This is a genomic window from Pseudoalteromonas luteoviolacea DSM 6061 (genome assembly GCF_001625655.1).
Lineage (GTDB): Bacteria > Pseudomonadota > Gammaproteobacteria > Enterobacterales > Alteromonadaceae > Pseudoalteromonas > Pseudoalteromonas luteoviolacea.
Genome location: NZ_AUYB01000100.1, coordinates 57,672 through 115,342, shown reverse-complemented (window position 1 = coordinate 115,342; position 57,671 = coordinate 57,672). Strand labels below are relative to the sequence as shown.

At 41.1% G+C, this 57,671-nt stretch carries 50 protein-coding genes (1 of these 50 only partly in view); 28 read left to right on the top strand and 22 right to left on the bottom strand.

The genetic code is table 11. The annotated features are described in order from the left end of the window. Positions 1-890 carry the 5' portion of a 4-hydroxy-tetrahydrodipicolinate synthase gene (gene dapA, locus N475_RS10590; protein WP_063365233.1) on the bottom strand. Its footprint begins 25 nt before the window's first position, so 890 of the gene's 915 nt are visible here — the first part of the coding sequence; its start codon is at positions 888-890; its stop codon lies off the left edge, out of view. A 149-nt stretch (positions 891-1,039) separates the two neighbouring features. Between dapA and N475_RS10585 the strand changes: the two genes are divergently transcribed. Beyond that, positions 1,040-1,693, top strand: coding sequence for a DUF6058 family natural product biosynthesis protein (locus tag N475_RS10585; protein ID WP_063365232.1), 654 nt, complete (start codon positions 1,040-1,042; stop codon positions 1,691-1,693). A 129-nt stretch (positions 1,694-1,822) separates the two neighbouring features. Here N475_RS10585 and N475_RS10580 read toward each other — a convergent pair whose 3' ends face one another. Then, positions 1,823-2,083, bottom strand: a complete 261-nt coding sequence (locus N475_RS10580; RefSeq protein ID WP_063356220.1) for a hypothetical protein — start codon at positions 2,081-2,083, stop codon at positions 1,823-1,825. 192 nt (positions 2,084-2,275) lie between these two features. On the opposite strand from N475_RS10580, the gene N475_RS10575 reads away from it, so the two are divergent. After that, entirely contained in the window at positions 2,276-2,533 is a 258-nt protein-coding gene (locus tag N475_RS10575) for a type B 50S ribosomal protein L31 (protein ID WP_063356219.1), read from the top strand. 96 nt (positions 2,534-2,629) lie between these two features. Then, the gene (gene ykgO, locus N475_RS10570; RefSeq protein WP_063365231.1) at positions 2,630-2,770 is read left to right on the top strand and encodes a type B 50S ribosomal protein L36; all 141 of its coding nucleotides are present in this window, start codon (positions 2,630-2,632) and stop codon (positions 2,768-2,770) included. A gap of 176 nt (positions 2,771-2,946) precedes the next feature. On the opposite strand, the gene N475_RS10565 is transcribed toward ykgO, so the two are convergent. Then, positions 2,947-6,987 carry a rhombosortase-dependent cadherin domain-containing protein gene (locus N475_RS10565; protein WP_063365230.1) on the bottom strand — a complete coding sequence of 1,347 codons (4,041 nt, stop codon included), beginning with the start codon at positions 6,985-6,987 and terminating at the stop codon, positions 2,947-2,949. A gap of 240 nt (positions 6,988-7,227) precedes the next feature. Between N475_RS10565 and N475_RS10560 the strand changes: the two genes are divergently transcribed. Then, the gene (locus N475_RS10560) at positions 7,228-9,060 is read left to right on the top strand and encodes a TonB-dependent receptor (protein ID WP_063365229.1); all 1,833 of its coding nucleotides are present in this window, start codon (positions 7,228-7,230) and stop codon (positions 9,058-9,060) included. On the opposite strand, the gene N475_RS10555 is transcribed toward N475_RS10560, so the two are convergent. Continuing rightward, positions 9,057-9,443: a cytochrome b562 gene (locus N475_RS10555; RefSeq protein ID WP_063356216.1), complete on the bottom strand. Its 387-nt coding sequence runs from the start codon at positions 9,441-9,443 to the stop codon at positions 9,057-9,059. The genes N475_RS10560 and N475_RS10555 overlap by 4 nt on opposite strands. 81 nt (positions 9,444-9,524) lie before the next feature. Here N475_RS10555 and N475_RS10550 point away from each other — a divergent pair, with 81 nt between their 5' ends. Further along, entirely contained in the window at positions 9,525-10,601 is a 1,077-nt protein-coding gene (locus N475_RS10550; protein ID WP_081215864.1) for an ABC transporter substrate-binding protein, read from the top strand. Between the two features lie 190 nt (positions 10,602-10,791). Beyond that, positions 10,792-12,441 carry a S8 family serine peptidase gene (locus N475_RS10545; protein WP_063365228.1) on the top strand — a complete coding sequence of 550 codons (1,650 nt, stop codon included), beginning with the start codon at positions 10,792-10,794 and terminating at the stop codon, positions 12,439-12,441. On the opposite strand, the gene N475_RS10540 is transcribed toward N475_RS10545, so the two are convergent. The 4 genes from N475_RS10540 to ybaK form a co-directional block, all read right to left on the bottom strand. Beyond that, the gene (locus tag N475_RS10540) at positions 12,442-13,260 is read right to left on the bottom strand and encodes an EamA family transporter (protein WP_063356214.1); all 819 of its coding nucleotides are present in this window, start codon (positions 13,258-13,260) and stop codon (positions 12,442-12,444) included. It abuts the gene before it with no gap. 13 nt (positions 13,261-13,273) lie between these two features. After that, the gene (locus N475_RS10535) at positions 13,274-14,221 is read right to left on the bottom strand and encodes a phosphotransferase (protein WP_063356213.1); all 948 of its coding nucleotides are present in this window, start codon (positions 14,219-14,221) and stop codon (positions 13,274-13,276) included. 79 nt (positions 14,222-14,300) lie between these two features. Next, positions 14,301-16,553, bottom strand: coding sequence for an acyl-CoA dehydrogenase (locus N475_RS10530; protein ID WP_063365227.1), 2,253 nt, complete (start codon positions 16,551-16,553; stop codon positions 14,301-14,303). A gap of 211 nt (positions 16,554-16,764) precedes the next feature. Beyond that, complete coding sequence (gene ybaK, locus N475_RS10525; RefSeq protein WP_063356211.1) at positions 16,765-17,223, bottom strand: Cys-tRNA(Pro) deacylase; 459 nt, start codon at positions 17,221-17,223, stop codon at positions 16,765-16,767. Between the two features lie 251 nt (positions 17,224-17,474). Here ybaK and N475_RS25445 point away from each other — a divergent pair, with 251 nt between their 5' ends. Then, the gene (locus N475_RS25445; protein WP_155730860.1) at positions 17,475-17,696 is read left to right on the top strand and encodes a hypothetical protein; all 222 of its coding nucleotides are present in this window, start codon (positions 17,475-17,477) and stop codon (positions 17,694-17,696) included. A gap of 40 nt (positions 17,697-17,736) precedes the next feature. Here N475_RS25445 and dnaJ read toward each other — a convergent pair whose 3' ends face one another. Continuing rightward, positions 17,737-18,873, bottom strand: coding sequence for a molecular chaperone DnaJ (gene dnaJ / locus N475_RS10520; RefSeq protein ID WP_063356210.1), 1,137 nt, complete (start codon positions 18,871-18,873; stop codon positions 17,737-17,739). Positions 18,874-18,994: 121 nt separating this feature from the next. Beyond that, the gene (gene dnaK / locus N475_RS10515; protein ID WP_063356209.1) at positions 18,995-20,920 is read right to left on the bottom strand and encodes a molecular chaperone DnaK; all 1,926 of its coding nucleotides are present in this window, start codon (positions 20,918-20,920) and stop codon (positions 18,995-18,997) included. Positions 20,921-21,138: 218 nt separating this feature from the next. Between dnaK and N475_RS10510 the strand changes: the two genes are divergently transcribed. From N475_RS10510 to N475_RS10495, 4 genes are all read left to right on the top strand, one after another. Beyond that, entirely contained in the window at positions 21,139-21,948 is an 810-nt protein-coding gene (locus N475_RS10510; RefSeq protein ID WP_063356208.1) for an acyl-CoA thioesterase, read from the top strand. 63 nt (positions 21,949-22,011) lie between these two features. Further along, a complete protein-coding gene (locus N475_RS10505) occupies positions 22,012-23,217 on the top strand; it encodes a paraquat-inducible protein A (RefSeq protein ID WP_063365226.1) in 1,206 nt (401 codons plus the stop codon). After that, complete coding sequence (gene pqiB, locus N475_RS10500; protein WP_063356206.1) at positions 23,214-24,872, top strand: intermembrane transport protein PqiB; 1,659 nt, start codon at positions 23,214-23,216, stop codon at positions 24,870-24,872. Before N475_RS10505 ends, pqiB begins: the two co-directional genes overlap by 4 nt. Next, positions 24,869-25,468, top strand: coding sequence for a PqiC family protein (locus N475_RS10495; protein ID WP_063365225.1), 600 nt, complete (start codon positions 24,869-24,871; stop codon positions 25,466-25,468). The genes pqiB and N475_RS10495 overlap by 4 nt, the downstream gene beginning before the upstream one ends. Here N475_RS10495 and N475_RS10490 read toward each other — a convergent pair. Further along, positions 25,440-25,958, bottom strand: coding sequence for a GNAT family N-acetyltransferase (locus N475_RS10490; RefSeq protein WP_063365224.1), 519 nt, complete (start codon positions 25,956-25,958; stop codon positions 25,440-25,442). The two genes, N475_RS10495 and N475_RS10490, sit on opposite strands and share 29 nt — an antisense overlap. A 129-nt stretch (positions 25,959-26,087) precedes the next feature. After that, entirely contained in the window at positions 26,088-28,961 is a 2,874-nt protein-coding gene (locus N475_RS10485) for an insulinase family protein (RefSeq protein ID WP_063365223.1), read from the bottom strand. A 348-nt stretch (positions 28,962-29,309) separates the two neighbouring features. On the opposite strand from N475_RS10485, the gene N475_RS10480 reads away from it, so the two are divergent. Together N475_RS10480 and ushA are read left to right on the top strand one after the other, a co-directional pair. Next, positions 29,310-29,498, top strand: coding sequence for a hypothetical protein (locus N475_RS10480; protein ID WP_063356202.1), 189 nt, complete (start codon positions 29,310-29,312; stop codon positions 29,496-29,498). A gap of 64 nt (positions 29,499-29,562) precedes the next feature. After that, on the top strand, positions 29,563-31,146 hold the full coding sequence (gene ushA, locus N475_RS10475) for a bifunctional UDP-sugar hydrolase/5'-nucleotidase UshA (protein ID WP_063365222.1): 1,584 nt from the start codon (positions 29,563-29,565) through the stop codon (positions 31,144-31,146). A gap of 37 nt (positions 31,147-31,183) precedes the next feature. On the opposite strand, the gene N475_RS10470 is transcribed toward ushA, so the two are convergent. Together N475_RS10470 and N475_RS10465 are read right to left on the bottom strand one after the other, a co-directional pair. Then, positions 31,184-32,107 carry a hypothetical protein gene (locus N475_RS10470; protein ID WP_063356200.1) on the bottom strand — a complete coding sequence of 308 codons (924 nt, stop codon included), beginning with the start codon at positions 32,105-32,107 and terminating at the stop codon, positions 31,184-31,186. Then, a complete protein-coding gene (locus tag N475_RS10465) occupies positions 32,107-32,994 on the bottom strand; it encodes a type 2 periplasmic-binding domain-containing protein (RefSeq protein WP_227008505.1) in 888 nt (295 codons plus the stop codon). Before N475_RS10465 ends, N475_RS10470 begins: the two co-directional genes overlap by 1 nt. Before the next feature lie 221 nt (positions 32,995-33,215). Between N475_RS10465 and N475_RS10460 the strand changes: the two genes are divergently transcribed. The 3 genes from N475_RS10460 to N475_RS10450 all read left to right on the top strand — a co-directional run bounded on the left by N475_RS10460 (position 33,216) and on the right by N475_RS10450 (position 38,395). After that, complete coding sequence (locus tag N475_RS10460) at positions 33,216-34,052, top strand: S1/P1 nuclease (protein ID WP_063356199.1); 837 nt, start codon at positions 33,216-33,218, stop codon at positions 34,050-34,052. Positions 34,053-34,112: 60 nt separating this feature from the next. Continuing rightward, positions 34,113-37,325, top strand: a complete 3,213-nt coding sequence (locus tag N475_RS10455; RefSeq protein ID WP_063365261.1) for a TonB-dependent receptor — start codon at positions 34,113-34,115, stop codon at positions 37,323-37,325. A gap of 245 nt (positions 37,326-37,570) precedes the next feature. Then, entirely contained in the window at positions 37,571-38,395 is an 825-nt protein-coding gene (locus N475_RS10450; protein WP_063365221.1) for a hypothetical protein, read from the top strand. A 35-nt stretch (positions 38,396-38,430) separates the two neighbouring features. On the opposite strand, the gene N475_RS10445 is transcribed toward N475_RS10450, so the two are convergent. Next, complete coding sequence (locus N475_RS10445) at positions 38,431-38,886, bottom strand: MarR family winged helix-turn-helix transcriptional regulator (protein WP_081232411.1); 456 nt, start codon at positions 38,884-38,886, stop codon at positions 38,431-38,433. 119 nt (positions 38,887-39,005) lie between these two features. Here N475_RS10445 and hmgA point away from each other — a divergent pair, with 119 nt between their 5' ends. Beyond that, positions 39,006-40,301, top strand: coding sequence for a homogentisate 1,2-dioxygenase (gene hmgA / locus N475_RS10440; RefSeq protein WP_063356196.1), 1,296 nt, complete (start codon positions 39,006-39,008; stop codon positions 40,299-40,301). A gap of 88 nt (positions 40,302-40,389) precedes the next feature. Continuing rightward, complete coding sequence (gene maiA / locus N475_RS10435; RefSeq protein WP_063356195.1) at positions 40,390-41,016, top strand: maleylacetoacetate isomerase; 627 nt, start codon at positions 40,390-40,392, stop codon at positions 41,014-41,016. A 22-nt stretch (positions 41,017-41,038) separates the two neighbouring features. Here the strand turns inward: maiA and N475_RS10430 are convergent, their stop codons facing one another. Beyond that, the gene (locus N475_RS10430) at positions 41,039-41,269 is read right to left on the bottom strand and encodes a TIGR02647 family protein (protein ID WP_063356194.1); all 231 of its coding nucleotides are present in this window, start codon (positions 41,267-41,269) and stop codon (positions 41,039-41,041) included. A 178-nt stretch (positions 41,270-41,447) separates the two neighbouring features. Here N475_RS10430 and N475_RS26280 point away from each other — a divergent pair, with 178 nt between their 5' ends. Continuing rightward, positions 41,448-41,744, top strand: coding sequence for a DUF1496 domain-containing protein (locus tag N475_RS26280; RefSeq protein ID WP_081215862.1), 297 nt, complete (start codon positions 41,448-41,450; stop codon positions 41,742-41,744). 25 nt (positions 41,745-41,769) lie between these two features. Continuing rightward, entirely contained in the window at positions 41,770-42,018 is a 249-nt protein-coding gene (locus N475_RS10420; RefSeq protein ID WP_063356192.1) for a VF530 family protein, read from the top strand. Between the two features lie 9 nt (positions 42,019-42,027). Here N475_RS10420 and N475_RS10415 read toward each other — a convergent pair whose 3' ends face one another. The 3 genes from N475_RS10415 to N475_RS10405 form a co-directional block, all read right to left on the bottom strand. After that, on the bottom strand, positions 42,028-42,732 hold the full coding sequence (locus N475_RS10415) for a substrate-binding periplasmic protein (RefSeq protein ID WP_081215861.1): 705 nt from the start codon (positions 42,730-42,732) through the stop codon (positions 42,028-42,030). Between the two features lie 156 nt (positions 42,733-42,888). Continuing rightward, entirely contained in the window at positions 42,889-44,001 is a 1,113-nt protein-coding gene (locus N475_RS10410; protein ID WP_063356292.1) for an arginase family protein, read from the bottom strand. Positions 44,002-44,285: 284 nt separating this feature from the next. After that, complete coding sequence (locus N475_RS10405; protein ID WP_063356191.1) at positions 44,286-45,065, bottom strand: DUF2189 domain-containing protein; 780 nt, start codon at positions 45,063-45,065, stop codon at positions 44,286-44,288. 254 nt (positions 45,066-45,319) lie between these two features. On the opposite strand from N475_RS10405, the gene udp reads away from it, so the two are divergent. Beyond that, positions 45,320-46,084: a uridine phosphorylase gene (udp, locus tag N475_RS10400; protein WP_063356190.1), complete on the top strand. Its 765-nt coding sequence runs from the start codon at positions 45,320-45,322 to the stop codon at positions 46,082-46,084. Positions 46,085-46,091: 7 nt separating this feature from the next. Here the strand turns inward: udp and cdd are convergent, their stop codons facing one another. From cdd to ppc, 3 genes are all read right to left on the bottom strand, one after another. Then, positions 46,092-46,955 carry a cytidine deaminase gene (cdd, locus tag N475_RS10395; RefSeq protein WP_063356189.1) on the bottom strand — a complete coding sequence of 288 codons (864 nt, stop codon included), beginning with the start codon at positions 46,953-46,955 and terminating at the stop codon, positions 46,092-46,094. Positions 46,956-46,998: 43 nt separating this feature from the next. Then, positions 46,999-47,367 (bottom strand): hypothetical protein, encoded by a 369-nt coding sequence (locus N475_RS10390; RefSeq protein WP_063356188.1) that lies wholly within the window; start codon positions 47,365-47,367, stop codon positions 46,999-47,001. A gap of 190 nt (positions 47,368-47,557) precedes the next feature. Next, positions 47,558-50,191, bottom strand: a complete 2,634-nt coding sequence (gene ppc, locus N475_RS10385) for a phosphoenolpyruvate carboxylase (RefSeq protein ID WP_063365219.1) — start codon at positions 50,189-50,191, stop codon at positions 47,558-47,560. Positions 50,192-50,367: 176 nt separating this feature from the next. Between ppc and N475_RS10380 the strand changes: the two genes are divergently transcribed. The 7 genes from N475_RS10380 to N475_RS10350 all read left to right on the top strand — a co-directional run bounded on the left by N475_RS10380 (position 50,368) and on the right by N475_RS10350 (position 57,614). Then, positions 50,368-51,087, top strand: a complete 720-nt coding sequence (locus tag N475_RS10380; RefSeq protein WP_063365260.1) for an SDR family NAD(P)-dependent oxidoreductase — start codon at positions 50,368-50,370, stop codon at positions 51,085-51,087. Position 51,088: 1 nt separating this feature from the next. Further along, positions 51,089-51,724, top strand: a complete 636-nt coding sequence (locus N475_RS10375; protein WP_155732567.1) for a flavin reductase family protein — start codon at positions 51,089-51,091, stop codon at positions 51,722-51,724. Positions 51,725-51,884: 160 nt separating this feature from the next. Further along, entirely contained in the window at positions 51,885-52,274 is a 390-nt protein-coding gene (locus N475_RS25095) for a hypothetical protein (RefSeq protein WP_231102488.1), read from the top strand. 101 nt (positions 52,275-52,375) lie between these two features. Beyond that, positions 52,376-52,945, top strand: a complete 570-nt coding sequence (locus N475_RS10365; RefSeq protein WP_227008503.1) for a hypothetical protein — start codon at positions 52,376-52,378, stop codon at positions 52,943-52,945. Beyond that, positions 52,942-54,057: an efflux RND transporter periplasmic adaptor subunit gene (locus N475_RS10360; protein WP_063365217.1), complete on the top strand. Its 1,116-nt coding sequence runs from the start codon at positions 52,942-52,944 to the stop codon at positions 54,055-54,057. The genes N475_RS10365 and N475_RS10360 overlap by 4 nt, the downstream gene beginning before the upstream one ends. Positions 54,058-54,064: 7 nt before the next feature. Then, a complete protein-coding gene (locus tag N475_RS10355; RefSeq protein ID WP_063365216.1) occupies positions 54,065-57,172 on the top strand; it encodes an efflux RND transporter permease subunit in 3,108 nt (1,035 codons plus the stop codon). Between the two features lie 67 nt (positions 57,173-57,239). After that, positions 57,240-57,614: a protein kinase family protein gene (locus tag N475_RS10350; RefSeq protein WP_063356182.1), complete on the top strand. Its 375-nt coding sequence runs from the start codon at positions 57,240-57,242 to the stop codon at positions 57,612-57,614. Positions 57,615-57,671: the final 57 nt, after the last annotated feature.

The window sequence follows — 57,671 nt, the reverse complement described above, 5'->3', positions numbered from 1 at the left end:
TCCACTAAATTTGCTTTTCCGCCAACGATGTATTGCTCATCAATCGCATTTATCAAACTTTGCCCCTGCAATTGCTGTTCTTTGTTCAAAGGCACATACGGCAGCCTAAATACTGGACTAACAGCCCCTGTCATAATCAAAGCGGTGTTAATTGCAATTGGGTTGGGTTCACAGAAAAGCCAATTAACCATTGGCGCAAGTTCTTTATTAAGCCCGTCGTTTCTTTCATCCATTAGCTGCCTGAATAGTTTCGGCACCAAATTAGATGTAACTGAGATCACGCCATGGGACTGGTATAAGTGGCGACCGTCATGAGCTTCGTCATCATTACCTGACCAGCAGGCAATCCCCTGAGACTCATAATGCGCTATTCTGTCGTTACCTGCACATTCCTTAACACCAATGAAGTGCTTACTCTTTGATAAAGGCTCAATAATATCCGGCGTTAAGTCTTGGCCAGTGCGACCGGGGACGTTGTAAATGAACGCTGGGCCAATTTCTAATACGCGCTTAAAGTGCTCAATCACACCTTCATTCGAAGTTCGGCCATAGTATGGGTTGATTTGAAGTGCAGCATCCATTCCTGATGCAAAACCATACTCTGTTGCTTTCACAGCTTCGCGTGTATTGTTGCTGCCGGTATTACCAACGATAATAAGTCGATCCGAAAACTTGTTCACACTGTGAGCAATTAACATTAAATGCTCTTCCCAATTCATCAACTGACCTTCACCAGTTGTTCCACCAACAATAATGCCATCGACACCAGCATCAATTTGCGCTTCAACTAGAGCGTCATAGGCCACTAAATCGATCTCACCATTCATTTTATATGGCGTTTTAATAGCTGTAATTAAGCTGGCTTTTTTTATGGTTTGTATACTTCGCATGCAAATTCTAACTGGTTGTGAATATACGATATGTTGTAACACAATTGGCACTGTATGCCGAGTGTAAAAATAAAGATTTGCGAATTTTCTTGCTTAATGGCGAGATTTAATACAAAATCAAAACACTGTATATTTAACCAGTATTCATTATGAGACTCTCTGAATACCTAAAAACTAACTTTTATGACACACAAGAGTTGTGTAGCTTTTTAAAAATTGACTCAACTCAGTTGCAGTTATGGCAAGACAATAGCCTATTCCCTAACGCAAGCTATAACATTGAAAATCAAATTAAGTGTAGTTCTTATCTCGGGTTATATGAGTGCCTTGAAATTACCGATTACTACCCTCGAGGACTCATTGAGTGGGGACAAACCCTAGTTAAACATGCAGTTACACAATCAAGTCATGCATATGAGTTATTCCAACAGAAATATGTGACAACGCTGCAATCATGCGCGCAAAAAGGGATCTGTTCCCAAGATGATAGGTTTTTAGATGATCTACCAGAACATATACAGCAAGTTTGGCAGCAGTTTCTTTGTAGTAAATATGGGGTAATTAGCCAAAATGGACTAATTGAAGAAGTAGTATATATCGATCTTGGCAGAGCGATCGTCGACTCAATTACGGAAGACAGAACAATCCCTTCCATTGCAATTGATCAAAGGGGTCAATTACACGATGCAATTAAGCTTCTCAATCGCGCGTTAAGTCATCACGCAACCCATGAACGCAGCGCATCATTGCGCGAGAAATATATCGACAGTTTGATGCAAAAGTACGATTTGTCTATATGTTGACAATAGTGGATGCTACAACACACCTGCTAATAAAAATCTACACTGCATAGCATAATATAAAGCCACTTTATTCTAACAAAGTGGCTTTATATTTTTAACATATACGACGCAAATAAAAATAAAAGTCGTTTAATTGGTATTTTCGTAGTGAGCGCGAATTATTTCAAAACCTTTAAGGACAAGTTGTTGATCCTCACATAGACCATCATACCAATCATCAAATTTTTGGTCGTCGTCTTGTTCGCTTAATACTAAGTATTGTGCAAGTAATTCTACAATGTCACTGTGATCGCAAGTTAACCCGTTTAGTTGTTGGGCTAAAGATGAATGATCCTTATTTTGCAATTCCGCAATGACACCATTGTCTAATTGTTGTGCTTCTTCAGTCACGGCGTTATCCTCTTTCTCGATCTAGCTTCTAGTTATAACAGCCTGATATTGAAGATCCAGTAACAATTTGCTAATTAGTACAATCAGTAATCAAAATAACTAAAAAAAATATTTATTAGAATTAATTGAAAACTATTCTCAAATAGAATAGTATTTGTGACGTTATCACATTTCATAAGGTTTTAATTTAATATGAAAGCAAATATCCACCCGGATTACCAAGCTGTTGCATTTCATGACACGGCAGTAGACAAATACTTCATCGTTGGCTCAACTATCAAATCTGACAGAACTGTTGAGATCGATGGTCAAGAATACCCTTACGTTCCTATCGATGTATCTAGTGCTTCACACCCGTTCTACACTGGTAAGCAGAAGATTGTTGCTAGCGATGGCCGCGTTGCTAAATTCAACCGCCGCTTTAAAAATATTGGTTCAACATCGAAGTAATATTTTAAGCAGTGCTTTGACATCGTCTGACACAATTGACGATGTCAAGACGCTAGTAGCCGCCTAAAATTTATAACACAAGTAAAGGAGCATAAATTGAAAGTTTTAAGTTCATTAAAAAGCGCAAAAAGCAGACCTGGATGCCAAGTTGTAAAACGCCGTGGTAAGGTTTACGTTATTTGTAAAACAAACCCTAGATTTAAAGCTGTTCAGGGCAACAAAAAGAAAAAACGCTAATTTGCGATTCAGTAAATAGCTAAACGAGCACTTTGCTCTCAAAGTGCTTTAGACTCCTTCCCAACCCTCCAACAATCCTTTCATCAAAAAGCGCTTATATTCAATATTTTGCTTTTCAAATCAAAATTAATAGCCTATAAAAAAAAGCGGCTGACGCCGCTTTTCAAACTATCTAATTAACGCTTACGTCTTCTCAGTAATGCCAACGGTAAGCTCAACAATGCAAAGAGCCCAAATGAACCAGAGTCTCCGTCGTTGTCATCATCATCATTGCCTCTTACGTCAATCAGGTTCACCGTTACCTCGGTATACTCTGAAGTATTACCTGAAGTATCCTGTGCTCTGACGCCAAACTTAATCACACTTTGGAACTCAAAATCAAGATTTCCTTGTACGACGATGTCACCATTGTCTTCCACGGTAAATGGTGCATTGCCAATTACAAAGAACTCCTTTACAGGCGATGTTTGTGGGTCAGGATCTGAGAACTCAAGACGACCAACGATGGTGCCCAATGCAGCGTTTTCTCTTATTTCAAATACCTGCCCTGCTGGGATCACTGGGTTATTATCACTACCAGAGTCATTAGGATCATCGATTACCGTAACTTTGACTTTGGTATATTCGGACTCATTGCCTTTACTATCAATCGCTTTTACAGCAAACTCAAAGTACTCATTTGTCTCGAAATCAATTTCATCTGAAACGGTAACACCACCACTGGTATTAATTTCAAATGGCACATTGCCTAAGACTTCAAAGGATGCAATAGATGTATCGTCGGCATTGTCAAATTCAAGCATACCAATCACTGTACCAATTGCCGAGTTTTCCATAACTTCAAACATCTGCCCTTCATCGATTACAGGTCCAGTAGCATCATCATCTGCACTATCGTTGGTTACAGATACTTTCACTTCCGTATAGTCAGAGTGATTACCTAGCGTGTCCACTGCACGTACAAAGAAGCTATACTCACTTTGCATTTCATAATCCAATGCTTCTGTAGCGAAAACCTCACCTGTTTCATCAATCATGAACGGCACTTCGTCCAAAATCATAAAGGCTTCAACGGGCGACACCTCAGGGTCTGGATCGCTAAATTGGAGCATTCCTATCGAAGTATTTGGATCATTATTTTCTTGTACCTCAAATAACTGGTCTGCTTCAATCATTGGAGCACGTTTTGGTGGCTCCGAAATATCTAACCTGAATGACTGCGTAGTCTCCAGCTCACCGTCACTGACCATTAACGTCATTTGTCTGGTAAATTCAGTAAACGGTCGACCAGATAGCACACCATCTATAAACGACATACCAGGTACAGATGGTTCAAGCGTTATCATTAAGTCTTCATTATCGACATCTTCAACATGCTCATTGAAGTCTATTTCAACTAACTCATCGATATACAAATTGATATTTTCTATTTGCTCTATAACTGGCGCATCATTAACCGAGTTAACTTTGATGCTAATCGTATGCTGATTTGGCTCTGCGTCGTTATTTGGTATGGACTCTGCCACAGTGCCTTTAAATGTGAATGCATCATCACCAAAGAAATCGTCATTTGGTTTGTAACTCACATTTGCAAAGTCGGCCTGCATTACCTGGTCACCTGCTTCTAACACTTGCTCACCAGATAAAAGCATGCCATTTTCAGAGGTATTTACAATTTCAACCGAGGCATAAGGCTGGCCAAATTCATTGACTAGCACATCACCAAGCATTAGTGGCATATCTTCAGGTGTTTCTAATGTTCTATCTGACTCTGTTTTAATTGCAACTTTATAAGTACTGCGACCGTGTGTAAATGCAAACAACTCAGAATCTTTAATGACTAACTTGGCAATATTTGTGTTAGCCAAACCAGAGCCGTCTGCCATCCAGTTCATGCCGCCATCAATGGAAACAAATACACCTAAATCAGTACCTACAAATAATCTTTGTGTATTTTCAGGGTCCACAGCAATAGTCATTGCTGGGACGTTTGGCAACCCATTATCCATTGCCAGCCAGTTCTGACCTCCATCAGTGGTTTTCCATACGTGCGTAACATCAAAATTTGAAAGCGTTGCGTATATTACCTGATTATCCTTGGGGTCAAATGCAATCGAACTAACAGTTGCGCCTGCCACTGGTGTTGCTTCTACCCACTGTGTTTGTGCGGTAGCTTGATCAGCAGTATAGGAAACATAAATCGTACCGCCATTAGTACCTGCTGCAACGGCGCTTTCGGTATTGGGAGCAATACCTATTGAATAAACAGACCCATTCAATGCTCCTGATGCCGCAGACCAACTTTCCGCTTGGTTACTTGTGCGCCACAATTGACTCCCCCCAATCCACAATACTTGAGGATTGGAAGGCGCCATCTCAAATCGCGTAATAAATGGGAACCCATTATCACCCGAAATACCCGTTGTAGCACTGTTAAAACTCTGCCCACCATCTGTGGACTTTTGGATTGAAAGGCCAGTATTTTCAGCAAACATAATGTTGGGGTTGGTCGGATCAATGGCTGTCCAACCACCATCACCACCCAATATTTCGATCCAGCTATTGAAGCCTCCATCTACACCTGACAATGTGCCATTATCCTGCGTACCGCCAAAATAGCTTGTTCCATCTGGTTTAACGGTTCCATGATAGAATTGTGTTACTGCATACCCATTATTTAAGGTTGACCAACTGACTCTTTGAGCTGGGTCGGCAGCCACGTTACCACATACTTCATCAAGTGTTAGACGACCAGACAAAGCATTATCTGTTCTTTGGATACCACCATCATTTCCCACAAACATTGTCGTGTTAGTTGTGCCATTGTATTCTGGGTGAAAAACGATCTCGTGTTGATCTGCGTGCGCATACTGTGGATCAGTTGGGTTAAACCACCAAACACTAGTTGGTACAAATGATTGCCCGCCATCGTCTGAACGGAAAACGTCAATCCCCCCAGTCCAAACCACATCAGGGTTTACGGGGTCTACCGCGATAATGTTGTCATACCAGCCTTGGTTAAAGAACTGTGCAGTGCCACCAAAACATTGGTCGAATAATCCAAACACCGTATTACTTAGAAGTAGCTTTGTAAACGAGTCAGCAGTATCCTGAGTTACCGTTGTATTCCAAGTTGCGCCCATATCAGTAGATTTGTAAACTGCATCCATAGCATGAGAGTTTCTGTTCGCAGCCAAAGCATAAATAATATTGTTGTCTGACGGTGCAACTGCAATCGTCGTGCGTCCTTGAGTCGCTCCTGCAATTACTTGAGACCAGTTTACACCTGCGTCTGTACTGCGATGCACTCCACCTGTGTTAAAGGAGCCACATGCTGTCAGCAGCACATCCACATTCGACTCGCTCAAAACTGTTAAATCTGTACAGCCTACCGAAGCGCCTTGTGGTACAAAAACATTACTCCAAGTGACACCACTGTCTATTGATTTCTGGATACCTGTCTGGGTTGCCGCATATATTGTATTTGCATCATTTTTGCTAAACGCTATTTTATTCGTGTACTGGAAATCGCTGTTGCTTGCGGTACTAGGGATTTGCTCCCAAGTCATGCCGGCATCAGAAGATTTAAAAATACCATCCCCTCTGAGCGCATCAAAATTGAAAAAGCCTTCCCCTGTGCCTGCATAAATAATATCGGCATTATTAGGGTCGAAAGTCAAAGTTGTCACGGCTAAATTAGTAGCAAGATCGCTCAGTGGTGTCCAAGAAGCCCCTGCATCCGTTGTTTTCCAAACGCCACCAGCAACCCCTGCTGTATACATCACATCATGATTTGTAGGATGAATGATCAATGTTCTTGTTCGTCCACCTATATTACCTGGGCCGAGTTCTTGCCAGTCTCCAAGTTCTTGATTTTGTCCATCAGGTGCATTTAGCTGGGGCTGATAGTCAAACAACACGGTGTTCTCTGCCAAAGAGTAGTGTGGCATACTTTTAATTTGTGCTAACGCAGCTGAGTACTTTTCAGTCGGCAAAGTAGAAGCGCCAATTGGCAGCCTTTGCTGTACATAAAACTCATGAGCCTCTTTTGGTTTGTCATATCTTTTTGGTGCCTGTGTCTTGCTCGCGGCTTTCTTCGCTAGAAAGTCTGCTTTCATCTCGTAGGGAGTTTCTTGGGCTTGGTTTTCGTAGGCTAAGTATGCAGCACCGCCGAGGGCTACCGCCACAGCTAGACTGACTGGGTGGAGAAGTGTCATTGGTTCTATCCCTTTTTTTCGTAACAATTTTGCTGACCTATCGGGTCATTACGATAAACGATAAATATGACGACTAGTGCTTAACCACAGATTGCAAATCACACCCATTTACAAGTGTCAAAATTGTTTGAATCTTCACACGAACACATTTAACATCTTTCATATCTTGATAGGTATCCGAGCAAAGTGTAGTAACAAATACCAATTATTCCACGGAGAAAATAATGTTTATGGAGATATATGATTGAATTAATGGGATTAGCAGTTGCAGCAAACGATGTCGAAGTAGTTGAAATATACGCAGGAAAAAACCTCCTACAGGAAGAAATTTTTGCTAATCGTACAGTCGAATCCCTGCCTCCAAGCGCATATAGCTCTCCAAATACCAATATTGCTGATTATCTAGAAAGATTCCCTGGCCTGAATAAAACAGGACAAGGGGGATTGTTTCAAAGTTATAGTGTTCGCGGCCTCAGTGCTTGGCGAATTCGAACTACTGTAGACGGTATTCCAATAATCACTGACAGACGAGCCGGTAATTCAGCTTCTTTTCTCCCACCGTCTTTGGTTGCATTGATTGAAGTCAATCGTAGTTCAGGTTCTCTACTACATGGTTCAGGCGCGCTTGGTGGTGTTCTTAACCTTTCAACACGTAAACCCGAAGAGTTTACCTTCAGTATTACCCAACAAGCACCTACGAATGCGACCAGCATGACGATTGGTCATGGCAGCATGTCTAATTCATTCGCGGCTAGCTTTAGGCAGTCTGACAATGCAAAAACGGCATCTGGTTTGCCGCTCAACTCAGAGTACAAACAATTTGCAGCTTCTCTGTACCATCAAGGAAACCTTTTTGACCACTATGATTACAATATTAGTTGGCTGCCTTCCTTAGGCAGTGACATTGGTAAAAGCAGCCTCCAATACCCTGAAACTCAATTAGCGATATACCCAGAGGACAACCACAGTTTAATGCAAGCTACTTTGTATTCTGATAGCTGGCTGATAAAAGCGTTTCACCACTATCAAAACTGGGACAGCCTTGTAAAACGAATTGGAAAAAGAGAGAACTTAACAGCTTACCAGTCCCACACCTATGGCATGAACCTCTACAGTAGCACTCATGCATCATCGAGCTCATGGCGATTTGGTGTCGATTGGATATCCAGAGGCGGTATTAAAATAGCGGATAGCGAAACCTCGCTAGAGCACATCAAAACAGATCAAGTATTGATTGACGGTAACACCCACAACGTTGCTCCCTATGCCAGTGCAGCCATCAAACTAGCTGACTTAAAAATAAACCTCGGCGCACGATATGACTATTTTAAAGCACAAAACGCCGGCCTCAGTCGCACAGACAACCACTTATCATATCAAGGCGCAATTGAACGACAGGCTAAAAATCACACGTTTAAAGCTTCTTACAGCACAGCGTTTAGATTCCCTTCTATAACAGAGCTTTATTTTAATGGTGTTACACCAAGAGGAAACACATTTGGCAATGAGTCACTTGAACCCGAAACAAGCAAAACTCTCGAGTTCAATTACTTATATTCACATTCGGTGATTTCAGGTCGTTTAAATGTATATAAAAGCGAACTACGCAATTTTATTGAACGCACCAAGCTCTCTAATGGTGATCGAACATATAATAACTTAGATAATGTTAGTTTAAGTGGTTTTGAAGTCGCTGTAGACTTCACGCCTATGCCTGAACACGCTTTCACATGGAGTCTAGCTAAACAATCAGGTCAGCAATCGAATGGTGAATTTATACAAGGGATTACACCACTAAAAACCAACTTGTCGCACCGAACTTACTGGAGAGAGATAGAGCTATCAAGTGAACTATCTCACCGTTTTAAAAAACATAGAGTAAGCCCAGCAGAACAAGAAATCTCAAGTTCGACCACACTAAATGCCTACGCAAAATGGAAGATTAACAAACACTGGGCTGGCACTTTCAAAATAACCAATTTGCTAGATAGTGAATTCAAAACGACTGCGGACGAAGATGCGCCTTTCGTTGAAGAAAGACAAATTGCAATACAACTAGATTGGCAAAATTAGCCCCCAAATAGCAGCTCCCACACACTCGGTGGCTCGTGTAGTTTATGATACTTGATACGTAGTTCATCAACTTCCTTGAGCTTTAATTTAGCGGCATGCAGTTCTTTTTCATTTGCCAAGATTGCAGCTTGTTTGGCTAACTCAAGGGTAAGGTTCAAACCTTTTAACGATTCTTGAGCTTTGTCATCAGTAAACTTCTGCTCTTTGGCTTGCTCTACCAATAAGATAAATGCTGCAATATGACGTGACATTTCATTGTGTGTTTGAGATTTAATAGCCAGCTTATATTCATGGCCCATCTTTTTCATCACTTGGTTAAGATCTTGTGCTTTGGCAATGGCAAAACTAGACAACAAAAATGCCGTAATAAATACAAACTTCATAACACCCCCTATGCAGATTGCGCTAGTATATAGAAATATGCAGACCGCACAAGACTGGGCCATGTAAAGGGCGTTTACATTTTGAAAATTTATAACTTTTTATATCTGCTTGTATTAATAGTGTTTCCTTTATCCATTGTAGTGAGCAGTTTTGATGCCCATGCTTCCAAACCTCTTAAGGTTACTTTCATTAATCCCGGTTTTAATAGCGATAACCCAACGGGTAATTTTTGGTTTAATGTATCAAATATCATGGATGCAGTAGCTGAAGACACTAATATTGAATTGACTACTTTGTTTGCTCAGCGCAACCATATCCTAATGAAGCAGCTAACTAGACAAGCTTTAGAATCCGATGCTGAATACCTGATACTTGTTGATGAAAAGCGCGTGATCACAGAAGTTCTCCTCTCGTCAGAAAAAACCCATCAAAATATTCTATTTTTGTTGAATAGCCCCAATAAGCTTGCCCTCGAGAGGCTTTCTGCAAAAGGGTTTGGAGTCAAAGCAGCTATTTTACCGGATAATTATCAAGCAGGACGTTTACTTGCACGAGAACTAGTTCATAAAGCAAACACGACTCCTCCAAAGACTCAAAACCATACGATGTTGGCTTTTTTGGGAGACATAGCCACTAATGCCGCAACAGAAAGGGAACAAGGCCTACTTAGTTACACGAACAGGGTTTCAAATGTGACATTGGTAGATAAAGTTGATGCGCAGTGGTCAAAACAGCGAGCGTTAGAGCTATCGCGTGGACTGCTAAGGCGATATAGAGATCTCGACATAGTGTGGTGTGCTAATGACGCCATTGCATTTGGTGTTAGTCAAGCAGCTGTTGAGCTGGGGATCAGAGATAAGTTGCAAATAGGCGGGATAAATTGGGACAACGAGCATGATTCAAAGCTTGACATTTCAATCGGTGGGCACGTTTTATTGGGTGGATATCTACTAATTGAATTAAAAAAATATCAAAAAGGATTGGTAAAGTATATTGGCACCCAAAAGATTGCAATTTTTAGACCTTATAAATCAGAATTTGCCCCAATCTACAAAGCAATTCATGAAGATAGGCTAAATCAAGTTGACTTTTCTCAATTCGTCAATGATAAAAAAGATTACAATATTATGACGATTAACAGCGAATTAAATTTCTAATCTATTAACCCCTATTTGAAACAAATTCAATTCAACGCTTAATAAATGATCAAATATTTAATCTAAATTACACTCCTGTTATAAATACATTAATCATCGGTTTAAATTGAATGAATTTCACGCAGTTGACAGTCGAGCAAATACCTGTTTTAGTTAATTTGGTTAACAACATGTAACTAGGACAAACAAGATGAAACACAACTTTCTAACAAGCACTAAATGTACTTTACTTGCCCTTGGCGTTGCGTCTGCGCTTGGTACTGCCACAGCACACGCGTCTAATACTGAGCGTATGATTGTCACTCTGAAAAGCGAAGCAATGGCGAATACTTTACCTGTTGCGATGTCAAACGCTGAAATTACAGAGTTTAAAGCACAGTCTTTATCGCTATTTGCAAATGACCTAAATACAACTGCAATCAAAACTCTACCTAATATAAATGCGGTTGTATTAGAAGTAACGCCAGAACAGCTAGCTCAGCTTGAAAAAAGCGGCGATGTTGAAACTGTAGAAGTGGATCCAAAGCGTTATGTTCCTGAAGTAATCGAAGCTGGTATTTCTCCGCTTGCAGAGTCAACTCCTTACGGTATCAACATGGTTCAAGCTAAACTTGTAAGTGATGCTGCTGCAGCTAACCGTAAAGTTTGTATCATGGATACAGGTTATCATCGTGCGCACGAAGATCTAGTTAGTGCTGGCGTAACGGGTGACGATGGTTACGGTTCAAACGACACAGGTCTTTGGTACAATGACGGTAATGGTCACGGTACACACGTTGCTGGAACAATCGCAGCGCTAGGTGGAAATGGTACTGGTGTTGTAGGTGTTAACCCATCTGGTAATCTAGGTCTTCACATCGTTAAAGTATTCAATGATTCAGGTCGTTGGGCATATGGCTCAGATCTTATTGAAGCAATTAACCAATGTGAAGCAGCAGGTTCTCACATTACAAGCATGAGCTTGGGTGGCAGCGGTAGCTCAACCGCAGAGCGCAATGCATTTGACCAAAGTTATCAGCGCGGTATGCTTCACATCGCTGCGGCAGGTAATGGTGGTAACAGTGCGCTGAGCTACCCTGCTTCATACAACAACGTTGTATCAGTAGCCGCAGTAGATAGCTCTGAGAACAAAGCGTCATTCTCTCAATACAACAGCCAAGTTGAAATTGCGGGCCCTGGTGTAGGTGTCAACTCTACATGGAACAACGGTGGATATAGAAGTATCAGTGGTACATCTATGGCAACACCTCACGTTTCAGGTGTCGCGGCACTTGTTTGGAGCAACTTCCCGAATTGTTCTAATGCTGATATCCGTGCAGCACTTAATGCAACTGCTAAAGATAAAGGCGCAGCTGGTCGTGATACTTCTTATGGTTACGGTATTGTACAAGCAAAAGCAGCATACGATTATCTAGCACAAGGGTGTGGCGGCGGAGACCCAGTTCCTGTTGCAAACTTCAGCTACACAACTGACGGTTTGAAAGCAACATTCTCAAACTCTTCAACAGTTGGTACTTACAACTGGACATTCGGTGACGGTAACTCAAGCTCTCAGAGTTCACCTAGTCACACTTATGCGCAAGCAGGCACTTATGATGTAACTCTTAAAGTTACTAACTCTGCAGGTGATTTTGATAGCATCGTTAAGCAAGTAACTGTTGATGATGTAGTAACTCCTCCTGGATGTACTGGCCTATCGGCTTGGAGTGCTTCAACATTCTACCGCGTAGGAGACAAAGTTTCTTACAACGGATATGAGTATCACTCTATCTGGTGGTCACGTGGCGCTCGCCCGGATGTATTCTCAAACGTGTGGAGAAAAGTAGCTAAGTGTAACTAATCACACTGAGAATATTACACTCGTAATTAAAATAACCCCGATACAGGACCACTGTGTTGGGGTTAACTTTTCTCGAAACACGTAAACACCGATTAATCCAGCCCCAATTATACCAATTGCCCTTTTTAAGGCCTCTAGAATACCCGGTTGAATGTCTAGTAATGCCACAAACTGAAACGTTACAGCAAGAGAAAAGCATGCCGCAGCACCGACCCAAAGGCCTGTAAATTTCATTGCCTTTGAAAAATCTAACTTTGGCCTGAATAGTAATCCATTGAAAACAAGCACAACAAAAGTAATGTACATCACATGGAACTCTATACTGCTTTCTTGCAAAGCTTGTTTGTCAAATACAATACAGCAGCCCCAGCATATTGCTGTTAGTGATATGTACCCACTCCCCGGCTCTAGAAAAGTTAACCTTCCCCCTTGCAAAACGAATGATGCACTCACCAAAATAGCAATTGCCCCTACCTCAACCAAACTGAGAGCTTCACCAAGCCAGACCCAAGCGAATAAGCCTGATATAACAGGAGTTAAACAAAGCATTGGTAGCATAATTGCTACTTTGCCAACAGCCAATGCTCTTATGAAACTAACGCTGCCGATTCCCGCCAAAAGGCCACTCACAGTCGCGGGATAAAAGTACTGAAAGTTCGGAATAGAGCGATCAGCATAGACCCAGTATATTGCATAACAAGGTAATACAAGAGAGCTAAAAACAACCGACATTAGTGGGGCTGAAAAATGCGTCGCCAGCCGTTTGCGCGTGTAATCAAACCCAACCCAAAATAGAGCGCTTAAAAGAGCAAACCCCATTAACTGAACTGCCTCATAATAATACTCGTAGTTTATTTGACTGTGTTTTCATAAAACGATTGATCTTTTTGTGATCTGGTTTCCAACCAGCTAAGAAGCGATGAAAATCAGCCCATAAAATAGGCCATAACGGGCGCCACTCTGTTTCAACTTGGCTTGGCTGTATCTGGATATTAAGCTTGTTCATTTTTTCTGCGAGGGCTTGAAAATAATAATCCAACAACGATTCACAGTACCTCTCTAACTCATCATTTTCGAGCACTGTCGTAAATAATAACATGACATCAGCTAATCCAATTCCAACACCAACATGCTGAAAGTCATAGCCTATCACTGCGTCTTTCTTAAACGCAAAATTTGCCAGCTTTGCATCTCCGTGGATCAAAGTTCTGAATTTCGCTGCGCCCAATGCTTCATCAATTTTTTTAGCTTGTTGCTTCAGTTGGCAACTAGGCATTTTTTCAAGTTCATCTGGACGTGTTTTTAAATGCCAATAATTACCCTCTCCAAACTCATCGTGCATAGAGTGATTTTCAGCCGCCTCTAGCCAAATAGCATGAAAGCCAGCTAACCAATTTAGTATCTGTTTAATTTCAGAGGGCTGAACACTCGTTTTATTGTGGAACCCAATTGCTTCAAAATCTTCTAGCAGCGTAACAAAAGTCCCCCGCTCGTGGTGTAATTCGTATACTTGTGGTGCCAAGCTAATTTGGCTGAGCATACCAACATATCGCTTATAAAATAGTTGCTCTTTTTGATAACTGCGTACTTTTCGAGTCAATGCAAAGTCTGTTTGCTCGATATGCTTGTGCTGCAAGTCGTCCGGTACCTTGCTTATTTTTGCTACGTAGTATTTTGAGTCGATAACAAATTTCTCTAAAGTGCCACATCTATTCCACAGCTCTATTCGCCCGGAGCTGTTACTAACCTTAAGAAATTGTTGATAGAGAGAAGACTGCATATAAATGTATTTTAATTACTTTTGGGCAGTCTATATGAAACACCCGCTTATAGATATAAGCGGGTGTGATTAAGAAGGGTTACTGATTTGCCGCGGCCTTTAAACGCTCATCCGTTGATTCATCAGCAATGAGGTTTAAATCAAAGTCAAATTCATCCACTCGAATTGCTTTTTCGCGCTTGCGGTTATAGTCAACCAGCTTAATATATTCTTGTTCACTTACTACACTCGCGACAAAAGCGTTATTTAGGGTGTCATCGAAAGACACACCAGCTTTAATTTCACGACGTTTGAGCGCTTTTTTAACTTTACTTAGTGAATCCAAACAAGCCATTTTAGCTTTGTAAGCCTGCTCGTTAATATCATGACCGTCACCTTGCGTTGGTTTGACTAAGTGAGTTAATTGCTGCTTAAATGTTGTGTCCATTTGCGATGCCTTAGCCAACTCACGGATCATGTCATCACTAATTTTTGGCATGCGATGGCTAAAGTTTACAGTCGCCACACGCATAAAGCGTCTTGCGGCTTTACTCGGGAAATTGTCTAAGAATTTGTGTAAAGCTTTCTCAGCTTCCGATAGTGCATAACGAGTTGCGTAATGGAAATAAGGTGCTGCTTGCGCTCTCTCACTCTCTGACACTTTTTGCTCGTAGTAACGTATAGAAGCCATCGCAGCATAAACAAAGCTCATTACGTCACCAAGTCGTGCAGATAAAAGTTCCGCTTGCTTGAGTTTACCACCTAGTACTAGGAGCGAAAAGTCAGCATATACAGCAAGCTTAGAAGACAACTGCTGAGCAGCTTTTTCATACTCTACAACTTCTGGCAATTTTGACGTACCTGACGCTAAGAATGGGAACGCACCTAGCTTAAATGCTCGTAAACCGTTTCCTACGCTGTATCCAATAGTTTTCCTAAATATCCTGTTAAACTCTTTATCTGCCGTTGGAGATTCACTGTGGATAGATTCAACCATACTTTGCAGATAAGGGTGACAACGCATAACCCCCTGACCAAATATCATCAGGTTTCTGGTAAGGATATTTGCTCCTTCAACTGTAATCGCAATAGGCTGCGCAACATAACCACTTGCCAAGGTATTTTGTGGGCCGTTTTGAATGGCCTTACCTGCCAATATGTCCATTGCGGAGTCAAGAACATCTCTACCAAGCTCAGTCATATGATATTTAGCTATTGCGGTCACGACTGACGGCTTAAGACCCATACCTAGCCCTTCGGTTGTTAAAACCCTCATAGACTCTTGCAAATATGCTTTACCAGCAATGTCTGCTAGCTTTTCTTGAATACCCTCAAAGTGACCAATTGCTAAACCAAACTGTTCGCGCACGGCTGCATACTCAGAAGCAGATTTAAGTGCGACCTGACTTGTAGAAACGCCGAGTGCAGGAAGCGATATGCCCCTACCAGCGCCCAAACAGCTAACCAACATTTGCCATCCACGGCCGATATTTTTCTGGCCACCGATGATGAAATCCATCGGAATAAATACTTTGTTACCGCGAGTTGTACCATTATAGAATCGGATCCCCATTGGATCATGACGGTTACCAAGCTCTACACCTGGGTGCGATTTAGGAATTAATGCACAGGTAATACCTAGCGATTCTTTTGTGCCAAGTAAGCCTTCAGGGTCAAATACTTTAAATGCTAAACCCAATACAGTGGCAATCGGTGCCAATGTGATGTATCGCTTATCCCATGTGACTTCTAGTCCCAATACCTCTTTGCCATCGTGCATACCTTTTGTCACGATACCTTGATCTGGAATACCACCGGCATCAGACCCTGCTTCAGGGCTAGTTAATGCAAAGCAAGGAATGTCGCGACCGTTGGCGAGCCTTGGAAGGTAATGTGCTTGTTGCTCAGCCGTACCGTAGTGCAGTAGCAATTCTCCAGGACCTAGTGAGTTAGGTACCATTACGGTAACCGCAACCGCAGATGATTTGGTGGCAATAGTCCCTACGATGGTAGAATTCGCATAAGGACTAAATTCTAGCCCACCATATTGTTTTGGAATAATTAACGAGAAGAACTTTTCTTTTTTCAAAAATTCTAAGATGTGTTCAGGCAAGTGTTTAGAGTTTTGAATATGATTTTCGTCGATCATCGACATCAAAGTCTTAACTGGACCATCTAAAAACGCTTGCTCATCCGCAGACAATTTAGCTTCAGTTACGGCTCGCAAAGCGCCAAAATCTGGCTTTCCTTGATAGATAGAGCCTTCAAGCCAAACATCTCCTGCGTCTAACGCTTCTTGTTCTGTGATTGAAATGCTTGGCAATATTTTTCTTAGCTGTGTTCTTAAACTCATAATAAACTCATCCGACCAGATAGATATACCTACATTACGTCATAAAAATAGAATTAGATCAATTGCTCAAATGAAAAAATTAACGATATTTTTACTGATATTACTTAAGTGATGAGAAAAGTGACGGATAATTAATAGCTTACACGTGTACGCTGAAATTGAATATTTCAATATTTTTTGCCTGAAAAGCGCTTAATTCAGGCTGCTTGGATTAAAAATCCGCAAATGTAGCTTTGGTAATTGCTGCAAGCGTACTTGGGCAAATAGAGATCTCCAAGCCACGGCGCCCACCACTGACATAAATATTCTGAAATTGTTTCGCAGTTTCATGCAATACAACCGGAATTGGTTTTTTGTGGGCGAATGGACTAATCCCACCTAGTAAATAGCCTGTGGCAGTTTGTGCTCTATTTTTGTCAGCTAATTGAGCCTTCTTACCAGAAATCGATTTAGCAAATGATTTCAAATCAACTTGTTGACTTGCGGGTGTTATTCCAATGTATAGCTTTCCATCCACATCAATGACTAGGGTTTTAAAAACTTGTTGTTCAGCAAGGTTGAGTTTGGCAGCCGCTTCTTGAGCGTAATTAGCTGAACTCGGGTCATGCTTAAACTTTAGTACCTCAAATTTGACTTTCTGTTTCTTTAGTAAGTTTATGGCTGGAGTCATGGGATCTCCTTGATATATTTAACACAAATTAGCGTGACTCTGTAGGTCATTCTAGAACTTTGTAGGCCACATGTAATTGTCTTTCTCTGTCCAAAAAATAAACCTGATATTATACTAAAATATGCTCGACAATACGGGATTGTCTACTAAAGTAGTATATACCGGCAAACGCTTATTGAAGCCTGTACAAGTAGAGGTTTTGGCGTTGTACAGTTGCTCAAAAGCATAGTAAGCCGAGTGAGAAAAGTAGCATGAGTGTTCAAGTTGTAAAAGTACTAGGCATGGCCATTTTTGCGTGCTTGGTGGTGATTTTTTTAAGTAACGAGTATCACTTTTGGCTTGACAGACTAGCTTGTAATGAGAAATGTGAAGTCTTTGGGTGTAGCTCTGGAACACTGATTTCAGGAGAAGACCGATCGGACCTACTGTGCCGATGCAACGACGATATGGATTATCTCGTAATATTAGACTGAGAGGTAAAACGGCGCCAATGGCGCCGTTTTGATATGGGGTTTATTTGGTTAGGTCATCAAAAAACTTTTTAACACCGTCAAAAAAACCTTGAGCCTTTGGGCGGTTCTTACTTGTATCACCGCTCATACTCTCTTCTAGTTCGCGTAGTAGTTCTCTTTGGCGCTCGTTCAAGTTCACTGGCGTTTCAATAACAACCTTGCAAATTAAGTCACCTACTGAGCCACTACGGACAGATTTAACACCTTTCCCGCGCATACGGAACATTTTGCCAGTTTGACTCTCTGAAGGGATCTTCAGGTTCGCTCTGCCATCCAATGTCGGTACTTCAATTTCCCCACCCAATGCAGCAGTGGTATAACTAATCGGCACTTCACAATATAGATTGTTGCCATCACGGACAAAAATTGGATGTTCGCGCACGCTTACCTGAACATAAAGGTCCCCGGCAGGTGCTCCATGCATACCAGCTTCACCCTCGCCAGAAAGCCTAATACGATCGCCCGTATCAACACCTGCTGGGATCTTAACTGATAATGTCTTAGTCTTTTCGACACGACCTTGTCCATGACACTTATTACATGGATCAGAGATAACCTGACCTGTACCCTGACAAGTAGGACATGTTTGCTGAACAGCGAAGAAACCTTGGCGCATCTGAACTTGGCCAGCACCGTGACACGTTGTACATGTCTTAGGTTTAGAACCAGCTTTGGCACCAGAGCCATCACAAGGTTCACAACTTACCCATGTAGGTACTTTGATTTCAACATCTTTGCCCTTCACTGCTTCTTCAAGGGTTAGGTCTAAGCTATATCGAAGATCAGCACCTCGTTGCTGTCTCGATTGACGACGGCCACCACCGCCACCAAAAATATCACCGAATACGTCCCCGAAAATATCGCCAAAGTCGGCTCCACCACCGAACCCGCCATGGCCTCCACCGCCGTTTTGTTCAAACGCCGCATGGCCGTATTGATCATACATCTGGCGCTTTTGACTATCCGTTAGGACTTCGTAAGCTTCTTTTACTTCTTTAAACTTAGCTTCTAATGCTTCATCACCCGCAGTACGATCTGGGTGATATTTCATTGCAAGGCGCTTGTAGGCCTTTTTAATATCACGTTCGCTAGCGTCTTTAGATACGCCTAATACTTCGTAATAATCACGTTTTGACATAGTTATCACACTACTCTTACAAGACAACTCTAAAGGGTTAATACCCGATATATTGAGCCAAATTTTAAAAACACTAAGGGCGCGTCTGACGAATTCGCCGCGCGCCCTTTACAGTCAACAATTACTTGTTGTCTTTAACTTCTTCAAACTCAGCGTCAACTACGTCGTCGTCTGCTTTTGCTGAACCTGATTGAGCAGCACCTGCATCTGGACCTGCTTGCTGTGCCTGTGCATTAGCTTGTGCAATCTCCATTAGCTTTTGAGACTTTTCCGCTAGCGCTTGAGTTTTAGCGTCGATTTCTTCTTTGCTATCACCCTTAATTGCAGCTTCAAGCTCAGTTAGAGCGCCTTCGATTGCAGTTTTGTCTTCAGCAGGAAGTGCGTCGCCAGCTTCTTCAACTTGCTTACGTGTTGCATGTACAAGTGCATCGGCTTGGTTACGAGCACCAACTAGCTCTTCAAACTTTTTATCTTCTTCAGCGTTAGCTTCTGCATCACGTACCATTTTTTCTACTTCATCGTCGCTTAGACCAGAGGAAGCTTGGATAGTGATTTTCTGCTCTTTACCTGTATCTTTATCTTTCGCAGATACGTGTAAAATACCATCAGCATCAACATCGAAAGTAACTTCGATTTGTGGAGCACCACGTTGTGCAGGGCGAATGCCTTCAAGGTTGAACTGACCAAGTGACTTGTTATCAGTAGAACGCTTACGCTCACCTTGTAGTACATGGATTGTAACCGCAGATTGGTTGTCTTCAGCTGTTGAGAATACTTGTGACTTCTTCGTTGGAATAGTCGTGTTTTTCTCAATAAGAGCTGTCATTACCTGACCCATAGTCTCAATACCTAGAGACAGAGGGATTACGTCAAGAAGTAATACATCTTTAACGTCGCCAGACAGTACACCACCTTGAACAGCTGCACCTAGTGCAACAGCTTCGTCAGGGTTAACGTCTTTACGAGCTTCTTTACCAAAGAATTCTGCAACCTTAGACTGTACTAAAGGCATACGAGTCTGACCACCAACTAGGATGATGTCGTTTACATCGCTAACTGAAAGGTCTGCATCAGCAAGTGCACGCTTCAACGGCTCAATAGACTGATTTACAAGGTCTTCTACTAGAGATTCTAACTTAGCACGCGTTAGTTTAACGTTCATGTGCTTAGGACCAGTTGCATCAGCAGTCACATACGGAAGATTAACCTCTGTTTGCTGTGCAGATGATAATTCGATCTTAGCTGTCTCGGCAGCTTCTTTAACGCGCTGCATTGCTAAAGGATCAACTTTAAGGTCGATGCCTTGCTCTTTTTTGAACTCTTCAACTAAGTAGTTGATAACACGGTTATCAAAGTCTTCACCACCTAGGTGAGTATCACCATTCGTTGCTAGTACTTCAAAAGTGTGCTCGCCATCTACTTCATCAATTTCAATGATTGAGATATCAAATGTACCACCACCAAGGTCGTAAACTGCAACTACGTTGTCACCTTGTTTCTTGTCCATGCCATAAGCAAGAGCTGCGGCAGTTGGCTCGTTGATGATACGTTTAACATCAAGACCCGCGATACGACCAGCATCTTTAGTTGCCTGACGTTGTGAGTCATTGAAATATGCAGGTACTGTGATTACAGCTTCAGTTACTTCCTCACCAAGGAAGTCTTCAGCTGTCTTTTTCATTTTCTTAAGTACTTCTGCAGAAATTTGTGGTGCTGCGCGTTTTTCACCGCGTACTTCAACCCATGCATCGCCATTGTCAGCTTTAACAATGTTAAATGGCATGATGCTGATATCACGTTGTACTTCTTCGTCTTCGAAACGGCGACCGATAAGTCGTTTAATTGCATAAAGCGTATTTGTAGGGTTTGTAACCGCTTGACGCTTAGCCGGTTGACCTACTAATGTTTCGCCTTCTTCTGTAAATGCAATAATCGACGGGGTAGTACGATCGCCTTCAGCGTTTTCAATTACGCGCGTGTTCTCACCATCTAATACTGCTACACAAGAGTTAGTAGTACCTAAATCGATTCCAATAATTTTACCCATGTGAATCTTCTCCGACCTCAAAAAATTCGTTGTTCTGTTAGATGACTTGATAGATAAGGGCGGCAATCTCTAATTCAACCTTAAATTCGAAAAAAATTTCATTTTTTTTCAATTTTTTTTATTTTTAGGATGAACAGAGCAAAAAGCAGACAAAATAACTGTATTTATTCCGTTAGAGTTTATATTCTAATTCGTAAATCGTAATATTTGGAAAAACAATGGATTTCGACTCGCTTATTTCTTCAAAACAGTTACATGAAAATCACTGCCAACTCACCGTACCTGACACTTGGAGCCAAGGTAGAACTGTCTTTGGTGGACTCAGTGCAGCTTTAATGATGCAACACATGTATCTTCATATAAATGATAGTGCTCGCAATATGCTCTCTTTTAGCTGTAATTTCGTTGCTCCCTTACTCGCTCACACGCCTTTTTCCATATCGACCAAAATACTTAGAAGCGGTAAAAATGTGACTCAGGTTGAGACTATCATCACGCAAAACGAATCAGTATGCCTAATATCTTTAGGCTGTTTTGGTGTTCATCGGCAATCTAAAGTTAGTGTTTCTTCAATCGATAAACCTGTAAAGCTAGATAAAAATATTAGTGATAAACAAACTTTAAGATATGTGGAGGGCCTTTTCCCTGCATTTATCCAAAACATCGATCTAAACCTACAACACGGTGCAATGCCTTTCAGTGGTTCCAACTGTACAGAAATCCATGGTTGGATGCGATTTAAGCAAAGTAGTGAAATGACTTTGAATGAATTACATGTACTTGCCCTTGCTGATGCATGGCCACCCACATTATTACAACTTTGTGATTCACCTTCTCCTGCAAGTACAGTGTCTTGGTATATTGAATTTGTTCAACCCCTTAGTTTAGACGACAGCGAATGGCTCGGATATCAAGTGCTAACACACCAAGCAAATGGTGGATATGGCACAGAGGATGCGAAAATTTTCTCTCAATCCGGAGAGTTACTGGCACTTAGCAGACAAACTGTTGCGGTGTTCGATAGTTGATATTCTTTTCATGGTCACTCACAATAGAAGGCATATGTTTTTGCATTTGTACTCTATAATATTGTGATAATCGCTTGCCAACATTGTGACCATCTAGTTTCCATCGCACAAATGGGTAAACAACAACGTGCTGTTTGCCCTCATTGCGGTAACGTCTTGGCCAATTGTAGAGTGGACTACAACCAAAGCATAAACGCTTTTGGTTTATCTTCAATCTTGTTTCTTTTGGTGAGTCTTCACCCTCACTTTATATCTTATGCACAACACGGATTAAAACAATCCATTAGCTTGATAGAGGCCATTTCGTTACTCGCGACAAATTTCAGCGCCCTACTCGCCGGATTGCTCAGTTTTACAATATTAGTGATGCCAATGGCGGCTTTACTACTCATATTGCTCGCCCACTCTCCGTTATGGAAGCACTTAAACCCCCACAATGCTCGGATTTTTGTTAGGGCTCTCATGCTATTGAAACCGCTTAACCTTGCCGATATTTTTCTCGTGGCAGTTTTGATCAGTGCGTTTAAACTTACTGAGTTTGCCGAAATAGAAGTTGGGTTAGGCTTTTGGGCTTATGTTTTGTTTGTGCTGTGCTTTATAGAAACTCTCTCCTTATTGAGCAAAGAACAACTTTGGGAGAGGGAACAACAAACGTTTTGTCCAGATGAAAAAACATGCTCTCCAAGAGCTTTGCAACAAAACCTTAAGCAGTGCCATGTTTGCGGCCAATTGAGCGACTCAGTACATTGCCCAAGGTGTATGACAAAGCTAAAATTTAGAAAAACGAACTCTTTGGCTAAAAGTACCGCATGGATGATCACCGCAATGGTGTTACTAATTCCAGCTTTGGCTCTCCCAATTATGGACACAATTAACCTTGGACTTCATACTAAAGCTACTATTTACAGCGGTGTTGAGGTTATGTGGCACGCAGGCTCATACCCAGTTGCAATACTTATTTTTGTGGCCAGTATTTGCATTCCAATTGTCAAAGGCATTGCGCTTTTTTATCTGGTATACCAAGTTAAGAGGTGTACACACCCTAAACTAGCTAGCAAGCTCTACCGCGCTCTTGAATTTATGGGGAAATGGTCAATGATAGATGTATTCGTCGTAATTCTCTTGGTTTCTTTGGTTCAACTTGGTACTGTTTTAAGTGTTGAACCGCAATCAGGCATCGTATTTTTCACCGCTATGGTCTTATGTCAAATAATCTCTGTTAATCACTTCGACCCTCGCTTACTTTGGGACAATCTAAAACAACAATGAACGAACAAGCCTATATCGAATCTAAACCAAAATTTTCAGTGATCTGGATTGTACCTATTATCGCCATCATTATTACGGGCTGGATGCTTTATCAACACCAAGCTAATAAAGGTCATATTATATTCCTTAAAATGGAAACTGCCGATGGGATTATTGCGGGTAAAACTGAAGTAAAAGTGCGCAGCGTGCAAGTGGGTTTAGTTGAATCATTAAGATTGCAAATAGAACAAAATGCGGTAATTGCGACGATACGTATTAATAAACACTATGACTCGCTACTGACAGAGGATGCAAAGTTTTGGACTGTCAAACCTCGTGTAGATGAAACTGGGATATCAGGTCTCAATACCTTACTTTCTGGTGTCTATATAGAGTTACTGCCTGGTGAAAGTGAAAGTTCTGCCAGTTTGTTTACCATGCAAAACCAACCAGCACTCATCTCACCAGATGTTCAAGGGGTTAGATACAGTCTAACCGCGGCTAATGCAGAGGTGTTAGATGTAGGTACTGGCATTTTTTTCAGAAACTATAAAATAGGCCAAGTTGAATCGGCTAGTTTCAATGAGAAAACTCTCGAAATGGATTATGGTATTTTCGTTAACTCACCATATGACGAACTAATATCTAAAAATGTAATTTTTTGGGTGAACTCAGGTGTGGAAGTCGATTTATCAACGGAAGGTATTCGTGTTTCAACAGGTTCTTTATCAAAGCTAATCAAAGGTGGAATATCTGTAGATTACCCACCTGGCACGGACGCAGATGCAATCGCCCCAGAGAGCAGCCAATATAAACTGCACAAAAACTTTGCCGTTGCGTTAGAGCGCCGATTTGACTTGTTTGACCTATACCTCATCGAATTTGAGCAATCAATTAAGGGACTAAGACCGGGTGCGCCAGTTGAATATCGAGGTATGAGAATTGGCACGGTTGAACAAGTACCCGCTCAATTGGTCAGAGATGGACAGCCCCTCTATTTCCAACAAAACAATACTTCCATTCCGGTACTTATTAAGGTTGAATATGGGCGAATTTATGACATTGATGAGCAGGCTAAGGAATATTGGCAAGGCAATATAGAAAAATGGATTAACAACGGATTAAGAGCATCACTAAAAAGTGGTAATTTGTTAACAGGTGCGGTATATATAGAGTTAGACTTCTATAGTTCGGCCAAGCCAGAATCAATCGCTAAACACTCAGTTTACCCGATATTACCGAGTGTCCCGAGCGGTTTTACAGCCTTGTCTGAACAGGTCATGGCGCTTTTGAACAAACTCAATAAGCTTCCGCTTAGTGACACGCTGGGTGAAGCACAAAGCACATTGACAGCATACAAACAATTGGGTTTAGAAACCGAAAAGCTAATAAAAGAATTAAACAACAAAAAAGTATCAGAAAAAGTGGATAAGAATTTAACTCAACTACAAGGCACGTTGGTTCAATTAACTGCAAGCTTAAAACAATTTGAAAAGACACTCTCAACATATCAGCAAGGCTCAGGTGTGATGGAGCAACTCACAGATACATTGAGTGAACTTGAAAGCTTGTCAAATACATTAAAGCCAGTAACCAAAAGCTTAAATGAGCAGCCTAGTATGCTAATTTTTGATAAAAGCTCTGGTCAAGATCCTATCCCGAGGAAAGGGCAATGAGACTAACATCCCTAATTAGCGTATTTGCGTTAATACTTGCTGGCTGTAGCAGTAATGTAGATTCTCACAAGTACTACAAGTTTACGATAGATAGTAATGACTCCAAGCCCAGTACTTCAGTGATAAAACCAAGAGTGTATATTGATACAATTTCGATTCTCGGCGCAGCTAATCAACTAGCTTTGATTCAATACATCGATAAAAGTCGAGTCAATATAGCTAATTTTCACTATTGGGCCGAGCACCCTGAACATATGCTAGCGCAAGCTACAAATACATATTTAACTAATGAAGGGTTTAATTCTATTCCACTTGCTTTCGCAGGCGACGATGTTGAGCAATATGTAACCCTCAAAATTGTTATTAATGAATTTGCAGGGCACTTTTCAGAAGGGGCAATTTTGCGAGGAAATTGGTACTTATATCAACGTAACAAACGCAACAAAGTTTTACTCAACTCTTCTTCCTTTTCGTTATCCAACCCACTTGATAACGATGGTTTCGATGCCCTTGTCATGGCACATAGGAATAATTGGCAGTCACTTATGACTGCAATTACTAACAACCTTAGGCAGATTGAAAAGCAAATAGACTAATTGGCTGTTTCATTGAATGAGCGTACAGATAGCCACTGTTTTTGAACCCTAGTTTGGACAATAGTTTTTGGCTACTTATATTGTTAGGGTCCGTTACCGCATAAACTGCTTTCATACTGAGCTCATTTTTAGCAAAGTCCATCAGAGCGGTACACGCTTCTATAGCTAACCCCTGCCCTGTATACTCATCAAGAAAAGCATACCCTAAGTCTGGTCCGGTCAGATACGGCCGCTGGTAAAAACCACCAACACCGATCTGCTCTCCACTTTTTAAACATACAATGTACGGCGATACAAGTCCTGACTGATAAGGGGTCAAAAAAGATTTTTCAATATATTCTCGAGCAGCCTGTTCATTGGACACATTTTTATCTCCAATATTCTCAATAAAACTTTTTTGATTTAGAAGCTGAATAATGAAAGCCACATCACTAAAGTGAGCCTTTCTGATGTCGCATCTTTTTGTGGTTATAACGATATTCTGGGACATTTTTACTCCTTAGACATTTCATCAAAAAATGTACTTAGCTTGGTAAAAACATAGTATCTGGTTTACTTTGTTTACCAAAGCTTCAATTTAACATAAATGCGGCGAGACCCTCGCCGCATTTATTGTTATTTATTGATATTGTGCCTGCTTATACAAATCAGAAAGAGAGTGAATTACCTTTTGATTAGGAAGTGTCGCAAATGGCTCATTAGCAAATTTTCTTCCACGTATTTGAATATTAAGACGAGCGGCTTCCGAATTTAATAGAGTTTCGTTGTAGTACTGCTTAATATTTTCTTTCGTGACAAGCTTGGTCGCTTCGATGAGTTTTTGCTCGGAATCAAAGGATAACTTGTCTCGATACCAATCCGAAAGAATCGGCTGAGCTTCTTCGGCCAAGTTTTTCGGCTCTTCAGTTAAGTTTGCTAACACAGAAGATTTAATTTTTTTGAACTCGTCTTCCGTCAGCTCTTCGAGCTCTTTCGCATACGTTAACTTAAACTCATCAAATCGCTTTTGCATTGCCTCTACACTTTTAACTGGAGTTTGAATAAACAACCCGATAGCAGAGAACTCATCTATGCTAGTTGACAAAGCACCCACAGCGTAGGCTAGCTGCTCTTCCGTTCGGAGTGTATTAAAAGACTTTTGACGAAGGTGTGCTTTAAGTATCAGTGCTGCCGCTTTTTGTTCATACCCTGGTCTTGGATGTACCGCGACATCAACAATTGCCACATCAGCAACGTCAGCATCTTTTTGCCAAACTAATACTTCCCCTTGTTTAGGCTGCCAGTATCCCGTTCGAACATACTTAGGCTGGCTTGGCGCATCTCCAATTTGTTCTTCGAGCAATTTAACCACATTATTGATATCCGTATTACTGTAGTTCCCGTAGCCAAATACTCGAATCAGATTGTTGTTTAGAATATCACTCTGATATTTTGTAAACTGCTCTGGCGTCATATTTTTCGCTGTTTCAATGAGCATTTCATGATCGAAGTTGCCACCGCGGGTCAAGCGCCTGTAAGCACCAAAAGCTTGATAATAAGGTATTTGCTTATTTTGATTTTGTATCTTGCGAACAAATCTATCAACTGCTTGTTCCAGCTGCTCTTTAGTCGGTACAACTTTAAAATCAGCAAAGGCTTGCTCTAATAATAATGGCTGTTTGTCCGTGAACCCAGATAACGACATTACAAGCCCATTTGCATAGCTCAGGTTTAGGCCCATACCCGCGACTTGAGCCTCGGTGATAAGCTTCGCTTTTTTAATTTGATATAGATCTACCCAAAGTTGAGCCGCGACTCTGTTTTCTATATTTTTGATAGGTGTGTCACTATTAATGACTACTTCTAGTGTTCCTTTAGGTTGATGCTTAAACCTTTCGCTCGACTTACGCCAAGCGTGAACACGCTCTCCTTTATAAACTTGTTCTACACCATTGTCAGCGGCATTTTTATCAGCTTTTATATCAAAATTTTCTGGTAGCAAACGGTTTACACTTGGTAACTCCATTGCCAATGCGCTAGGTTGAGACCACTTAGCAATTTCACTTTTTGATATATCCTCAACTTTGTACTGGCCATCATAAAAATGCAACTTGCTGTCTACGGGCTCATCTTTACTGATGTACCAAATTCGCATAGATTCAGGGCTGAGCTGCGCCAATACATTGTTAATCGCCTTTGGATCAAACTTAGCAAAATGGTACCCGGCGTTAACCGCGTGGTTTAATGGGTAATCTTGCATATTTGCAGCTAACTCGCTGACATAGTCAAACTCGTCTTGCTTTTCTAAGAATCTGAATTGGTTATCAAGTGACGTTTTTATTTCCTCAAAGTACTTTTCATCAACACCTTCTGTTTTGACCAAATTTATGTACTGCATTACTGTAGCAACAATTTCTTCGCGCTGCTTCATACCCTCTTCTGTGAGTTCAATACCCACGTTTATGATCCCATAGTTGCCATAATGATTTGGAGAATCATACGCAGTTAACGAAGCAATCCAGCCTTTATCTTTCAGCAGTTGTGCTGGACTCCCCTGCATTTCATTGCTTAGTAAGTATGTAATGAAATAATTGGGCTTAACCGCAAAATCAGCCATGTTATTTTTGATAATAAACTCAATATTCAAAGATTTTACATCTTGATTTGGGCGATAATGGATACGCTTTTTGCCAGCGTTTTTAAAGTTTATTTCGCTAGTTACGACGGGTTCTTCAATGCTTTTGTTTTTTATACTACTAAAATGCTTTACGGCTTTGGCTTGCATCTCAGAAATAGGCAAGTTGGAGATCATAGCCAACTTCATAATGTTCGCAGAGTAATATTGATTGTAAAAATCGACAGTTTCTTGATGCAAATTACTCTGAGGCTTATCGCCCAAAGTTTCCAAGTTACCAATTAAGAAACGGTTTGCAGGATGCTCTCCTAATAAGGAGCGTGCAAGCTTAAACTGACCAAAGAAGTCCATTTCTCTGCGCATTGACCATTCTGCATTCACTGCATTTTTTTCTTTATCAGTATACTCTGGGTAAAGTTTAGGCGCTTTGAAGAAGTCTGAAAATCGTTCTAAAGCTTCATCATACGCATTATTGTTAATTTTCAGCATATAATTGGTCACGTCTAGCCACGTATATGCATTGTGGCTCCCGCCGTTTCGTTGCATAAACTCTGAATATTCATCAGGGTCAGGAAACTGCTCTGTTCCTAAAAACAACATATGTTCAAGGTAATGTGCCATACCTTGTTGTGACATAGGGTCATGTAGTAGCCCCACGCCGACGCTAAGAGCCGCGGCGGATTTTTCTGCACTAGGATCAGAAACCAAAACAACGTCTATGCCATTTTCAAGTGTGAAAATCTTGTATTGACGATCATCATTGGGGCTTACAACTAGGCTCTCCGCTAGTAAAGCCGATTGAGAAGGAGAGAGGTTTGTCAAAGAGCAACCAGCCAATAAGCCAAGTGAAATTGCTCCCAAAGCAAAAAGTTTTTTCATTATTTACCTATAGATTTTTACGATAACCTGTAATGACAATGACAAAAACGTCAGACAAGTTTCTGATAAATTTAGATACTATTTATATTGATTGTAATTTTACAATGGTACAACTGTTATTAGGAAAAAAGTGTAACGGATTGTGAGACGCCATTTGGCTGCAAGATTACGTACTATTCTCCTGACATCGAAACTGATGTAGCTCCTACAAATTAAATATTAATTTTTTTACCTATAAGTGTTTTTTTTGTTACCAAAAACACCTAAACTGTCGATAATTCAGGCAGGACAGCTTAGCGTTCCGCACATACAAGGCAAGTGAAAAGATAAAATAACAGGGGTAACTTTATGGCTGATGAATATATCTGTGATTTCGGACTTCATGCGGGAGAACCATATAGCAAATTGCCAGCTTGTTTCTTGAACTGGATGATCGAAACAAATCACAGCAAACAAAACATCGCAAAATTAGAGCTGGGTAGAAGAGCACAGGCTGTTTACGACTCCAGAGCGCAAACCAATTCTGAAACTTTGTAATTCCATTTTTGTGCAATTGCTTTAAAATAGGCGCATAAATAAATCTAGAATTATAAAATAATTTATGCGCATAATTATTTCGGCTCTATTAATTGCCTTTTTAGCCGCTTGCCAGCTAAGCTCTACACCACAAAAAACACAATACCTAACTGTATTACATACCAATGATCATCACGGTCGTTTTTGGCACAATGAAGATGGCGAATACGGTATGGCGGCTAGGAAGACATTGATTGATGAACTACGTGATGAAGCAAATCAACAAGGTCATAGTGTGCTTCTTTTATCAGGTGGCGACATAAATACAGGTGTGCCTGAGTCTGATTTACAAATTGCTGAGCCAGACTTTAAAGGCATGAGTCTAATAGGCTACGATGCAATGGCGATAGGCAACCATGAATTCGACAATCCTCTTACGGTGCTTGATAAACAAATAGCCTGGTCAAATTTCCCGCTTTTATCTGCGAATATACTTGATAAGAAAACGCGACAACATGCATATCAACCTTACGCGATCATTGAAAAAAAACCCCTAAAGATTGCTATTGTTGGCTTAACAACAACAGATACTGCTAAAATAGCTAACCCGCAGTATGTTGGACATTTAGATTTCATTTCACCAGCTGTTGCAACACAGCCACTAGTTGACGAAATCAATTCAAAATACAACCCCGATGTTGTTATCGCAGTCACTCATATGGGCCACTATCACAACGCAAGCTTTGGTATTAATGCACCTGGTGATGTCACTTTAGCAAGAGCTTTGAAGCCAGGAACGCTTGATATGATCATTGGAGGCCATTCTCAAGAGCCTATTTGCGTTGATCAGCAAGGTAATCCAAATGATTCTTTTACTCCGGGAGATGCTTGTTGGCCTGACAAACAAAACGGCACTTGGATAATGCAAGCTCATGAATGGGGTAAATACGTTGGTAAAGCAGTTTTTAAAATTGAAAACGGTAAAAAAGAACTTTTAAGTTACGATTTAATCCCCGTCAATCTAAAAAATGAACACGGCCACTTCATCAAAGATGAAATAGCAAAAGACAAAAAGCTCTATGAGTTCCTTCTTCCTTATCAAGAGAAAGGGGCATTAAAACTCGCAGGTTCAGTGGGCTCAGTTGACCAATATCTGGATGGAAATAGAAACACGGTAAGATTTAAACAAAGCTTAATCGCCAATTTGATAATTAGCGCACAAGCCGAAGCAGTCGGTGCTGATTTTGGTATCATCAGTGGAGGTGGCATTCGTGCAAGTATTAAAGCTGGTGAGATTAGCTATAAAGATATCCTAACTGTACACCCATTTAAAAATCGTGTTGCTTACATCGATTGGCAAGGTGCCGATCTTGTAAACTACATGAATGTTGTGGCTAGCTTCCCATCAGATGCTGGCGCTTACCTTCAATACCACAAAATTGATTTTGACTTGAGAGAAGGTGAAATACACATAAACTCAATAAATGGAAAGCCTTTTAATATTGACCGCACATATAGAATGAGTATAAATAGCTATAATGCGTCTGGTGGTGATGGCTACCCTGCTATATCTGAGTATGAAAACTACCAAGTCACCGATTTAACTGATGCACAAGCGCTTCGTATTTATATAGAAAAGCACTCACCAATTAAAGTTAACGAGCTATAAAGTTAGTTGGGCACATAGGTATATGTGCCTTTCTCTTTTACCTACCAATAATTTCCACATCTTCACTTTTTACGCTAGTCAACGCATAACTATGTAACTTAGAACGAGAGCCCTCACCATGTGCTTTTGGTGGATAGTATTTAGATTTTAGCTCTGGCGCATTTGATAAAAGCTCATCTAATGCAGCCCTAATTTCACTTAAGGTCTTTTCTAAACTATTTGAAAAGTTTGGACGCTTTCTTATAGTGTGGCCAAGCGAGATCAATCGATGAAAGTACTTATCGGCCAATTCCAGTAACTCTTCAGGTAACTCCTTGTTTTGGTTTAAAGGTGATTCCGGATTTGACTCACAAAACTCTATAAGTGCAAGATAAAAGCACAACGGTTTATTTGCAAGCTGAACTTTGCGCTCTTTGTCGCCAGACAAATGAAGCGACTTTGAGTATAAATCAATTTGCAAAATTGGCTTCTCATCTACAACTGGCCCAGCGCTTTTGACGATTTGCGCTTTAAACCTGCGCCTACTTATGCTGCGTAATACAGCAAAGTTAAGTACCGCAAAAATAAAGGGCACAATATACAAAGGTAATTTGTGGTCGTCATTGATTTTGAAACGTAAGTAAGTTTCATAGGTGGTACCCGATAAGACTTCCACAATTTCGTTTTCTTGAGCATAAAGCGCTTTGCTGGACACCTCAGATAAACTGACGCGACTATGCTTCTGTTTTAGAAAATCATTTAATGAAAACATATATTCATTTAATGCTTCTTCATTACCGGAGTAATTTAAATTTGGGTCTTCTAAAGACAATCTAGCTCTATCTATTGCCACTCGTAATTTTACGCTTTGAATATCACGTAAAATATTATCATTTATTGTATATTTACTTGATTGGTTAAATATAAAAAGAAACAATATTAAAAAAAGCGTAAACACAGAAACTTGTTTTAATGTAATCATTAACTTTCACCTAAGAAGTTATAAGGAAATGAATCACATTGCCAAAATTGGTCCACAGTGTTGAAGTAACTTGAACCACCATCTTTAGCGACGCGCTGGAGTACATTTTGTAAAGAACAAGCTAGCTCTGTATTGTCATTCAGCATTTTAAGATACCATTTGCTACCACTGATATTTTCACCAATTGGAGTAATATAATTTTTGGAAAAGTATCGCTCATCAGATTCATTCCAATAACTAGCGATAATATCAAGTTTTCCCGCTGCTAGTTTGTCACGTAAGATTTGATGTGAGCTCACATACTGAATATTCAAGGTATCCACATCGATGTCTAAACTTTTGAACGCTTTTTTAGGGATGATATGCCCAGATCGACTCGTCGGATAATCAAGCAGACCTATCCGCTTATCGAGAAAGTAAGCTTTTTCAAACTTGGGTTTTTCTCTATTAGAGATAAAAAATGCAGTATATGTTGGATACCCGATAACCGGCATATAACTATAAGTAGATTCAGCCATCAATGCTTTCATTACGTTATCTTTTGATAAGGTCAAATCAGCTAATCCTTTAGCAATAAAGTCTATTTGTTCCGCTAAGTTACCGCTCCACCAAACTTCAACAACGCCGTATTGTTTTGCCAATATAGGATCCTCACACAGTTGAGGAGCCAAAGACACTGCCAAGCTTTTGATTGGAACATGCACACTAAATACCTGCGTGTTAGAAACAGAACGAGTTTTACATTGAACATGCTTTTGCATGACTGGCGGGAAGTCCAGAGCTTGACCACCATTAAGCTGCTCAGCTAAAAACCAGCAGGCCCAAATAGACAGAAACAAAACTGTAACAATGGTTGTATTATTGCTTAAATTGAGATTGTATTTCACATTGATGATTTTCTTTTCCTTCAACCATGCTTATTAGATCAATTTTTATTACTTATTGCAACAGGTAATTTTACCAATAAAAGATAAACCATTGTTTTAAATGCTTTATTAATAAGAAATTATGAATCTCATTGACTCCTTTTATTTTGCGAAAAAATCCGGACAATTGACCTCATTGGAATGACTGGTTACATCCAGCATCACAACGTATAGAGTTAGTAATGTTAAGAAGTTCAATTAAAGTTTTAGCTGTTTCATTGGGGTTACTGAGTAGCTCCGTTTTTGCGTGGGGCCAAAACGGCCACAGAGTAATTGGTGAGTTAGCGCAAAACCATCTAACGCCTAACGCGTCTTCTCATGTTCAACTTATCTTAGGTGATGACTCGCTTGCAGAAGTCTCCACTTGGCCTGACGAAATGCGCTCCAATCCAGAGCACTTTTGGCGTAGGCAAGCTGGCAAATGGCACTACATCAATATTGATAAGCCAGAGCTGATGCATGAACACAATAACGCACTCATTTCAGAAAAGAACGAAGTGAAGCATATCCTTGATGGTATTCATTACACAGCCAATGTACTTAAAGATCCCTCCTCAGACTTAATAGACAAGCAATTTGCTTTAAAGTTCCTAGTTCATTTAGTTGGTGATGCACATCAACCATTTCATGCTGGTAGAGCTGCGGACCATGGCGGCAACAAAATAAAAGTTGAGTTTTTTGGCAAGCCATCAAACCTACATAAGGTGTTTGACACTGAATTGGTTGAACACGAAAGGCTTTCATATACTGAGTTGACTCAATTTTTAACAACTTCTAATAAAAATGTAATCGCCAACTATTTAAATAGTGCTCCTTCTGATTGGTTATTAGAATCTAACCGAATTGCAGAAGAAATATATGAGAGCAATGAAACTGAAATAAGTTGGGGTTATATATATAAGCATACGCCGATGATTAAAACGCGCCTGCAACAAGGTGGTATTAGATTGGCTGGCTTGTTAAACCAAATTTTTGACAAAAACTCAAAACCTTTAGTTAATGCTCTAGCAAAACGATAAGAGTTTTGAAAAATGATATTTAAACTAACTGATAAACCTAATAACACGGGAAACAACATAATGAAAAACGTTCGCTTAACTAAGGTAGCTGGTGCTTTAGTCCTAGCCCTAGGCGTATCTGCTTCAGCTTTTGCTTCAGACACTTCATCTGCGATGCGAGGCAAAATAACAACACCTGAAGGTAGCGCAGCCGCAAACGTTAAAGTAACTGTAATTCACGAACCCACTGGTACAGTGAGCCACTTCGTAACAAATGACTCTGGTGCGTTCATCGCTAAAGGTCTTCGTGTTGGTGGTCCTTACAAGGTTATCCTTGACTCTGACGCATACAGCGACACAGAACTAGACAATATCTTTCTAGACCTAGGCCAAACTCGCCGTGTAACTTCTCAGTTAGAGCCTAAAAAGATTGAAACAATCCAAGTTTCTGGATACAAAATTGTTCAGCAAGCTGGTGGTTCTTCAAGTGTCTTCGGTGAAGATACAATTAAGAACATGCCAAGCTTTAACAACGACCTAAAAGACGTTGCGCGTTTAAACCCATTAGCGACAGTTAGCGGTAATGGCGAGCTTACAATTGCAGGTAATAACCCAAGAACAAACAGTTTCACAGTAGATGGTATTGGCCAAAACGATGACTTTGGTCTAAGCTTCGGCGGTTACCCTACTCAACAACCACCAGTAGCGTTAGACGCTGTTGAGCAGGTTTCAGTAGATGCGGCTCCATTCTCAGCTAAAAAAGGTAACTTTGGCGGCGGTACAATTAACGCTGTAACCAAGTCTGGTTCAAACGAGTACACTTTTACTGGTTTCTACGAGTTTTCTAATCCAAGCCTTGCTGGCAAGCTAGACTCAATCAATGAAAACTCTGGTGAGCTAGACGAAGACGGTCACCGTACTTTCGAAACTGTTTCTTCAGATTCTATTCTAAATGAAAAGCGTTTTGGCTTCAGTACTGGTGGCGCAATCGTTAAAGACGAGTTGTTCTACTTTGTTAACTACAATGCGTGGAGACAAACTGAAGAGCTAAGCTACGGTTGGGAAGGTGAAGGTACTACTCACGAACACAATGTAAGCCTAGAAGACTACACTCGCTTTACAAACATTCTACGTGATACATACGGTCTAACAGACGAGCTTGGTGGCGATCCAGAAAACTCAAATGATACCTTGCTTGTTAAACTAAGCTGGAACATCAATGACGCACACCGTGCAGATTTCACTTACCAGTGGCAAGATGACAATCAAGACCGTGAATATTCAGATGGTGGTGATGAGGTTCGTTTAGCTTCTCGTCGTTTTACTGAAGAGAAGACTTTCAACAACTTCTCTACAAAGGTTTACTCAGATTGGACTGATAGCCTTTCAACTGAAATCGGCTTAGCGTACAAAGACGTAAGCAGTGAAAGTGTAAATAACTCTGACCTAGGTACAGTTTCTGTAAATATCGCTGATGGTCGTGGTCCAGGTTTTGAATTTGGTCGTGATGAATTCCGCCATACAAACAAATCTGAAACAGAAACCATTGCACTTACTTTCGACGGTACTTATTTCTACGGTGACCACGAAATTAACTTCGGTGCACACCTAGAAAGCCTGCGTTTATATAACCTGTTCGCTGCAAATACTAAAGGCTCTTGGCAGTTTGACAGTTTAGAAGATTTCGCAGCTGGTACAATCGAAGAGTTCTCTTACCGTAACGCTTACACAAATAATTCTGACGATTTAGCATATGATGCGACTCGTAAGCAATTTGCGATCTATGTAGAAGATAAGTTCTATCCAACTGATGATTTAGAGCTAAACGTTGGTTTACGTTATGAGCGTTTATCTTCAAGCGATAAGCCAAACCTTAACCAAGCGTTCCTAAACACTTACGGTTTCTCAAACCAAGAAAACCTAGACGGCTTAGACATCATTCTACCTCGTATTGGGTTCAAGTATTACGCGACTGAAGCACTTACAATTAATGGTGGTATCGGTCGTTTCCAAGGTGGTATTCCTAATGTTTGGTATAATAACCCGTACCAAAACGATGGTATTACTTATGTGTCAGCACCACAAAGTGCACTTGATGCATATGTAGAAGCAAACAACGCACTAGCAGCGGGTAGCGATAGTAAGATTACTGCGGCAGGCTTTGGTAGCGTACCAACACCTGTTCAGGGTTCTCTAGTACAAGGCGCTGGTAGCACAAACTACACTGACCCTAACTTCGAACTGCCTTCAAGCATCCGTGCTCAAGTTGGTTTCGATTACGAGTTTGACTCAGAAATGCTAGGTGATGGCTTCAAATGGTCTGCTGAACTTTCTTACCATAAGAAAGAGAACGAAGCGGTTTGGCGTAACACTGCGCTTAAAGAGGTTGGTAAGTCTGCTGATGGCCGTATCATCTACGACTCAATTTACTCAGGTGATGCCGCTGAAAACTTCGACATTGTAATGACAAACGCTGACGAAGATGTTCGTTCAATCATTTTCACTACGTCACTTGCGAAAGAGTGGGATAGCGGCCTATACGTATCTGCTACTTACACTCACCAAGATATTGAAGATGTATCTCCTGGTTCTTCTTCTCGTGCACAAAGTAACTACAAGCATGCCGTAACGCAAAGCCGTAACGTTGATCACGTTTCTACTGGTTATTACGAAATCGAGCACAGCTTCAAGGTTAACTTGAGCTATAGCACGCAATTCTTTGATGGCTACAACTCACAGTTTAACGTGTTCTTTGAGCGTCGTTCTGGTCGTCCATTCAGCTACGTAATGGGCTTCTTCAGAGATGGTGCATTCGGCGATACTCGTGATTTCTATAGCAACAGTGCATACCTTGCTTACATTCCATCGGGTGCTGATGACGCAAATGTAAACTGGGAAGAATCTGGTATCAGCTGGAATGAGCTTGAAACTTTGCTTAACAGAGCTGGTATTTCTGAGCGTGGCCAAATCCTAGAACGTAACACATACAAGCAACCTTGGGTTACATCAATGGACATTAGCTTTAAGCAAGAAATCCCTGGTTTCTACGACGATCACAAAGCACAGCTTTACGTGATGATCGAAAACTTCGCGAACATGCTTAACAGCGATTGGGGTCAGGAGCGTCGTCTTCAGTTCCCTAACCAAGCAGTATACGACTTTGGTGGCCTAGATGACGATGGTAAACTGATTCTAGATAGCCGCTTCAGGGGCTCTGACGTTCGTAACTACAACCAAATCGATGACAACAAGTCAGCTTGGCGTGCGAAAATCGGTGTTCGTTACACATTCTAATATCTAACTTAAACATGTAATTAGATTTCAAAGGCCAGTTTATACTGGCCTTTTTTATTACCGCCATTTATATCTATGTTTTATACTCACAGCTGCCTCACCTTTTTCAATATTCATTGTTCTTAATCAGTTAATCTAAAATTAAATTCATAATATAAAAATAAAAAAGGAATATAATATTCAAACATTGTAATTTACGTTGATATTGCAATGTATATTCATTTCAAGAAAAGGAATAAATTCTAATGAAATTACAAAAACTATTATTAAGTGTCGCGATCTCAAGCTGCATCGCCCTATCGCCAGCCCACGCAACAGAGCAAGAAGAAGAAACAGCTTCAATTGGTGAGCTCATACTAGACAAAGCTAAAAGTAAGCTTATTTCTGGCTTTGGCTCTTTGCTTGCGGATGCTGTTTTTGGTTCTGGTGGACCTCAGTATGTCATGCTAAGCGAGGCTAGTTTGCAAGCCATACAAGACCGCGTTCGAGAAGAAATAGTGAGAGACGCAGAATACGATTTTATCGCCGAATTCAGATCTCTTGAGTCTTCAATGGAACATTACGCAGATACAGCAAGCCATAGCCAGCCTGATCTTGCACTATTAACGGCATTACTTGTCAAATCTGAAGACGTTATCAATCACAGAGCGCTGAATTACCGTTATAACGACGATTATTTTTATATGGCTGATACCTATGCACTCGCCGCTTCGGTCAGCATAGCAATATATACAGAAAGGCATTTAGAGGGTTACATCTCTAAAAGTGTTGTTTCTACAAAAGCACATACGTTAGCGAACACTCTAGAAAATATGCTACGTAAGAAAAAATCTGCCGATTTGCCTCTACGCAGCGGCTGTGAGGCACCAGACCCATACGATCAAGTGGTAGAGTATGCCTGTTGGTTGAAAGACCCGTACGGCAACTACCTAGCATCTTATGTTGTTGAGCCTCAATACCCAGGTGACAGTGAATACTGGGATAACCTCAAAGGCCGTAAAGAAGCTGAATACAAGCGTACCAAATTTGATAAAATCCAATCTGTAATCAATAAGCTGCGTAACCTGTAATAGGTTTAAATTTCGGGCATCAGTTGATGCCCTTTTTATTTACCGCTTTTCTCTTCAACCGACATAGATAACTTGGCTATCAGTTCCCTAAACGTCGCTTTTTCGTTATCTGTAAAATTAGATAAAAGTGCACTCTCCCACTCTTTTGCTTTTGGCGTTAATTGTTCATAGAGGATTAGGCCTGCTTCTGTTGCTTGTAATACTGAAGCGCGCTTGTCTGTAGGATGCTTTGTTAACAATAGCAACTGCTTTTCTTCTAGCTGCTTAATAGCACGAGAAACTGTAGATTTATCCATATTTGCCAACTCACAGACTCGTTTTGCGGTTACAAACTCCAAATTAAATACATGGGATAAAACGCGCCATTGAGCTTGCGTTAAACCAGCCTCAGCACTGTAGACCTGAGCGAAATCATCGCTGACTTTGGTTGATAAAGACACCAATTGATAAGGCAAAAACTGGCTAATGTCCAAAATTGATTGCTTACTCACAGTGGAAAGCACCTCTCATTTTTTGTAATTATTTATTTACAGTACATCTTTATAATGATGTTTGCAATTACTCTCACATGAGAGTATCTTACAGGAAACATCAATGGAGTCTAAGTAAAATGAGTACAGAATTCGAATATATGACGGGATTCGGTAACGAATTTGAAACCGAAGCATTACCTGGCGCACTACCTGTAGGTCAATTCTCACCACAAAAAGTTAAATACGACCTTTATGCTGAGCAATACAATACAACGGCATTTACCGCACCACGTGCTGAGAACCGCAGAAATTGGTTCTACCGTATTCGACCTTCAGTATTACAAGGCGAATATCAAGCAATAGATAACGGTTTACTGCGAACCGCCCCTATTACCGAAGTGCCAACCCCACCATCTATGCTACGTTGGAACCCTGTAGAAATTCCTAGCGAAAAAACAGACTTCATTGATGGCCTAATTACAATGGCTGCCAATGGCAGTGCGAATGGACAGGCCGGTATTGGTATTCATGTCTATGTTGCCAATGCGTCGATGGAAGGCCGTTATTTCTATAATGCAGACGGCGAACTGCTGTTCGTACCTCAACAAGGTGAGTTGGTATTGCACACTGAATGCGGCAAAATTGACATTAAACCTGGCGAAATTGCAGTGATCCCAAGGGGTTTAAAGTTCCGTGTTGAACTAATCAGTGACACTGTTCGCGGCTACATCTGCGAAAACTATGGGCACCCTTATATCCTTCCAGAGCGTGGACCTGTTGGCGCAAATGGTTATACAAATGAACGTGACTTCCAATACCCAGTTGCCGCATTTGAAGACCTAGAAGGTGACTTTGAACTAGTCGCTAAATTTAACGGTAATTTATTCCGTTGTGATATTGGCCACTCACCACTAGACGTCGTAGCTTGGACTGGTAATAGTGCTCCTTATAAATACGACTTGTCTCGCTTTAACGTAATGAACACAGTAAGTTTTGATCACCCGGACCCATCTATATTTACAGTATTGACTTCACCATCAGGTCAAGAGGGTGTAGCAAATGTCGATTTCGTCATTTTTCCTCCTCGTTGGATGGTTGCAGAGAATACATTCAGACCACCTTACTATCACCGTAATATCATGAGTGAATTTATGGGCCTAATTGAAGGTGTATACGATGCAAAAGAGCACGGCTTTGTACCTGGAGGCATGAGCTTACACAACTGTATGTCTCCACATGGCCCTGAAGCAGATGTCTTTGAGAAAGCATCAAACGCAGAATTAGAACCACAGCGCTACGAAAATACGCTAGCCTTTATGTTTGAGTCTCGCTATGTAATTTCTCCAACAAAATATGCACTAGAAGGCAAAGAGCGTCAGCCTAATTATTCTGACTGTTGGAAAGGTATCAAAAAATACTTTAAAGGCGCATAGTTTGTAGTAAGCACAAAAGCTTAATCAACAACTAAAACACTTTAAATTGGCCACACTATGTGGCCTTCGTCGTGAAAAAGGACAAACAATGAAACTGTATACTTACTTTCGTTCATCTGCGGCTTACAGAGTTCGTATAGCGCTTAATCTTAAAGGCATTGAGCACGAGCTTGAGGCCGTCAATTTATTAAAGTCAGAACAACAACAACAGCCTTACACCGACAAAAACTCACAAGGCTTACTTCCAGCAATGGAAACTGAACAGGGCACACTAGCGCAATCATTAGCGATATTGGAGTGGCTTGAAGAAACTCACCCAGAAACACCACTTCTGCCAAGTGACCCATGGCAAAAAGCACAAGTACGTAACTTCAGTTACGCTATCGCTTGCGATATTCATCCAATCGACAACCTTCGAGTGCTTAAATATTTGGCAAACGATTTGGGGGTCTCCGATGAACAAAAAACAACGTGGTATCAGCATTGGATTATTGAAGGGTTCAAAAAACTTGAGCCAACTCTAGGTGATGGGCCATTCTGCTTTGGCGATAAACCAACGCTGGCAGATCTTTGCCTCATTCCTCAGGTTTTTAACGCAATCAGATTTAAAGTCGATATGACTCAATTTCCAAAAATTGCAGCTATTTATGAGCACTGCAACACGTTAGATGCATTTGTAAAAGCTGCACCGGAAAATCAGCCAGATGCAGCGTAATTAACAGTTGGTACATAGAGCGTTATTTTAGCGCTCCATGTACTTGATCAATATGGGACAACAAATCATGGCCCAAATCCGTCAAATACCCTCCATCAGGGCGATCTATTACGCCTTTTTCAAACAACCGCTCAGCTGCTGCTAAAATGCTTTGATCTGCACTACTATGTATTTTTAGACCTTGGTGTAAACTGCTCCTTGGAAATTTTGCTAAAAGTTCTAGTTCCGCCATTAACTGAGTGTCAAATGCCATACTTCCCCCTATTACAATCAAGCTACCATTCGGGCATGACTTGTGCTTACATTAGATATAACTAGTTCGACGAGGTTGCCGTCGAAAATCCCTTTGACCGTAGTTCAAACAAGCAAACATGCGACTAAATATTATTGTTGTTTTATCTACTTTGACCTAATAAACATTAGCCCAGACTATGAGTAATGCCATGTATAAGATCAATTTTTTAGCATTTTTAATACTTTTTTTATTTATAGGTCCCGTTAGCGCAAAAGAACAATCTGCACGGGTGTTCGTAAATGGCCCCGAACGCGTATGTTGGTTTAATTCTTCCAAGTATAGCGAGGGTGCGCTTATCAAACAGTTTGACCAGCTCTATATTTGTAGTCACAAATACTCCAATCAACCTGATAGTCCACTAGTTTGGCTACAAATGAATGAAAATGGAGACATAAAAAGGCTGGATTTGCGTGGTAAGATACGAGTACACTAGCGCGTCATAAAAAATGAGACTAGATATGAGTACTGAACAACCAAATAATCCCCTTCATGGTGTAAAACTTCAAGATATTTTAGAACAACTGGAGTCAGAGCTTGGTTGGCAAGAGATGGCGCAACAAGTAAATATAAACTGCTTCAAGTCAGATCCATCTATAAAATCAAGCTTAAAGTTTTTGCGAAAAACGCCTTGGGCAAGAGAAAAAGTAGAGCAGCTTTATCTAGATACATTTCACTCTTTTACTTGGCCTACAGCCCCTAAAAAATAGTAAAAACACTCACCCAGACTGCTTAAATGCATGCTTTATTTTTTTGGTAATATGTGGTGCCAGATTTCTATTGCAGGCAAAGTAGAGCTGGGTATTGAGATTTTTGAGTGTTAATACAGGTTCTAACAAACCACTTCGCGCATCATACTTCTGTTTAAACTCAAACTGGTTGTCGCTTAAGATAACCAAATCTACAAAGCTACGCCTCGCGTCTAATAGCTCGAATACCCTATCAAACGAATTTAAAAGAACGAGATTGTACCCTTCAATAAAGCCTTCTTTAACCAAAAATTGGTGGCTATAGTTATCTTTAATAACAGCAACTTTATATTGCTTCGCGTCCTCCACGCTCTCAATTGCAATGCGTGAAGATTTAAGCGCATAAAACGAAGTTGTAAATTTGCTAATCGGAAAGACCCAATTAAACTTTTCTCCTCTTTGGTCATTTTTTGCCATCGAGAATATGCACGTGTTGCTATCTCTTGCAGCAGTGTTGTATGCGGTTGTCCAAGTCTGTACACTGATATGATAATCAATTTTAGCTTTGCCAAGGACAGCTTTTACTTTATCTGCGGCAGTACCAACCAACTCCCCTTCACCATTAATATATTGAAAGTTTGGAAAATTCTCAGTCACCACATTCAGTTTATATTGTGCATGTGCAATGGCTGAACACACCAATAAACTGAATCCAAGTACAAACTTAAGCAACATAAGCTCCTTCTAAAATAGATTAACCCACATAAACTATAGGAAAAAATAACTAGAGTGTGAAATAGAAGAATTAATTTTGACAGCCAAGTGAAAAACAAAGGACATTGCTTCTCAAGAGAAAGTTTGAAGGAGGGGAACCCTCCTTCTATAGATTGATTACGCTTTATTCATTGCATCAATCAAAAATGCTGATAGCTTCGCGCCTTCTCTAAGGGTTGTTTCTGAGCTTGACTGTCCAGCCAAAGAGCTATCTGTAAATGGAGCAATTTCCATCATGTCAGCACCCGTAATTGGGAATTCTTCAGACAACGCTTTTAGGATTGTCATCGCCTCTTCAGGTGTTAAGCCGCCTGTTTCTGGAGTACCCGTTGCAGCTGCAAACTCTTCATCTAAAGCGTCAATATCAAAGCTTACATACAATTCATCTACATTGTCAGCTTTAAGCTGCTCAATCACTTGCGCAACGATAGCTTCTGCACCTTGCTCACGAATTTCATGTGCCCAATGCTGCTTGACACCAAATGTACCCTCCCAGTGCTCCTTTGCCTTACCACTTGATCGAATACCAAATTGAATAAGGTGATGAGGCGCAGGTAAAAATTCAAGGATATGAGTACACCAAGAGCCAAAACATAGGTCGATGCCTAGTCTTTCTACCAGCAAATCAGTATGGGCATCAAAGTGAATAATAGCAGTGCGCTTACCTTGATCTCTTTTCGCTTTTAAATAAGCTTTAGTGAGTGGGTAGCTAATTGAGTGATCGCCACCAATACCAAACACTCCTTTATCTGGGTAATGTTTGTAAAAGCCATCACATACATCTTCGGTGATAGATAACGGCGCTACGAAGTAGTCACTGTTCTCGTCTTGATAAAGTGCTTTTTGACAATTTGAGATTGTTCCCTCATTTAAGTATTTGTCGTGCAATAAATGAGGGATCACACGTACGTCACCTAGATCAAAAGCTGAAGTCTCAGGTTGCTGTTCTATCAAAGTGCTGCGAAGAAATAGCGGTCCCCAGTTAGCACCACGGAGAATTCCACCGCCACAATCCGAGCTAATGCCTAAAATGGCCGCTTTGTGTTCGCTTTGCTCTATTGTTTTTAAGGAGTCCTTCCAAAGATTTTCAACCCCTTCAGTTTGCCCATATAATTTTTGTCTAAGTGCTTCTTTTCTTTCTTTTGCCGTATTAACAGTGAATACACCATCGCCCGGTGGACATAAACAATTTTCTAGTTTTTCAAGGTATTGTGATTTGCTGTTGCTCATAGCGTGCTCCTCAAAAATGTGCATAATCATGCTAAATTTACTCTAAATCAAAAACGTACTACGCGATTGAATTCAGCTGACTTGAACTTCAATTAAGGCGCTTACAACTTTTCAAACAAAATTAAAAAGCTTTAATAATCAAAACCTTAAATATATTACAAGATGACCTTAGAGAAAATTAAAGTTGGAATATGGGTGGTATAACACGGCTGATTTATAAGTCAACCGCTGCAACGTTTTTAGCACTCTGTCACAACGGTTGATTATTCATTGAAGCTGTCTACTTATTCGTAACCTCTAGGTTTTTTCGTTTTGATAATAGCAATGTATCCGTGCCAACTAGCGTAAGCTAAAAGCGGCATTATCACGATAAACCCAGCTGCTCCCGTTAAAAATCCGATAATAACAAGAGTTACAATTGTCATACCCCACACAAACATAGCAGGTGCGTTGGTTTTAACTGCATGAACAGAAGACACAACTGCTGTCATAATATCGACCCGTCTTTCCATCATTATTTGAGGCGTAAAAGCAGATATTGCAAATACACACAGCATTAAAACGCCGCCCACGATAGAGCCTAAAGCCAAAAAGGCTTGAAGTTGTTCAAAGGTAGGATTGGGCACATTTGGATACAGCGCATGGATCAACGCCGCTAGGCGCATCCATACAATCATAATGACCATCAATAAAATGGCAAATCCCCACTCTCCTGCGGGGTTTCTAAACATGGATTTAAGACTGTGCATCAAGGTTGGCTTGTGGCCTTTCTCTAGCTCCCACGCAACATCATAAAGTCCCGCAGCAAAAGCTGGTCCAATCAAAGCGAATGCTACTGATGCAGGTAATATCACTAGGTGGGTACCGGATTGGAATACCAACCACATTATAAATGCAGGAATTATGCTAAACACCAAGCCATATATCAGGCTTAACATTGGGGCTCTAATTATATCTTTGAAAGCCAATGATAACCAATGGAATGGAGCTAGCGCACTAATTTGGTTGCTCTCTAAACACCGAGCAAACTCTTGGTTTTTATCGATAGGTTGAGATGTTGGCATAATGTTTCCTCTCTACATTGCTATATTAAGGTTTAGATGAGCACTGCCGAACATGCAAGCATTGCAATAATTGAGTGTTAAATTTGTTAGAAAATAGTCGCTGGAACATGTCGCACGACCGTTTTGTTAGCGCTCTAGTAAGTCGGTGTAAATGTAGTCATTTAGTTGCTACAGTCATTCATAGCGGACATCTGTCCTGTACTTAAAAGCCGGTAACTTTAACCATTACGTTTTAGAACATAAAAAGGTTTTTTATGGAAAAGGTATTTCACTTGGGTTTAACCCAAGCAGATCTTAAAGGCGCAACACTTGCAATTGTTCCAGGTGATCCTGAACGGTCCAAACGCATTGCGCATCAATTAGAAGAACCAGTCTGCCTGGCACAAACCAGAGAGTTTCACATTTACCTTGCTAACATCAAAGGCCACCCTGTGGTTATTTGTTCAACTGGCATTGGCGGACCATCAACATCTATCGCGGTTGAAGAGCTTGCACAACTGGGCATCAAAACATTCTTAAGAATCGGAACGACGGGTGCAATCCAGCCGCATATTGATGAGGGTGATATTTTAGTTAGTACCGCCTCAGTTCGTCTAGACGGAGCGAGCCAACATTTTGCGCCATTATCATACCCTGCCGTGTCTGATTTTCATTCTACACAGGCTATGGTGCAAGCTTGTGAGCTTGAGGGCGTGCCTTATCATACGGGCATTACAGCCTCAAGTGATACGTTCTACCCTGGACAAGAGCGTTATGATACATATTCAGGTTATGTATCCAAAGCTTACCAAGGCTCATGCGAAGAATGGCAAAAACTGAATGTCATGAACTACGAAATGGAGTCTGCAACACTGTTTACAATGTGTGCTGCTTTGGGCCTAAAAGCAGCCTGTGTTGCTGGTGTACTTGTGAATAGAACAAGACAAGAAATACCTGATGTTGATCATCAAATGGTCGAAAAACGCGCAGTATCTGTAGTCATAAAAGCTGCTGAGATTATCGTGACTAAAGCAAAGTAGGCTATGCCTACTTTGCTTCAAATACATGGTGCACCAAGGACGAATCACCATTCAAATTTGTTAATACAGCCTGAGCAACCGATTTTTGATTTTCATACCCTTTAGTTTCTACCAAAGTGATGCGCTCCACTTCTGCTTCTGGCAGCTTTTCGCCAGCTAATGCTAACTGACTTAATACACTACTCATTGGTGACAAACTGGGGCTGTACGCTGCGTTTTCAGCATACCTTCCATAGAAGACTCTCCCATCAGTTAACACCAGCTCTGCTGCACTCATATTCTTGCTATATGGTACATAAGCCAATCTTACCTGTTCTTTGAGCTCTTCTGATACCGGTAATTCAATTTCAATATTCTCTTTTTTATGAGACATCAAAGACTCTTGATTACCTAAATCTTGTGGCCCAAAGTCACATGGCAGTAGCTCTTCAAGAGAGTACCGACCTGTAGGAAGCAAAATCTCTAAGGTACCTGCCGTGCTGAGTTCATTCATAAATTGTCGGCAAAAACCACAGGGGGCAGCGTTAATTGCAATAGAGGTAATCTCTTTTGCGCCGTTGATCCAAGCATTTGCAATTGCGGCTTGCTCTGCGTGTACGACTAAAGACAGCGCTTGATGTTTAAACTCTAAATTCGCGCCTAAATACATATTGCCCGTCTGTTTATCGAAGATAACAGCACCAACATAAAAGGAGGAGATTGGCGCTTGTGCAAATGTAGCTGCTATCGGAAGCAATGCTTGTTGCAGTGACTCAATATCACACTCAAGTTGCAATATGAGTTGGTTGACGAGTTCTGAGTTAATCACGCCATGTGACTGTTTACAGGACTCAATAATAAATAATTCAGTTTTGTTGTCTATTAATGCCATAACTTTTTTATTATAGAATATGGCATGCCAGTTTACGCACCTTTTAGGCGTTACTCAACCATTCCTTTGCTGATTTAAAGCATTCGAAGTTTTCAGCGTGAATGCCAAAACGTTTTACTTTTTGTAAAAATAAGTCGTGCATATAACCTTCGAATCCAACTACACGTGCAATTTGCATGTTAGAAACATAGTGAGCTACTTTGGGCATGACATTAACAATGTCTATTGCAGCAAATCGGTGCTCTAATTCGGACACATCTACCAACACTTTATTGCTGCCGTGAGACTCAGCATACTTCTGTACTGCTTTGTAGGCATTAAGCACATCTTCAACACCAGCACGGCCTCTCACCGTCATCATAATTAGTGAAGTAGATTTATCGTATGTAATGCTGGTCGATAACAATGACATTTTCCGCTCTATATTTAGTTAAGTTTGCAAAAATTCTTTCGTGGCCGTGAATTTTAATTTATAGAGTCCGAGTGTCAATAAATTACGATTTAAAAACTAGAAAAAATTAAAAAACCAACCCTTATGGATTGGTTTTTTATTTCCGATTGTTATTTAAAAGTTTATTTTTAAAACTTTTAAGAAAATTGGATTAGCCTGTATTGCGTAAACCGGCCGCGATCCCCATCATGGTGATCATGAGTGCGCTGTCTAATTGATGGTCTTGCGACTCTCTAGTACGCTTCAACAACTCCACTTGTAATAGGTTTAGCGGGTCTGTATATGGGTTTCTGAGTTTTATTGACTCCTTCACCCAAGGCTGAGCTGACAGTAAGCTTCCTTTCGGTGCTAACCTTTGAACACCTTCTATTGTTTCTTTTAGCTCATCGCGGAGCTTTTCACCAATTGGGCGCAAATCATCAGGTACTAAACGCTCATCATAGTACTCAGTCAACCACAGGTCCGCCTTACAAAATACCATTTCGAGCATCTCTAAACGTGTACGAAAGAATGGCCACAAGTCACTCATCTCTTCAATCAGCGCCTCGCCGCCTAAATTCAATACCGCTTTAATGCCCTCATTAGCACCAAGCCAAGCCGGTAACATCAGCCTATTTTGGCTCCATGCGAAAATCCAGGGGATCGCCCGCAAACTTTCAATCCCACCTTTTGGGTTGCGCTTTGCAGGCCGAGAGCCTAACGGTAATTTGGCTAGTTCGATTTCCGGCGTTGCACTGCGGAAATATGCGACAAAATCAGGCGTATTACGAACATATTTGCGATACTGTTCACACGAAGCTTTACTTAATAACTCCATTGCCTCACGCCATTGTGATTTGGGTGTCGGAGGTGGAAATAAGTTATTTTCGACAATCGCACTTGCATACAAAGATAAGCTCTGAATTGCGACAGACGATAGCCCAAACTTAAAGCGTATCATCTCTCCCTGCTCAGTAACACGCAGCCCGTGCTTTAGAGATCCCGGAGGCTGTGAACGAAGCGCTTGCATTGCAGGTGCACCTCCTCGACCGATAGTGCCACCTCGACCATGGAACAATTTCATTTTAATCCCATGTTGTTCACCAATTGAGATCAGCGATTCCATCGCACAATATTGCGCCCAACCAGCCGCCATCATGCCCGCATCTTTTGCTGAATCGGAGTAACCAATCATAATGTATTGTTGATGTGCAAGGTGCCCCTTGTACCAACTCGAGCTCAGAAGCTCTTTCATTACATCAGGTGCACGATTCAAGTCGTCCAATGTCTCGAACAACGGCGCAACTGGTAGGTTAAATCGCACTCCACTTTCTTTCAGTAACAGCTGTACTGCTAATACATCTGACGCATTTCGAGCCATCGAAATCACATATATGCCGAGTGCAGCCCTATCTTGAGCCGCAATGGTTTCAAATGTATTGATCACCTCTTGTGCAGACTCACTCGGCTGCCAATGTTTGGGAATAATAGGTCTTCTAGAGCTGAGTTCAGACAACAAGAACGCTTGTTTATCCGCCTCAGACCACTGCGCATAATCACCTATTCCCAAATATCCAGTCAGTTCAGAGAGTACTTCCGTATGGCGAGCAGAATCTTGTCTAATATCGAGCTTGCATAAATGTACTCCAAAACAATCTAGGCGACGCAATACATCTTGCAGCAACCCTTTTGCAATAACCTCCATGCCTTGTTCATTTAACGAATTAAAGCAAGCTACCAAAGGCTCCCTTAGCTGATCAGTAAAGCGGATCTTGTCGCTACTAGAGCTCGGCAGACCTTTAATTTTATCTTCTAAGTGATCAATTGTTTCGCGTAAATCAGCTTTCAGGGATTTTAGCAACTGACGATAAGGCTCTGAACTGCCATTGGTTAAGGATAGTAGAGTTGTATTTGCCTCACTCATAGAAAGCTCTGCACTTAATTTATCCAAATCACGGTAGTACAAATCAAGTGCCATCCAACGCCCATGGTCAAGTACGCTCTGCGTCACGTCAGCTGTAACGTTTGGGTTACCATCTCTGTCTCCCCCCATCCATGATGCCAATTTGACCGGTGCAAAATTCAACGGCAGTTCAACCTGTAAATAGTCTTTGACCAATTTAGCCAGATTGTCTACAAACTGTGGAATTGCGTGCCACAAACTATTTTCAACTACCGCGAACCCCCACTTAGCCTCCTCTAATGGCGTAGGTCGCTTGTCTCTAATTTCATTCGTGTGCCAAGCTTGACAAATCAGCTGAGCAACACGAGATAAAATGCTCTCGCGCTCAATACTATCCGACTCATTATTTTCTAGCTGCTTTAGACAATCACTTAATTCAACGTGCTTGCTAATAATTGTGCGGCGCGTTACTTCCGTGGGGTGCGCAGTTAACACCAATTCAATGTGCAATGCTTGTAACGCATCCATAGCATCATCCAGTGAACACTCTCCGTTATCAACACGAGTTCTGAGCGTTTTTAAAGTCTCTTCAATAGTAAAAAAAGGTCCTTCTGGCGACCCAGATTTTGAAACTGTGTGGTATTGATCCGCCACGTTGGCAAGATTCAGAAAATGATTAAACGCTCTGCAAACCGGAAGTAACTCTTCATTGCTCAGCGCTTTTAAGGTATCAATCAATGTTTGACGGGCTTGGTGATCTCCGCTTCGAGACGCCTTTGCAAGGTGTCTTATTTGCTCCACCTTTTCTAGTACTTTTTCGCCTTGAGCATGCTCGATAGTGGCACCTAAATACTCACCAAGCAAGCTAACATTGCGGCGTAAATTTGTATATTGCTGATCCATAAACATTCCTTGAATACTAATTAATCAATCCAATATACTGCCAAACAGATATAAATGAAAAGACCATTTCATGACAGCCCCACACAGCATTAATTCGACAGTGAGTGCACTGTACATAGACTGATCCAAGTTCGCAGCTTTTACGTAAACATGAAAAATAATGAGCTTTGATAATGATGATTCAAGAAACAGCGGTTGTGATCGGCGCCAGTGGTGCGATAGGAAAGGCACTCGTCAATGAGAAGCTAAAAAATCATACACATGTGATAGCAGTAAGCAGGGCCTCTATAAACATTAAACATCCGTACATAACAATGTACGAAACAGATTATTCTCAAAAAAGTATCATGGCAATCGCCGACAGAATAACACGTGTAAATCCAAAGATTCACTCCATTACGGTGTGCAATGGTGCATTACATACTAGCGAAAACATGCCTGAAAAGAAAATAGAGTCATTTGATAGCGATTACTTTAATACCCTTCTTCATGTAAATACAGTTATCCCTTTCACTTGGCTCCAAGCATTTATGCCCCATTTAATGTCAACAGAGATGCCCTGCGTATTTACAGCACTTAGTGCGCGTATTGGCAGCATAAGCGACAACAGACTTGGAGGGTGGTATAGCTATCGTGCTTCGAAAGCAGCATTGAACATGTTATTCAAAACAGCTGCAGTCGAGTTGAAGCGCCGAAAATGCAATGCCAAGTTGGTGCTTTTCCACCCAGGTACGACCGATTCAAAACTTTCCAAGCCATTTCAGAATAATGTGCCACCAGAGAAACTCTTTTCGCCAACATTTGTTGCTGAGCAACTCAATAAATTTGAGCACAGCAGAGAATTCAATGGCGAAGTGGATTTTATTGACTGGCAAGGCGAAACCATAAACTGGTGATATGATGATATTAAATAACAATGACTTAAATCAATTCCACGAACGCTATAGAGCTCATTTTGTAAACTCGTTGTCGGGATACAAAAGCGCAAATTTAATCGGAACTCGTAGCCTTCAAGGCGATGAAAACTTGTCAATCGTGAGCTCGGTTTTTCATTTGGGGGCCAACCCTCCTTTTCTGGGAGTTATTTTTAGACCACATAGTGTAAGAAGAGACACGCTGGAGAACATTATAGAAACTGAGTCATACACTATAAATCATGTTAACTCGCTAATTTGGAAGGAAGCTCATCAAACGTCAGCTAGATACGAAGAGAACCAATCCGAGTTTAAAGAAACAGGTTTGGAGCCTTATTATCACGATGATTTTGACGCCCCGTTTGTTGCACAAAGTCAGGTAAAAATTGGTTTAAAGCTGCGCGAGTATCGAACAATTGAATTGAATAAAACTGTGTTGGTTATCGGTGAGATTGTGCACGTAGAGGTGCCTAGTGGTGCAGTCAACGAAGACGGTTATATTAATATTGAGCGGCTAGACACCGTCGCAGTTTCAGGGTTAGATTGTTATCATACAACACATAAGCTAGCGCGACTCGAATATGCCAAACCTGACAAACAAGTATCTGTTAAACAGTAGGTTTGGGGGGCACAGCCCTCCCCGTTAGCATTTTAAAACAGTCAAATGGCTTTTAGAAATAAGGAGGGGTTACAACAAAGCTCACAAAAAACACATGACAATGTGTTACTGAAACTCCTTCTGAAAATTCCACTAAAACAATTGAGGTGGAATAAAATCGGTGATAGCATCAAGAAAATTTTATTTTATTAGTCGTCAAATGCGTCAATTCTCTATCATATTTATAATGCTATGCATTCTGAGTACTCAGGTATTCGGAAGCGTTGCTTATGATGGGGAACATAAGTCACAGGGCGATAGTCATAGCCTACTTCATGAAATCGGTCAGCCACACAGCCACGATCATGATGATGAAACCAACTTCACTCTTTCTTTCTCTAAAGATGCAATTGAGCACATAAACCAGGACCTTGAGTGCTGTATTACTGCCATTGTTGAAGTTTCTCCGCTTAGAGAACCTGCTATTAAACCATCCGGACCAGTGATTTTGCTGTCAGCTAATTGGTCTCCACCTTTTTTAAAACACAGCACTCCACCTCCTAGGGCGTAATTCAAACTAACTTTCTTATTTGCCAATGCACCTTTGTGCGTGGCCAGTTTTAATGTTTTTTTGGATTAATTATGTACTTCAATTTACTAAAGCTGCGAACTATGCAGCGAACAATAGGCTGTGTATTGCTTATTGTACTTACAACTTTTTATTTTTCGTTTAGTTCATACGCCTCTCCTGGTGCCCACGGACCAAACGGAGAGCACTTGGATACTCAGCGTGAACAGGGTAAATCAAGCTATCCCAAGTTTGAAAGCGTGACAGAATTCTTTGAACTTGTTGGGGAGCTTATAGAGCACCAACTGGTTATTTATCTCCATGACTTTAAAACAAATGTACCTGTCTCTGATGCTTCTATTGAATTGGAAGTAGGCAATTTATCCGCGAACGCTCATTACTCAGAGCAATTGAACGCCTACATATTAACCAGTGAGACCATGCTAACACTGTTGTCCCAGGTTGGTTCACATGAAATCATGCTAACGGTTTTGACCGAAAGCAGCGGTGATTTATTAACTGCGAACTTAGAAATTATTGCTAAGCCTCTTAGCGACCTCAGCCATGGTGATGGACACCACCATAAATTTCGATGGTGGATAGTCGTTGTATGCATTTTGGTTTTCGTTGGTGGACTTCTGTTTGGGCGCCAGACAAAGGGGGCAAAAGCATGAAATTAAGAAACTTTCTTGCATTGTCATTATGTATTTGCTCGCTCTACACTATCGCTTCTCCTGGCGCGCACGGGCCAAATGGCGAACACCTTGAGCAATCATCAAACAAGGCAATCGACACTTTGGGGCGTCAGTCAGATGGGTCCGTCGTTTTAACTATGAAGCATCAGGCACTTCTTAGTATCACAACGCTGTTTGCTACAGAGACTAGCGCACCAAGACATACACAGTTGGATGCTGTGGTTAAGCCTCATCCAGATGGATATGCGAAAATCCAGTCGAGTAGTGATGGTCGACTGGATGCGCCTTCAGCCGGCATTAGACCAAGTGGCAGTAAAGTAAAAGCAGGCGATATTCTTGGGCTGATCCGATACCAAGATACGGCATACGAGCTTGCAAGCCAAACTAGTGAATTAATCGCTATTAGAAATCGAATTGCTCAAACTCAGCGAGATGTTGCGCGCTTAAAAACACTTGGCGATTTAGCCTCTAAACAGACATTAGAGCAACTAGAAACAGAGTTACTTAGCCTTGAACAACAAGCAAAAACCCTGCAACAGGGGCTTGAAAGACCTGAATATTTGGTTGCACCAATTTCTGGCATGCTCATCAATCGTGATGCATCTAGAGGCCAATGGGTTGAAGCTGGAGAGCCTATATTTGAAATTATCTCTAACAAACAACTTTTAATCGAAGCCAGTACAAGTGACACCCAATTATCTAGCCAGTTAGTTACGGCCAAAGTTGTACAAAGCCCTAACGTATCACTTAATTATATTGGTCATGCTCCAAGACAAGTCAACGGCCTAATACACATGAATTTTGAATTGGCTGATAACACTGAAAATTCCGGCCTGTTTATAAACCAAAACATCTCACTACGGGTGCAGGTCAATGAGCAACACAAAGGTATAGTCTTACCTGCCGATGCAATTGTACTCAGTAGAAATAATCTCCCGCAAGTCTGGATTAAGCTTTCTGCAGAGCGTTTTTTACCACAGTTAATTCAGTATGAGCCTCTACAACCAGGGTTTGTACTTATTACTAGTGGGTTGGGCGCAGACAACCGAGTTGTCATTGAAGGTGCGTCGCTTTTGAATCAAGTGAGATAGGCAATCAATGTTTAATTTATTAGTAAAATCAAGCTTAAAGCATCGTTTGGTAGTTCTGATTCTCGCATTTGGAATGATGGCATATGGCATCATTCATGGTCAAAAACTACCAGTTGATGTCTTTCCCAACCTGAACAAACCGGTTGTAACTGTTTTGACTGAAGCTGGCGGTATGGCTCCAGAAGAAGTAGAACAATTAGTGACTTTCCCTCTGGAAAACCTACTCAATGGTATCACTGGCGTAACGAGAATTCGTTCGACATCAGGTGTTGGTCTATCCATTGTTTATATTGAATTCGAGTGGGACACAGATATATATCGCAATCGGCAACTAGTGTCAGAGCGACTGGATTTAGCACCTGAGCAACTACCGAGTGGGATATCACCTGTTATGGGACCCGTATCATCCATCATGGGTGAAGTGATGCTAATTGCACTTCCCATTGATCAACAACACAGCCTTGACGCTATGGAAGCACGCGAATATGCCGACTTTGTATTGAGGCCTAGGTTGCTCTCTATAGCTGGTGTGTCTCAAGTCATTCCTATAGGTGGAGAAGTTCGTCAGCTCAGAGTATCCCCAGACACTATGCGTATGCGCCAACTAAACATTTCTTTGAGTCAGCTACACAGCGCGCTAGAGAGTTTTGCTGCGAACTTTGGTGGTGGATTTATTGACCTTAATAATCAAGAGTACTTGGTCCGCCACCTAGGGCGCACTCTAGATATTAACCACCTAAAGAACTTGGCAATTGGGTGGCAAGATGCACGTCCGGTTCTGCTATCAGAAGTTGCCTCTGTAAGTTATTCCGCTGCTGAAAAGCGCGGAGATGGCGGGTTCAATGGCCGCCCAGCCGTTGTTATCAATGTGCAGAAACAACCTAATGCCGACACCATTCAACTTACACAAAAGATAGAAGCCGCACTTGCAGAATTAAAAACAGGGCTGCCAAAAGGCCTAGCTCCTCCGCAAGTTCTATTTCGACAAGCTGATTTTATTCAGTCGTCCATTGACAATGTTACTGAAGCGCTGCGAGATGGTGCCATTATGGTTACTATCGTATTGTTTTTATTTTTATTTTCCATAAAGACCACGATAATTTCGCTGTTTGCAATTCCGCTGTCCCTGGCCGTTACTGTCCTCACCTTTCAGTGGTTGGGTCAGAGTATCAATGTAATGACTTTGGGCGGCTTGGCAATCGCAATTGGAGAACTCGTTGATGACTCAGTCGTCGATGTTGAAAATATTCTCCGGCGTCTAAAGCAAAATGCACTTCTACAGCTACCCAAGCCTGTGTTTAGTGTAATTTGGCAAGCAAGCATCGAAGTACGCTCTGGAATTGTCTACGCAACTGCAATTGTGATTTTGGTGTTTCTGCCTCTTTTTGCTCTGCCGGGTATCGAAGGACGGCTATTCTCGCCACTTGGGCTTGCTTACATCATTGCAATTCTCGGCTCATTACTAGTTTCAATGACTATTACACCCGTACTTTGTTACTACCTTCTTCCCAATGCAAAAATAGTCCACCAAGGTGACAGTTGGCTGGTGAAAAAACTCAAGTTATTACAAAGCCTTTGGATAGAGTGGGCTTTACCAAAGTCCAAATACTTGATAGCCACCATTGGTGCCATTGCCTTGTTATCTGCGGCGACTATTACCCAGTTTCCTCGCGCCTTTTTGCCAGCCTTCAATGAGGGGTCTTTAGTGCTGGGGATTATTTTTGAGCCAGGTACCTCTTTAGAAGAATCAAACAGGATGGGTCATTTAGCTGAATCCTTGTTGCTAACTGTCCCCGAAGTAACTCAAGTCGGAAGGCGCACAGGTCGAGCTGAACTGGATGAACACGCGGAGGGAGTCCATTCCTCTGAAGTGGATGTTGATTTGGTTGCTTCAACGCGCTCTAGAGAAGAAGTGCTCAAAGAAATACGCGACAAACTTGCGGTCATACCTGGACAAGTCGCCATTGGCCAACCCATTTCTCACCGACTTGACCATTTACTATCCGGAGTAAGGGCGCAGCTAGCAATCAAGCTATTTGGCGATGATCTTGAAGCTTTGCGGATCAGTGCAGAAGAACTTCGCACAAAACTTGAAGCTGTTTCTGGTTTGGTAGACATCAATATCGAAAAACAAGTTTTAATACCGCAGCTAAGCGTGCGTATAAAGTATGAAGAGTTGGCAAAGTATGGCCTAACTCCCGGCTCTGCGCTGCGTCAGTTAAACATGCTGACAGAAGGGACACATGTTACTGATGTGATAAATGGCGTGAAACGATTCGAACTGGTGTTACGATTAGATGATAAAAGTCGCACGCCTCGAGCCCTCGCTAATACATTGATCAACTCCCCCTCCGGTGCAATACCGATTTCTTATATTGCAGATATCGAATTGCTCGATGGTCCAAATCAGGTATTAAAGGAGAATGGCCGACGAAGACTTGTACTCTATGCAAATAGTGAAAATGTGGACGTTAAGGAGCTACTCAATAATGTCCGTAAAATTGTTAATACTCATCAATTACCAGATGGCAGTTTTGTAAGTATAGAAGGACAGTTTTTAGCACAAGAGCAAGCGATGAGTCTTCTTATATTACTCTCAACTTTGTCGTTTACACTAATTTTTTTAGTGCTTTACCTACGTTACAAAGACATCGTCTTTGCCGGTATTATTATGTGCAGTTTACCAATGTCCTTGATTGGCTCAGTCATTGCGATGTGGTTAACTTCTACGTCGCTATCCGTCGCGTCTGTTGTTGGATTCATCACCCTGACAGGTATCGCCGCTCGAAACGGCATTTTAAAAATTAGCCATTATCTAAATTTAATTCGATTTGAGGGAGAGTCATTTAATAAATCGCTCATCATTCGCGGCTCAAAGGAGCGTTTATCTCCAGTTTTAATGACATCAATGGTTACTGCATTTGCACTTATCCCTTTGCTGTGGGCTGCTGACCAACCGGGTAAAGAAATATTACACCCTGTGGCCATTGTCATATTCTCTGGTCTCGTTAGTTCCACCTTGCTAGATATCTTATTAACGCCACTGCTTTTCTGGACGATGGGTAAAAAGCCAACTGCAAAATGGCTAGAAGATAACTCCAACAATGTAATTTAAAAAGGTAAATGCAGTAACACCTTTATTAAAAGCTTACTGCAACAACACAATAATTAAGAGAAAAAATATGAAAGCATCAATAATATTCACCATTTTACTGGCATTGGGTACATTCGTTTTTTCATCTAGTGCGAGTGCTCACGGAAGTACTAAGGCACTTCATGGCGGTGTAGTCAAAATTGAACACGAAATGGTGTTTGAACTTGTACGAGAAAATGCTGCTACAACGCTTTATTTACGTGACCATGGTAAACCTTACCCAACTAACAAAGTAACCGGTAACATCACAGTACTTGCAAGCGGAGAAAAGTCAGACACAACATTCAAACATGCAGGCGACAACAAAATGGTGGCTAATATTAGCATTCCTGATGGTGCCAAAGTCCTTGTTAAGATAAAAGATCAGGGCCACCACTCAGTTACTGTGCGTTATACATTTTAAAGCACTTATAAGTGGAGTACCTTGAACAATACTCAAGGTATTCCACTCTATGACTCA

Bases quoted from the DNA above. Each gene is read 5' to 3' on its own strand.
- N475_RS10380 (WP_063365260.1), top strand. From the start codon at position 50,368: ATGATTCAAGAAACAGCGGTTGTGATCGGCGCCAGTGGTGCGATAGGA.
- N475_RS10455 (WP_063365261.1), top strand. From the start codon at position 34,113: ATGAAAAACGTTCGCTTAACTAAGGTAGCTGGTGCTTTAGTCCTAGCC.
- N475_RS10585 (WP_063365232.1), top strand. From the start codon at position 1,040: ATGAGACTCTCTGAATACCTAAAAACTAACTTTTATGACACACAAGAG.
- cdd (WP_063356189.1), bottom strand. From the start codon at position 46,955: ATGGCATTAATAGACAACAAAACTGAATTATTTATTATTGAGTCCTGT.
- ushA (WP_063365222.1), top strand. From the start codon at position 29,563: ATGCGCATAATTATTTCGGCTCTATTAATTGCCTTTTTAGCCGCTTGC.
- N475_RS10410 (WP_063356292.1), bottom strand. From the start codon at position 44,001: ATGAGCAACAGCAAATCACAATACCTTGAAAAACTAGAAAATTGTTTA.
- N475_RS10365 (WP_227008503.1), top strand. From the start codon at position 52,376: ATGCAGCGAACAATAGGCTGTGTATTGCTTATTGTACTTACAACTTTT.
- N475_RS10575 (WP_063356219.1), top strand. From the start codon at position 2,276: ATGAAAGCAAATATCCACCCGGATTACCAAGCTGTTGCATTTCATGAC.
- N475_RS10355 (WP_063365216.1), top strand. From the start codon at position 54,065: ATGTTTAATTTATTAGTAAAATCAAGCTTAAAGCATCGTTTGGTAGTT.
- ppc (WP_063365219.1), bottom strand. From the start codon at position 50,191: ATGGATCAGCAATATACAAATTTACGCCGCAATGTTAGCTTGCTTGGT.
- N475_RS10470 (WP_063356200.1), bottom strand. From the start codon at position 32,107: ATGATTACATTAAAACAAGTTTCTGTGTTTACGCTTTTTTTAATATTG.
- dnaJ (WP_063356210.1), bottom strand. From the start codon at position 18,873: ATGTCAAAACGTGATTATTACGAAGTATTAGGCGTATCTAAAGACGCT.
- N475_RS10510 (WP_063356208.1), top strand. From the start codon at position 21,139: ATGGATTTCGACTCGCTTATTTCTTCAAAACAGTTACATGAAAATCAC.
- N475_RS10415 (WP_081215861.1), bottom strand. From the start codon at position 42,732: ATGTTGCTTAAGTTTGTACTTGGATTCAGTTTATTGGTGTGTTCAGCC.
- N475_RS10430 (WP_063356194.1), bottom strand. From the start codon at position 41,269: ATGGCATTTGACACTCAGTTAATGGCGGAACTAGAACTTTTAGCAAAA.
- N475_RS10495 (WP_063365225.1), top strand. From the start codon at position 24,869: ATGAGACTAACATCCCTAATTAGCGTATTTGCGTTAATACTTGCTGGC.
- N475_RS10560 (WP_063365229.1), top strand. From the start codon at position 7,228: ATGATTGAATTAATGGGATTAGCAGTTGCAGCAAACGATGTCGAAGTA.
- hmgA (WP_063356196.1), top strand. From the start codon at position 39,006: ATGAGTACAGAATTCGAATATATGACGGGATTCGGTAACGAATTTGAA.
- N475_RS10350 (WP_063356182.1), top strand. From the start codon at position 57,240: ATGAAAGCATCAATAATATTCACCATTTTACTGGCATTGGGTACATTC.
- N475_RS10390 (WP_063356188.1), bottom strand. From the start codon at position 47,367: ATGTCATTGTTATCGACCAGCATTACATACGATAAATCTACTTCACTA.
- N475_RS10480 (WP_063356202.1), top strand. From the start codon at position 29,310: ATGGCTGATGAATATATCTGTGATTTCGGACTTCATGCGGGAGAACCA.
- N475_RS26280 (WP_081215862.1), top strand. From the start codon at position 41,448: ATGAGTAATGCCATGTATAAGATCAATTTTTTAGCATTTTTAATACTT.
- pqiB (WP_063356206.1), top strand. From the start codon at position 23,214: ATGAACGAACAAGCCTATATCGAATCTAAACCAAAATTTTCAGTGATC.
- N475_RS10490 (WP_063365224.1), bottom strand. From the start codon at position 25,958: ATGTCCCAGAATATCGTTATAACCACAAAAAGATGCGACATCAGAAAG.
- maiA (WP_063356195.1), top strand. From the start codon at position 40,390: ATGAAACTGTATACTTACTTTCGTTCATCTGCGGCTTACAGAGTTCGT.
- N475_RS10405 (WP_063356191.1), bottom strand. From the start codon at position 45,065: ATGCCAACATCTCAACCTATCGATAAAAACCAAGAGTTTGCTCGGTGT.
- N475_RS10545 (WP_063365228.1), top strand. From the start codon at position 10,792: ATGAAACACAACTTTCTAACAAGCACTAAATGTACTTTACTTGCCCTT.
- N475_RS25445 (WP_155730860.1), top strand. From the start codon at position 17,475: ATGAGTGTTCAAGTTGTAAAAGTACTAGGCATGGCCATTTTTGCGTGC.
- dnaK (WP_063356209.1), bottom strand. From the start codon at position 20,920: ATGGGTAAAATTATTGGAATCGATTTAGGTACTACTAACTCTTGTGTA.
- N475_RS10360 (WP_063365217.1), top strand. From the start codon at position 52,942: ATGAAATTAAGAAACTTTCTTGCATTGTCATTATGTATTTGCTCGCTC.
- N475_RS10485 (WP_063365223.1), bottom strand. From the start codon at position 28,961: ATGAAAAAACTTTTTGCTTTGGGAGCAATTTCACTTGGCTTATTGGCT.
- N475_RS10450 (WP_063365221.1), top strand. From the start codon at position 37,571: ATGAAATTACAAAAACTATTATTAAGTGTCGCGATCTCAAGCTGCATC.
- N475_RS10460 (WP_063356199.1), top strand. From the start codon at position 33,216: ATGTTAAGAAGTTCAATTAAAGTTTTAGCTGTTTCATTGGGGTTACTG.
- N475_RS10375 (WP_155732567.1), top strand. From the start codon at position 51,089: ATGATGATATTAAATAACAATGACTTAAATCAATTCCACGAACGCTAT.
- N475_RS10530 (WP_063365227.1), bottom strand. From the start codon at position 16,553: ATGAGTTTAAGAACACAGCTAAGAAAAATATTGCCAAGCATTTCAATC.
- ybaK (WP_063356211.1), bottom strand. From the start codon at position 17,223: ATGACTCCAGCCATAAACTTACTAAAGAAACAGAAAGTCAAATTTGAG.
- udp (WP_063356190.1), top strand. From the start codon at position 45,320: ATGGAAAAGGTATTTCACTTGGGTTTAACCCAAGCAGATCTTAAAGGC.
- N475_RS10535 (WP_063356213.1), bottom strand. From the start codon at position 14,221: ATGCAGTCTTCTCTCTATCAACAATTTCTTAAGGTTAGTAACAGCTCC.
- N475_RS10540 (WP_063356214.1), bottom strand. From the start codon at position 13,260: ATGGGGTTTGCTCTTTTAAGCGCTCTATTTTGGGTTGGGTTTGATTAC.
- N475_RS10565 (WP_063365230.1), bottom strand. From the start codon at position 6,987: ATGACACTTCTCCACCCAGTCAGTCTAGCTGTGGCGGTAGCCCTCGGC.
- N475_RS10555 (WP_063356216.1), bottom strand. From the start codon at position 9,443: ATGAAGTTTGTATTTATTACGGCATTTTTGTTGTCTAGTTTTGCCATT.
- N475_RS10420 (WP_063356192.1), top strand. From the start codon at position 41,770: ATGAGTACTGAACAACCAAATAATCCCCTTCATGGTGTAAAACTTCAA.